At 69.0% G+C, this 57,671-nt stretch carries 46 protein-coding genes and 1 tRNA gene (1 of these 47 running past the window's edge); 31 read left to right on the forward strand and 16 right to left on the reverse strand.

The annotated features are described in order from the left end of the window. Window positions 1–135 precede the first annotated feature (135 nt). The 7 genes from ACFXQA_RS13495 to ACFXQA_RS13525 are packed head-to-tail and all read left to right on the forward strand — an operon-like array spanning window position 136 to window position 8,670. Window positions 136–1,737: a sugar ABC transporter ATP-binding protein gene (locus ACFXQA_RS13495; protein ID WP_394520398.1), complete on the forward strand. Its 1,602-nt coding sequence runs from the start codon at window positions 136–138 to the stop codon at window positions 1,735–1,737. Then, window positions 1,734–2,828 carry an ABC transporter permease gene (locus ACFXQA_RS13500; RefSeq protein ID WP_394520400.1) on the forward strand — a complete coding sequence of 365 codons (1,095 nt, stop codon included), beginning with the start codon at window positions 1,734–1,736 and terminating at the stop codon, window positions 2,826–2,828. Before ACFXQA_RS13495 ends, ACFXQA_RS13500 begins: the two co-directional genes overlap by 4 nt. A gap of 47 nt (window positions 2,829–2,875) precedes the next feature. Further along, window positions 2,876–3,877 (forward strand): ABC transporter permease subunit, encoded by a 1,002-nt coding sequence (locus ACFXQA_RS13505; RefSeq protein ID WP_394520525.1) that lies wholly within the window; start codon window positions 2,876–2,878, stop codon window positions 3,875–3,877. A gap of 2 nt (window positions 3,878–3,879) precedes the next feature. Then, complete coding sequence (locus tag ACFXQA_RS13510; RefSeq protein ID WP_394520401.1) at window positions 3,880–4,593, forward strand: L-ribulose-5-phosphate 4-epimerase; 714 nt, start codon at window positions 3,880–3,882, stop codon at window positions 4,591–4,593. Then, the gene (locus ACFXQA_RS13515; RefSeq protein ID WP_394520402.1) at window positions 4,590–6,179 is read left to right on the forward strand and encodes a xylulokinase; all 1,590 of its coding nucleotides are present in this window, start codon (window positions 4,590–4,592) and stop codon (window positions 6,177–6,179) included. Before ACFXQA_RS13510 ends, ACFXQA_RS13515 begins: the two co-directional genes overlap by 4 nt. A gap of 23 nt (window positions 6,180–6,202) precedes the next feature. Continuing rightward, complete coding sequence (araA, locus tag ACFXQA_RS13520; RefSeq protein WP_394520403.1) at window positions 6,203–7,714, forward strand: L-arabinose isomerase; 1,512 nt, start codon at window positions 6,203–6,205, stop codon at window positions 7,712–7,714. A gap of 2 nt (window positions 7,715–7,716) precedes the next feature. Continuing rightward, window positions 7,717–8,670 carry an aldose 1-epimerase family protein gene (locus ACFXQA_RS13525; RefSeq protein ID WP_394520404.1) on the forward strand — a complete coding sequence of 318 codons (954 nt, stop codon included), beginning with the start codon at window positions 7,717–7,719 and terminating at the stop codon, window positions 8,668–8,670. An 18-nt stretch (window positions 8,671–8,688) separates the two neighbouring features. On the opposite strand, the gene ACFXQA_RS13530 is transcribed toward ACFXQA_RS13525, so the two are convergent. Further along, window positions 8,689–9,270, reverse strand: a complete 582-nt coding sequence (locus tag ACFXQA_RS13530) for a hypothetical protein (RefSeq protein WP_394520405.1) — start codon at window positions 9,268–9,270, stop codon at window positions 8,689–8,691. A gap of 18 nt (window positions 9,271–9,288) precedes the next feature. Further along, the gene (locus tag ACFXQA_RS13535) at window positions 9,289–9,705 is read right to left on the reverse strand and encodes a DUF4383 domain-containing protein (protein ID WP_394520406.1); all 417 of its coding nucleotides are present in this window, start codon (window positions 9,703–9,705) and stop codon (window positions 9,289–9,291) included. A gap of 176 nt (window positions 9,706–9,881) precedes the next feature. On the opposite strand from ACFXQA_RS13535, the gene ACFXQA_RS13540 reads away from it, so the two are divergent. Together ACFXQA_RS13540 and ACFXQA_RS13545 are read left to right on the forward strand one after the other, a co-directional pair. Beyond that, a complete protein-coding gene (locus tag ACFXQA_RS13540) occupies window positions 9,882–10,313 on the forward strand; it encodes a YdeI/OmpD-associated family protein (RefSeq protein WP_394520407.1) in 432 nt (143 codons plus the stop codon). Between the two features lie 42 nt (window positions 10,314–10,355). Beyond that, window positions 10,356–10,925 carry an asparagine synthase gene (locus tag ACFXQA_RS13545; RefSeq protein ID WP_394520408.1) on the forward strand — a complete coding sequence of 190 codons (570 nt, stop codon included), beginning with the start codon at window positions 10,356–10,358 and terminating at the stop codon, window positions 10,923–10,925. Window positions 10,926–11,000: 75 nt separating this feature from the next. Here ACFXQA_RS13545 and ACFXQA_RS13550 read toward each other — a convergent pair whose 3' ends face one another. The 7 genes from ACFXQA_RS13550 to ACFXQA_RS13580 form a co-directional block, all read right to left on the reverse strand. Further along, window positions 11,001–11,528: a hypothetical protein gene (locus ACFXQA_RS13550; RefSeq protein ID WP_394520409.1), complete on the reverse strand. Its 528-nt coding sequence runs from the start codon at window positions 11,526–11,528 to the stop codon at window positions 11,001–11,003. 243 nt (window positions 11,529–11,771) lie between these two features. Then, window positions 11,772–11,844: transfer RNA gene (locus tag ACFXQA_RS13555), tRNA-Arg, on the reverse strand. Window positions 11,845–11,933: 89 nt separating this feature from the next. Then, entirely contained in the window at window positions 11,934–13,457 is a 1,524-nt protein-coding gene (locus ACFXQA_RS13560; protein WP_394520410.1) for a CoA-acylating methylmalonate-semialdehyde dehydrogenase, read from the reverse strand. Window positions 13,458–13,480: 23 nt separating this feature from the next. Next, window positions 13,481–14,803: an aspartate aminotransferase family protein gene (locus tag ACFXQA_RS13565; RefSeq protein WP_394520411.1), complete on the reverse strand. Its 1,323-nt coding sequence runs from the start codon at window positions 14,801–14,803 to the stop codon at window positions 13,481–13,483. Next, window positions 14,800–15,831, reverse strand: coding sequence for a TIGR03842 family LLM class F420-dependent oxidoreductase (locus ACFXQA_RS13570; protein WP_394520412.1), 1,032 nt, complete (start codon window positions 15,829–15,831; stop codon window positions 14,800–14,802). Before ACFXQA_RS13570 ends, ACFXQA_RS13565 begins: the two co-directional genes overlap by 4 nt. A 10-nt stretch (window positions 15,832–15,841) precedes the next feature. Next, window positions 15,842–17,284, reverse strand: coding sequence for a dihydropyrimidinase (gene hydA / locus ACFXQA_RS13575; RefSeq protein WP_394520413.1), 1,443 nt, complete (start codon window positions 17,282–17,284; stop codon window positions 15,842–15,844). Then, on the reverse strand, window positions 17,281–18,129 hold the full coding sequence (locus tag ACFXQA_RS13580; RefSeq protein ID WP_394520414.1) for a nitrilase-related carbon-nitrogen hydrolase: 849 nt from the start codon (window positions 18,127–18,129) through the stop codon (window positions 17,281–17,283). The genes hydA and ACFXQA_RS13580 overlap by 4 nt, the downstream gene beginning before the upstream one ends. A gap of 151 nt (window positions 18,130–18,280) precedes the next feature. Between ACFXQA_RS13580 and ACFXQA_RS13585 the strand changes: the two genes are divergently transcribed. From ACFXQA_RS13585 to ACFXQA_RS13600, 4 genes are all read left to right on the forward strand, one after another. Then, window positions 18,281–19,429, forward strand: a complete 1,149-nt coding sequence (locus ACFXQA_RS13585; protein WP_394520415.1) for a sensor histidine kinase — start codon at window positions 18,281–18,283, stop codon at window positions 19,427–19,429. Continuing rightward, window positions 19,426–20,088 carry a response regulator gene (locus tag ACFXQA_RS13590; protein ID WP_394520416.1) on the forward strand — a complete coding sequence of 221 codons (663 nt, stop codon included), beginning with the start codon at window positions 19,426–19,428 and terminating at the stop codon, window positions 20,086–20,088. Before ACFXQA_RS13585 ends, ACFXQA_RS13590 begins: the two co-directional genes overlap by 4 nt. Before the next feature lie 94 nt (window positions 20,089–20,182). Continuing rightward, window positions 20,183–20,962 (forward strand): ABC transporter ATP-binding protein, encoded by a 780-nt coding sequence (locus tag ACFXQA_RS13595; protein WP_394520417.1) that lies wholly within the window; start codon window positions 20,183–20,185, stop codon window positions 20,960–20,962. Then, on the forward strand, window positions 20,959–22,446 hold the full coding sequence (locus tag ACFXQA_RS13600; protein ID WP_394520418.1) for an ABC transporter permease: 1,488 nt from the start codon (window positions 20,959–20,961) through the stop codon (window positions 22,444–22,446). The genes ACFXQA_RS13595 and ACFXQA_RS13600 overlap by 4 nt, the downstream gene beginning before the upstream one ends. Before the next feature lie 37 nt (window positions 22,447–22,483). Here the strand turns inward: ACFXQA_RS13600 and ACFXQA_RS13605 are convergent, their stop codons facing one another. From ACFXQA_RS13605 to ACFXQA_RS13625, 5 genes are all read right to left on the reverse strand, one after another. After that, entirely contained in the window at window positions 22,484–22,909 is a 426-nt protein-coding gene (locus ACFXQA_RS13605; protein WP_394520419.1) for a hypothetical protein, read from the reverse strand. 148 nt (window positions 22,910–23,057) lie between these two features. After that, window positions 23,058–23,582 (reverse strand): hypothetical protein, encoded by a 525-nt coding sequence (locus tag ACFXQA_RS13610; RefSeq protein WP_394520420.1) that lies wholly within the window; start codon window positions 23,580–23,582, stop codon window positions 23,058–23,060. A gap of 32 nt (window positions 23,583–23,614) precedes the next feature. Further along, the gene (locus ACFXQA_RS13615) at window positions 23,615–24,103 is read right to left on the reverse strand and encodes a SprT-like domain-containing protein (RefSeq protein WP_394520421.1); all 489 of its coding nucleotides are present in this window, start codon (window positions 24,101–24,103) and stop codon (window positions 23,615–23,617) included. A 60-nt stretch (window positions 24,104–24,163) separates the two neighbouring features. Continuing rightward, a complete protein-coding gene (locus ACFXQA_RS13620; protein ID WP_394520422.1) occupies window positions 24,164–24,691 on the reverse strand; it encodes a hypothetical protein in 528 nt (175 codons plus the stop codon). A 78-nt stretch (window positions 24,692–24,769) separates the two neighbouring features. After that, on the reverse strand, window positions 24,770–25,636 hold the full coding sequence (locus tag ACFXQA_RS13625) for a spermidine synthase (RefSeq protein WP_394520423.1): 867 nt from the start codon (window positions 25,634–25,636) through the stop codon (window positions 24,770–24,772). Window positions 25,637–25,800: 164 nt separating this feature from the next. Here ACFXQA_RS13625 and ACFXQA_RS13630 point away from each other — a divergent pair, with 164 nt between their 5' ends. The 3 genes from ACFXQA_RS13630 (at window position 25,801) to ACFXQA_RS13640 (ending at window position 29,559) form a co-directional block, all read left to right on the forward strand. Beyond that, entirely contained in the window at window positions 25,801–27,468 is a 1,668-nt protein-coding gene (locus ACFXQA_RS13630) for an ABC transporter substrate-binding protein (protein WP_394520424.1), read from the forward strand. A 130-nt stretch (window positions 27,469–27,598) separates the two neighbouring features. Then, window positions 27,599–28,603 carry an ABC transporter permease gene (locus tag ACFXQA_RS13635; RefSeq protein ID WP_394520425.1) on the forward strand — a complete coding sequence of 335 codons (1,005 nt, stop codon included), beginning with the start codon at window positions 27,599–27,601 and terminating at the stop codon, window positions 28,601–28,603. After that, entirely contained in the window at window positions 28,600–29,559 is a 960-nt protein-coding gene (locus ACFXQA_RS13640; RefSeq protein WP_394520426.1) for an ABC transporter permease, read from the forward strand. The genes ACFXQA_RS13635 and ACFXQA_RS13640 overlap by 4 nt, the downstream gene beginning before the upstream one ends. A 132-nt stretch (window positions 29,560–29,691) precedes the next feature. Here ACFXQA_RS13640 and ACFXQA_RS13645 read toward each other — a convergent pair whose 3' ends face one another. Next, window positions 29,692–31,347, reverse strand: a complete 1,656-nt coding sequence (locus ACFXQA_RS13645) for an ABC transporter ATP-binding protein (protein ID WP_394520427.1) — start codon at window positions 31,345–31,347, stop codon at window positions 29,692–29,694. A gap of 118 nt (window positions 31,348–31,465) precedes the next feature. Between ACFXQA_RS13645 and pxpA the strand changes: the two genes are divergently transcribed. From pxpA to ACFXQA_RS13675, 6 genes are all read left to right on the forward strand, one after another. After that, window positions 31,466–32,221 carry a 5-oxoprolinase subunit PxpA gene (gene pxpA, locus ACFXQA_RS13650; RefSeq protein ID WP_394520428.1) on the forward strand — a complete coding sequence of 252 codons (756 nt, stop codon included), beginning with the start codon at window positions 31,466–31,468 and terminating at the stop codon, window positions 32,219–32,221. Continuing rightward, window positions 32,218–32,853 (forward strand): 5-oxoprolinase subunit B family protein, encoded by a 636-nt coding sequence (locus ACFXQA_RS13655; protein ID WP_394520429.1) that lies wholly within the window; start codon window positions 32,218–32,220, stop codon window positions 32,851–32,853. Before pxpA ends, ACFXQA_RS13655 begins: the two co-directional genes overlap by 4 nt. Beyond that, the gene (locus ACFXQA_RS13660; RefSeq protein WP_394520430.1) at window positions 32,850–33,719 is read left to right on the forward strand and encodes a 5-oxoprolinase subunit C family protein; all 870 of its coding nucleotides are present in this window, start codon (window positions 32,850–32,852) and stop codon (window positions 33,717–33,719) included. The genes ACFXQA_RS13655 and ACFXQA_RS13660 overlap by 4 nt, the downstream gene beginning before the upstream one ends. Window positions 33,720–34,044: 325 nt before the next feature. Beyond that, window positions 34,045–37,545, forward strand: coding sequence for a DNA-directed RNA polymerase subunit beta (rpoB, locus tag ACFXQA_RS13665; protein ID WP_394520431.1), 3,501 nt, complete (start codon window positions 34,045–34,047; stop codon window positions 37,543–37,545). 107 nt (window positions 37,546–37,652) lie between these two features. Further along, window positions 37,653–41,543, forward strand: coding sequence for a DNA-directed RNA polymerase subunit beta' (rpoC, locus tag ACFXQA_RS13670; protein WP_394520432.1), 3,891 nt, complete (start codon window positions 37,653–37,655; stop codon window positions 41,541–41,543). Between the two features lie 178 nt (window positions 41,544–41,721). Further along, window positions 41,722–42,321, forward strand: coding sequence for a hypothetical protein (locus tag ACFXQA_RS13675; protein ID WP_394520433.1), 600 nt, complete (start codon window positions 41,722–41,724; stop codon window positions 42,319–42,321). A 4-nt stretch (window positions 42,322–42,325) separates the two neighbouring features. Here the strand turns inward: ACFXQA_RS13675 and ACFXQA_RS13680 are convergent, their stop codons facing one another. Continuing rightward, window positions 42,326–42,925, reverse strand: coding sequence for a hypothetical protein (locus tag ACFXQA_RS13680; RefSeq protein ID WP_394520434.1), 600 nt, complete (start codon window positions 42,923–42,925; stop codon window positions 42,326–42,328). Between the two features lie 127 nt (window positions 42,926–43,052). Between ACFXQA_RS13680 and ACFXQA_RS13685 the strand changes: the two genes are divergently transcribed. From ACFXQA_RS13685 to ACFXQA_RS13725, 9 genes are all read left to right on the forward strand, one after another. After that, window positions 43,053–44,066 carry an ABC transporter gene (locus ACFXQA_RS13685; RefSeq protein ID WP_394520435.1) on the forward strand — a complete coding sequence of 338 codons (1,014 nt, stop codon included), beginning with the start codon at window positions 43,053–43,055 and terminating at the stop codon, window positions 44,064–44,066. Between the two features lie 12 nt (window positions 44,067–44,078). Continuing rightward, window positions 44,079–44,564 (forward strand): hypothetical protein, encoded by a 486-nt coding sequence (locus ACFXQA_RS13690; protein WP_394520436.1) that lies wholly within the window; start codon window positions 44,079–44,081, stop codon window positions 44,562–44,564. A gap of 63 nt (window positions 44,565–44,627) precedes the next feature. Continuing rightward, window positions 44,628–45,302, forward strand: coding sequence for a spermidine/putrescine ABC transporter substrate-binding protein (locus ACFXQA_RS13695; RefSeq protein ID WP_394520437.1), 675 nt, complete (start codon window positions 44,628–44,630; stop codon window positions 45,300–45,302). 145 nt (window positions 45,303–45,447) lie between these two features. Continuing rightward, window positions 45,448–46,581 (forward strand): serine/threonine-protein kinase, encoded by a 1,134-nt coding sequence (locus ACFXQA_RS13700; RefSeq protein ID WP_394520438.1) that lies wholly within the window; start codon window positions 45,448–45,450, stop codon window positions 46,579–46,581. Further along, window positions 46,582–52,527 carry an Ig-like domain-containing protein gene (locus ACFXQA_RS13705; RefSeq protein ID WP_394520439.1) on the forward strand — a complete coding sequence of 1,982 codons (5,946 nt, stop codon included), beginning with the start codon at window positions 46,582–46,584 and terminating at the stop codon, window positions 52,525–52,527. It abuts the gene before it with no gap. Window positions 52,528–52,564: 37 nt separating this feature from the next. Further along, the gene (locus ACFXQA_RS13710) at window positions 52,565–53,530 is read left to right on the forward strand and encodes an AAA family ATPase (protein ID WP_394520440.1); all 966 of its coding nucleotides are present in this window, start codon (window positions 52,565–52,567) and stop codon (window positions 53,528–53,530) included. Next, complete coding sequence (locus ACFXQA_RS13715; protein ID WP_394520441.1) at window positions 53,527–54,900, forward strand: DUF58 domain-containing protein; 1,374 nt, start codon at window positions 53,527–53,529, stop codon at window positions 54,898–54,900. Before ACFXQA_RS13710 ends, ACFXQA_RS13715 begins: the two co-directional genes overlap by 4 nt. Next, entirely contained in the window at window positions 54,897–57,371 is a 2,475-nt protein-coding gene (locus ACFXQA_RS13720) for a transglutaminase domain-containing protein (RefSeq protein WP_394520442.1), read from the forward strand. Before ACFXQA_RS13715 ends, ACFXQA_RS13720 begins: the two co-directional genes overlap by 4 nt. After that, window positions 57,368–57,671, forward strand: partial view of a DUF5684 domain-containing protein gene (locus ACFXQA_RS13725; RefSeq protein WP_394520443.1) — the beginning only. The gene runs 1,235 nt beyond the window's last position; only the first 304 of its 1,539 coding nucleotides appear in the window; the start codon lies at window positions 57,368–57,370; its stop codon lies beyond the right edge, outside the window. Before ACFXQA_RS13720 ends, ACFXQA_RS13725 begins: the two co-directional genes overlap by 4 nt.

Raw genomic sequence — 57,671 nt, forward strand, 5'->3', positions numbered from 1 at the left:
GAAGCCGCGTTGCCCGACCGTCAGTACTGATCTCCACCTAGACGATCGGCGGTGCGGGGTCCGTCTACGGACCCCGCACCGCTCGATCGTGCAGACACCGCGCGTGCGCGGGGTGTCGGACAGGATTGTGATTGCATGACCGAACCATTGCCCGTCGTGGAGATGCGCGACATCTCGATCGAATTCCCGGGAGTTAAGGCTCTCGACGGCGTCGACCTCCGTCTCTTCCCGGGTGAAGTGCATTCCCTCATGGGTGAGAACGGTGCAGGCAAGTCGACGATGATCAAGGCCCTCACCGGGGTGTACAAGATCGATGGCGGATCCATCGTCGTAACCGGTCAGGAGCGGCAGCTCAAAGGAACAGCCGACGCGCAGGCCGCCGGAATATCGACGGTGTATCAAGAGGTCAACCTCGTGACGAACCTCTCCATCGGAGAGAACGTCATGCTGGGCCACGAGGTACGCGGAATCTTCGGCATCAACTGGCGCGCGACGCACCGCGCCGCGACAGCTGCGCTCGCGCAGCTCGGTCTGCAAGACCTCGACACCCATCTTCCGCTGTCGACTCTGTCGATCGCGGTGCAGCAGCTCGTCGCGATCAGTCGGGCGATGGCGGTCAAAGCCAAGGTGCTGATCCTCGACGAGCCGACATCGAGCCTCGACGCCGCCGAGGTCGAGAACCTCTTCCGTGTGATCCGCAGTCTCCGCGACCAGGGGATGGCGATCCTCTTCGTCTCGCACTTCCTCGACCAGGTCTACGCGATCAGCGACCGCCTGACGGTTCTTCGCAACGGAAAGTACGAAGGCGAATATCTCACGCGTGACCTGGACCGCCACGCTCTGATCTCGAAGATGATCGGCAAAGACCTGGCCACGCTGTCGTCCCTCGGCGGAAACCGCGGCGCGGAGAACCGTTCGGCCGACGAAAAGCCTTTGGTCGAGGTGACCGGGCTGAGCCGGCGGGGATCCATAGATCCGATCGATCTCGAGATCCGTCGCGGTGAGGTCGTCGGGTTCGCCGGGCTTCTCGGTGCCGGCCGCACAGAGCTCGCGCGACTGCTCTACGGAGCCGATAAATCCGACCAGGGGCAGGTGACACTCGACGGCGCGCGTGTCGACCTGAAGTCTCCCGCAGACGGCTTGCGCAACCGCATCGCGTTCTCGACCGAGAACCGTCGCGACGAGGGCATCATCGCCGACTTGACCGTGCGGGAGAACATGATCCTCGCGGTGCAGGCGAAGCGCGGCTGGGCGCGCCCTCTGCCCCGCAAAGAGCAGGACGAGATCGTCGACCGCTATATCAAGGCGCTCAACGTTCGCCCCGCCGACCCGAACCGCCTCATCAAGAACCTCTCCGGTGGAAACCAGCAGAAGGTTCTGCTGGGGCGCTGGCTCGCCACCGAGCCCCAACTGTTGATCCTCGACGAGCCGACTCGCGGCATCGACGTCGGGGCGAAGGCCGAGATCCAAGAAGCCGTCGCCGAGCTCGCCGCATCCGGCGTCTCGGTCGTCTTCATCTCCTCCGAACTCGAGGAGGTGGTGCGCTTGAGCGAGCGCATCATCGTTCTCAAGGACCACAAGAAGATCGGCGAGATCGTGAACGGCCCCGATGTGACCGCCCAGATGGTGGTCGACGTCATCGCCGCCCACGGCGTAGACGCCGCGGCGGACAACCCCGTCGTCGACACCGCCACCGCGACCGAAACGCCGCGTACACCGAAGGAGGACGTGAAGTGAGCACCCCGACAACCGTCTGGACCAGGGCTCGCGACGTCATCCGACGCCCCTTCTTCTGGGGGATCGTCGCGATCTTCGTCCTGCTTCTCCTGAACGTCCTGCGAGACCCCACGTACCTCGCGATTTCGGTGAACCCCACCAACGGCAACCTCGTGGGCAACGTGATCGACATCCTCCGCTCGTCGGCACCGATCATCATGATCGCCATCGGCATGTCGCTCGTGATCGCCACCGGCGGCATCGATCTGTCGGTGGGCTCGGTCATGGCCGTCGCCGGCGCCGTCTCGATGCAGTTCCTGTCCGCCACGCGCGACAGCGGATCGGTCGGCGTCGCCATGGCGGCCCTCGGACTGGCCCTGATCGTGGCCGCCGTGCTGGGGGCGGTCAACGGCATCCTGGTCGCCTACATCGGCTTGCAACCGTTCATCAGCACCCTCATCATGATGCTCGCCGGTCGAGGAATCGCCCGTGTCATCACCTCGGGGCAGAACACCGCGGCCTCGAGCGATCCGTTCCGATGGATCGCGAACGGCTACGTCATCGGCCTCCCCGTGGTCTTCCTGTTCGCCATCGCGATCGTGCTCGTCGTGGGCTTCGTCGTCCGTCGCAGCGCGCTCGGCTTGATGATCGAGGCGATCGGCATCAATCCCCGCGCCAGCCGCATGACGGGCATCAAGCCCAAGGGCCTGCTCCTGACGGTCTATACGGTCAGCGGCCTTCTCGCCGGAGTGGCAGGGGTCATGTCGGTCGGCACCGTGATGACGGTCGACGTCTCACGCACCGGGTACCAGTTGGAGCTCGACGCGATCCTCGCCGTGGTGATCGGCGGCACATCGCTCATGGGGGGGAAGTTCTACCTGGGCGGCGCGGTGGTCGGCGCGCTCCTCATCTCCACGCTCGACAAGACGGTGGTGTTCCTGGGGATCTCTTCGTCCGCGACTCCCGCATTCAAGGCGATCGTCATCGTGGCCCTGTGTCTGATTCAGGCCGAGCGCGTTCGCGCCTGGTTCGTGTACCGCAGAAGAAAACCGCAACAGTTCTCGCCGCAAGAGCCACCGGCCGAGCCGACGAAAGAGAAGGTGACGGCATGACCGGCGTCGAGACCCCCCCGTCGCAGACGCTCGACTCTGCCACCGGGATGACACGCGTGGCGGGCTCCGTCAGCAAGCTCTTCCGGGCCAACCCGTCGGCGCTCCCCACGGTCGCGGCAGTCGTGATCTTCGTGGGAATGATCATCTTCGGCGAGATCTCCTACGGGCAGATCCTGCAGGCCAACACGATCTCGAGCCTGTTCATCAACAACGCCTACCTCATCATCATCGCTGTCGGGTTGACCTTCGTCATCCTGACCGGTGGCATCGACCTGTCGGTCGGCGCGGTGATCGCGATCTCCAGCGTGGTGGGAGTGATGCTCGCCAACGCGGGCTGGAACGCCTACCTCGTGATCGTGCTCATGATCGCACTGGGGTCGTTGTTCGGACTGGCGTCGGGAATCCTGATCCAGTACTTCAACGTGCAGCCGTTCATCGCGACGCTGGCGATGATGTTCCTTGCCCGCGGGTTGGCGTCGCTGCTGAGCACCGTCCCCGAGCGCCTCGGTGACGATTCTCCGATCCGGTGGTTCGGGTCGCAGTTCAAGATCGTCGACGGTCCGAGGGTCAACGACCTCGTGATCACCCCCGGCGTCATCATCGCCATCCTGGTGGTTCTCGTCGCGTTCTTCTTCCTCCACCGCACCCGTTCGGGACGCACGGTCTATGCACTCGGCGGTTCGGAGAGCTCGACGTTGCTCATGGGCCTCCCGGCCGCGCGAACGAAGGTCACGGTGTACGTGATCAGCGGAACCCTCGCGGGAATCGCTGCGGTCGTCTACACGTCTCGACTGGGCATCGCCCAGAACATCACGGGCATCGGCTGGGAGCTCGACGCCATCGCCGCCACGGTCATCGGCGGAACGCTCCTCACCGGCGGGGCCGGGTTCGTCCTCGGGTCCGTCGTCGGAGCCCTCGTGCTCGGCCTGATGAACGTGCTCATCACGCGAGACGGTACCGTTCGTCCCGAGCTGTTGACAATCATCACCGGCGGTATCTTGCTGATCTTCGTGCTGCTGCAGCGCGTCGTGACCAGAAAAAGAGAGTGACGATGACATCTATCGACGCGGGGTCCGAAATCGACGATGCGATTGCGCAGGTGCGCGCCGACGTCGCCCGCCTCCACGGTGAGCTGGTCCGCTACGGCCTGGTGGTGTGGACCGGCGGCAACGTCTCGGGCCGTGTTCCGGGCGCCGACCTCTTCGTGATCAAGCCGTCGGGGGTCTCCTACGACGACCTGACGCCCGAGAACATGATCCTCTGCGACCTCGACGGCAACGTCGTGCCCGGCAGCTCGGGCAGTGACCGCAGCCCGTCGAGCGACACCGCGGCCCACGCCTACGTCTACCGCAACATGCCCGACGTAGGGGGAGTCGTGCACACCCACTCCACCTACGCCGTCGCGTGGGCCGCGCGTGGCGAAGAGATCCCGTGCGTGATCACGGGCATGGCCGACGAATTCGGCGGCCCCATCCCGATCGGCCCCTTCGCGATCATCGGCGACGATTCGATCGGCCGGGGCATCGTCGAGACCCTCCGTGATCACCGCAGCCGTGCGGTGCTGATGCAGAACCACGGGCCGTTCACGATCGGCATCTCGGCGAAAGACGCGGTGAAGGCGGCGGTCATGTGCGAAGACGCGGCACGCTCGGTGCACATCGCGCGCGAGGCCGGACCGCTCATCCCGATTCCGCAGGACAAGATCGACAGCCTCTACAACCGCTACCAGAACGTGTACGGCCAGAACTCGGACGCCCGCCGATGAGCGCGGCGATCGCAGCCGGCCGGGCGGTGCTGGGCATCGAACTCGGCTCGACCCGCATCAAGGCCTGCCTCATCGACCCCGACGACCCCACCGTGGTCCTCGCCGTGGGCAGCTCCGATTGGGAGAACCGATTCGAGGACCGGGTGTGGACGTACTCGCTCGAGACGGTATGGGCGGGCCTCCAGGCCGCCTATGCCGACCTCGTCGCCGACGTGCAGAGCCGCCACGGTGTCGCGCTCGACACCGTCGGCGCGATCGGTGTCTCGGCGATGATGCACGGTTACCTCGCGTTCGACGGCACAGGCGAGCTGCTGGTTCCTTTCCGCACCTGGCGGAACACCTCGACCGGCCCCGCGGCGGCAGAGCTGACCGAGCTGTTCGGGGTGAACATCCCGCTCCGCTGGTCGATCGCGCACCTCTACCAGGCCGTGCTCGACGACGAACCGCACGTGCCAGAGGTGCGCTTCATCACGACCCTCGCCGGCTACGTGCACGGGCGCCTCACCGGTCGCCGGGTGCTGGGCGTCGGCGATGCGTCGGGAATGTTCCCGATCGACGCCGCGACGAAGACCTATGACGAGCGGATGCTGCGGCAGTTCGACGGTCTGGTCGACGGCAGCGCTCTGAACGGTGGTCTCGGCGTCGCGGGGCTCCTGCCCGAAGTGCTGCGCGCGGGCGAAGCCGCCGGCGAACTCACCGCCGAGGGTGCTGCGCTGCTCGACCCGGCTGGCGCGCTGCGCCCGGGTGCGGTGTTCTGCCCGCCCGAGGGCGATGCCGGAACGGGAATGGTCGCGACGAGCTCGGTCGCCCCGCGCACCGGCAACGTCAGCGCGGGCACGAGCATCTTCGCGATGGTCGTCCTCGAGCGGCCGCTCGAGAGCCTCCACCACGAGATCGACCTCGTCACCACGCCCGCGGGCGATCCGGTCGCGATGGTCCACTGCAACAACGGGGCCAGCGAGCTCGCCGCGTGGGTGGCGATGTTCACGCGCTTCGCCGCAGCATCCGGAGCCCCTCTCGGCGCCGACGCCGTCTTCGACGCACTGTTCCGCGAGGCGCTCGACGGTGCCCCCGACGCGGGCGGCCTGCTCGCCTACAACCACCTCGCGGGCGAGCCGATCGCCGGTCTCTCCGAGGGGAGACCGCTCTTCGTCCGCACCCCCGACAGCACGTTGAACCTCGCGAACTTCATGCGGGCCCAGCTGTACGGGGTTTTCGGCACGCTCGCGCTCGGCATGCGGGTGCTGGCCGCCGAGGGCGTGATGCTGGAGCGCATGTTCGCCCACGGCGGCATGTTCCGCACCGCCGGTGTCGCCCAGCGCTTCCTCGCCGGAGCCCTGGCTGCCCCGGTGTCGGTGGCCGAGACGGCCTCCGAGGGGGGCGCGTGGGGAATCGCGGTGCTCGCCGCCTACACCTCGAACTCTCACGATCTCGCCCTCGACGCGTACCTGCGCGACCGCGTCTTCGCCACGGCGGCTTTCGAAACGGTCGCCCCCGACCCCGCCGATGTCGTCGGCTTCGCCACCTACCTCGACCGCTACGCCGCCGGCCTCGCCGTCGAGCGCGCCGCCGTCGCCTCCCTCTGAACTCCCCACCGAAAGAGATCGCCATGACCCGCACTCCGCTGTCCACCTCCCTCGACGTCTACGAGGTCTGGTTCGTCACCGGCAGCCAGAACCTCTACGGCGACGAGACTCTTCGCCAGGTCGCCGAGCAGTCGCAGGCCGTGGCCGAAGGCCTCGGCGGGCTGCCGGTCAAGGTCGTCTGGAAGCCGGTGCTGAAGGATTCCGACAGCATCCGTCGTCTCGCCCTCGAGGTGAACGGCCGCGACGACGTCATCGGCGTCATCGCGTGGATGCATACGTTCAGCCCCGCGAAGATGTGGATCGCCGGCCTCGACGCGCTGCAGAAGCCGCTCCTTCATCTGCACACGCAGGCCAACGTCGAGCTGCCCTGGGCCGACATCGACTTCGACTTCATGAACCTGAACCAGGCCGCGCACGGCGACCGCGAGTTCGGTTACATCCAGACGCGACTCGGCATCGCCCGAAAGACGGTCGTCGGCCACGTGTCGAACCCCGTGGTCCGTCAGCAGGTCGAGGACTGGCAGCGCGCCGCCGCCGGCTGGGCCGCCTCCCGCACGCTGAAGCTCGCGCGCTTCGGCGACAACATGCGCTACGTCGCCGTCACCGAGGGCGACAAGACCGAGGCTGAGCTGCGCTTCGGCGTGCAGGTGAACACGTGGGGAGTGAACGAGCTCGCGGATGCTGTCGCCGCCGCATCCGCCGCCGACATCGACGCCCTCGTGGCTCTGTACGAAGAGCAGTACGACGTCGCCGCCGAGTTGCGCAAGGGCGGCGAGCGTCACGAGTCGCTCCGCGACGGCGCGGCCATCGAGATCGGGCTGCGGTCGTTCCTCGAGGAGGGCGGTTTCGGTGCGTTCACGACCTCGTTCGAAGACCTCGGCGCGCTGAAGCAGCTTCCGGGTCTCGCCGTGCAGCGGCTCATGGCCGAGGGCTACGGTTTCGGCGCCGAGGGTGACTGGAAGACCGCCATCCTCGTGCGCGTCGCGAACGTGATGGGATCGGGCCTTCCCGGCGGTGCGAGCCTCATGGAGGACTACACCTACGACCTCGTCCCCGGTGCCGAGCGGATCCTGGGGGCCCACATGCTCGAGGTGTCTCCCTCGCTGACGACCTCGAAGCCGCGTCTCGAGATCCACGCGCTCGGCATCGGTGGCAAAGAAGACCCGGTGCGTCTGGTCTTCACCGCCGACCCCGGCCCCGCGCTCGTGGTGGCGATGAGCGACATGCGCGACCGCTTCCGGCTCGTGGCGAACGTCGTCGAGAACGTCGAGGCGCCCGACCTGCCGAACCTGCCCGTCGGTCGTGCGGTGTGGGTACCGCAGCCCGACTTCGCCACCTCGGCCGGCTGCTGGCTCGCCGCGGGCGCCGCACACCACACGGTCATGACCACCGCCGTGGGAATCGAGGTCTTCCGTGACTTCGCCGAGATCGCCAAGACCGAGCTCGTCGTCATCGACGACTCCACGACGGTCCGCGACTTCCAGCGCGAGTTGCGCTGGAACCAGGCCTACTACCGCCTCGCTCAGGGGCTGTAGTCGTGGCGCGCACTCCGGTTTCGGGTGAGCAGCACGTCCTCCGTGCCGGCGCGTACGACGCGATCATCGCCAGCGTGGGGGCGTCGCTGCGTTCGCTGACCCACCGCGGGCGCGATCTCGTGGTGCCTTTCGACGCCGACGAGCTGCGCCCGGGGTTCCGCGGCGCCACGCTGGCGCCGTGGCCGAACCGCATCGTCGACGGCCGCTACGTCTTCGGCGGCGAGGAATATCGGGTCGCGCTGACCGAGCCCGAGCGCGGACACGCACTGCACGGACTCCTCGGCTGGAGCGACTACAGCGTCACCGACAAGGGCTCGAGCCACGTGACGCTGACCGCGACCATCGAACCGCAGGTCGGCTACCCGTGGCGGGTTGCGGTGGAGACGACGTACGCGCTGTCGTCCGAGGGCCTCACCCAGTCGGTGACCGCGCGCAACGAATCGGCCACGGCCGCCCCGTGGGGAGTCGGCCCGCACCCTTATCTCGTCGCGGGCGAGGAGCTGATCGACGCGCTGACGCTGACGCTGCCGGCAGCCGAGGTGCTGGAAGTCACCCCCGATCGTCTTTCGCCGACCCGGTTGTCGCCCGTCGACGTCGATGCCGACCGATTCGACTTCCGCAGCGCCCGGCCTCTCGGTGCGGTGCAGATCGACCACGCCTTCACGTCGCTGGAGCGCGATCCGCAGGGACTCGCGACCGTGACGGTGACGGATGCCGAGGGCCGCGGCGTCGCGATGGACTGGGACGCGTCGTGCCCGTGGGTGCAGATCCACACGGCCGACGTCGACGGCGACCCGCAATCGCCCGGTTACCGGGTCGGACTGGCCGTCGAGCCGATGACCTGTGCGCCCGACGCATTCAACGACGCGTCTTACCCGTTCGACACCGGTGTGATCGAGGTGGCGCCCGGCGCGCAGCATCCGGCCGCCCAGTGGCGCATCCGCGCCATCGACTGAGACCCGAGAGCCGGGAGGTCAGTGCCCGTCGTGGGTGACGACGGGCACGGTGCCGTCGTCGCGCAGAAGCTTGGCGTCTTGCGTCGCGCCGAGCGACGGAGTCACGATCGTGGCGATGACGGCCGCGGCGACCAGCATCCCGAGGATGCCGCGGAGCGTTCCGACATCGCGGGGCTTGTCGGCGCCGCGGCGGACGACGATCGCACAGGTCGCGCCGACGACCACGAGAAGAAGGGTGCCCGCGGCGACGGCGAAGATGCTGGTGCGCGCGGGGGCGAGGGCGAGCAGGCCGAACATCGCGAGGACGCCGGCCATCGCCGCGGCCAGGGCCAGGGGGGCAGCGACCAGCCGGGACGTGACGAGATTGGCCCCGCCCCAGACGAGGAACGCGAGGCCGAGACTCGCCAGAGCGATACCGACGGCGCGAGCCGGAACGCCTGATCCTTCGCCGACGATGGCGGCAGCGCCCAGAGCGACCTGGATCAGGCCGGCACCCCAGGCGGCGACCGAGGGCCACGACCCGGTGAAGCCGGACCGACCCACGGCCGTGTCGACGCGAGGCGCCGTCACGGCCGTGGGGGTGTTCGCGTGAATGGTCACGTGAGAGATCTCTTCCGGTCAGACAGCAGCGGTGCGGGGCACGTGCTTGTCGGCGGCGAGGCCGACGCCGAGCAGAACGATCGCGCTGCCGAGGTGCAGGAAGTGGTCCGGCACGTTCAGCGCGAGGATGTTCAGCGCGTTGTCGGGCGAGCCGATGAAGAAGCCCACGAGTCCGAGCAGCAGGTAGACGGCGCCGACGACGGTGTTGACGCCCTTGGCCGCACGCACGTTCGCGAGTCCGGCGATGAGGAGAGCCGCACCGATCAGAAGGTGCGCGATGTTGTGGAGCGGGTTGACCTCGAAGATGCCGAGGAGAAGGCCACCCTCGGTGGCGATGAAGCCCACCCCACCGGTCACGGCGAAGCCGAGCAGACCGACGAGAAGGTAGACAGCGCCGAAGATGGTGGCGACGATACGGTTCGGTGACGAGCCCATGAGGGACCTCCTTGTTCTGGATGCGACCTGTGCCGCATCTGCGAATGATTCGTTTCCGGGGGTAAAACGGATTGGGCGTTTTCTCAGGTTGAAGTTATGCCCGGATCACACGGGGCATCTCGGGGGTTGCGCGGCACCTCTCGACGCTGTAGCCGCGGCTCTGGCACACTCGTCGCATGCGCTTCGAGACGACGCTTTTCTTGAGCGGCAACAACACCGGGATCGAGGTGCCGCCCCAGGTGGTCGAAGCGCTCGGCGGCGGCAAGCGCCCGGCCGTCACGGTCTCGGTCGACGGGTTCGCCTACCGCAGCACGATGGCCGTCATGGGCGGGCGGTATCTCATTCCCTTCTCGTCCGAGAAGCGCGCCGCGACCGGCCTTCAGGGCGGCGAGACGATCACCGTCGATCTCGAGCTCGATACGGCGCCGCGCACCGTCGACGTTCCGGAAGATCTGGCGGCGGCCCTCGATGCCGCCATGGTGCGCGCGGCCTTCGACGGCCTCGCCCCCAGCCAGCGCAAGGCCCACGTCACGAACGTCGAGGGCGCGAAAACGGCCGAGACCCGCCAGCGGCGCATCTCGACGATCGTCACGAAGCTCTCCGTCTGAGCGGCCCCGCCGTCGCGCTAGCCTCGGGGGAGGAGGTGGGCCGTGGGAAGGACGTCGGATGCTGTCGCCGAGGGCGTCTCGATCGCCGCGGCGGCCGCGCGGCTGATCGTGCGCAACCGGATTCTCGTCGACACGATCGCGGACGGTGGACAGTTCGACGCCGAGGCATTCGCCGAGGTCACCCGCGAGACGCTGCGTGCGCTCGCCGCCGAGCAGGAGCGCGCCGCCGACCGGGCAAGGCGTCTGCGCCGCGGGGCGTGGGGAAAGTTCTCGACGTCATCGGGAACGCACGACTACCGCGACCGCGACACCGCCAACCTGCGTCGTCGACGCAAGCAGTACCTCGGCGTGGCCGCCGAACTGCGGGCCTGGGCCGGCGACGCCGAACGGGTGAGCGCCCTCCTCGAGAGCGCCCGCGATGCCGCGTGGGGCGACGTGGAGGCGAACCTGTCGCGCCGCCTCAACGTCGAGGCGATGACCGCCGACGCCGACCCCGAGTACGAGACCATGCGCAAGGCGCGCATGGATTCGCTCCGCATGATCGACCTCGCGCGTCTCGCGTCGCAGGCGAAGAAGAAGGCCCAGCAGGCCCGGGCTGACAGCGGCACGTAGTCCGGCCAGCCAGCCGGTCCCCGAGCTCACAGCTGCCCAGCCGGTCCCTGAGCTTGTCGAAGGGCCGACGGCACCTCAGCGCCGCAGCACCGAGGGTCGGGCGATGTCGAGCGCTTCGAGAAGGTCGCCGAGGCGCCGGTCGAGTTCTCGCCCCGCCTGTGCGAGCTTGTTCAGGCCGAAGCTCGCCAGCTCCGCGCTCGGCTGCGCGAACGAGAGCAGAACCTCGGCGTCGCGCTCGACGAGCAGGAGGCGCGCCGGGAGGGAGAGCAAAGCTGTCGGCTCCAGGCGGTGGATACGGCCCGCTGCCGCCCAGTCCATCGCGAGGTACTCCACCGCGCCGCCTTCCCGCCCGGCGAAGCGCAGCATCCGACCGAGGTCCAGATTCGGGAGCCGCACGAATCCGTGCGGTGCTTCCCACGACAGGCCGCGGAGGAAGTCGTCCCACGGCACGGAGCCGTTCGCGACGGCCTCGAGATCTGAGGGCTCGATCTCGGGCAGCTCGGCTTCGATCCGAGCTCGCAGTTCGGTGAACGGGGCGCCGATCCGCAGCGAGATACGAGCCGAGCCGTGCTCGGTGATCTGCTCGACGGTGGCGTAACTCATCCCTGCCATGCTCGCAGAGGTTGAGAACTGCCGGCGTCGAGCCCGCCGCCCAACCCTCCCTCAAGCGGAGGGCATACGGCGGGCGGAGGGCTTCCGGGCGGTATTCTGCCCTCCCCCGGGCAGATGCCCTCCGCTCGGCGGAGGGGCGAGGCTCGAGGGGGCTCGCTCGCGCGGTGCCCAAGGGCAAGAAAAAGCCCCGGCCCGCTTTCGCGGAACCGGGGCAGTCACTGTCTCAACACAGTGTGCGCCCGAAGGGACTCGAACCCCTAACCTTCTGATCCGTAGTCAGATGCTCTATCCATTGAGCTACGGGCGCGCGACCTCCAACACGAAACGGTGCGGAGGCCTCGAACGACATTACCCTACGCGCGACACAGCCGCCAATCGTGGCCGTGCGTTCGGGGGTCAGTCATGTCGGGGAAACCCGAGGTTCAATCCCCCGTGCGAGGGGTCGAGCCAGCGCGACGTGACCGCTTTCTCCTGCGTGAAGAAATCGAAGCCGTGGGTTCCGTAGGCCTTCGCATCACCGAACAGCGACGCTTTCCACCCGCCGAACGAGTGGTAGGCCACGGGCACGGGGATCGGCACGTTGATGCCGATCATGCCCACCTGCACCTCGTGCTGGAAGCGACGGGCCGCGCCGCCGTCGTTGGTGAAGATCGCGGTGCCGTTGCCGAAAGCGCCCGAGTTGATGATCGCGAGGCCCTCCTCGTAGCCGCTCACCCGGACGATCGACAGCACAGGGCCGAAGATCTCGTCGCGGTACGCGGCCGAGGCCGTGGGCACCCGGTCGAGCAGCGTCGGGCCGAGCCAGAAGCCGGCGGCATCGCCGTCGACGGCGATGCCTCGCCCGTCGACGACCACGTCGGCTCCGTCACCGGCGGCGACGTCGATGTACGACGCGACCTTGTCGCGATGCACGGCGGTGATGAGCGGGCCCATGTCGGTGCCCCGCATGCCGTCGCCGATCGTGAGCCGCGCCATGCGTTCGGTGATCCGCTCGATGAGCGCGTCGGCGACCGAGTCGACCGCGAGCACCACTGAGACGGCCATGCAGCGCTCGCCCGCCGAGCCGAATCCGGCGTTGACGGCGGCGTCTGCGGTGAGGTCGAGGTCGGCGTCGGGGAGCACGAGCATGTGATTCTTCGCCCCGCCGAGCGCCTGGACGCGCTTGCCGAGCCGCGTACCGGTCTCGTAGACGTACCGGGCGATCGGCGTCGAGCCGACGAACGAGATGGCCCGAACCTCGGGGTGCTCGAGGAGGGCGTCGACGGCGATCTTGTCGCCGTGGACCACCGAGAAGACACCGTCGGGGAGTCCCGCCTCCGTCAACCGTTCGGCCATCCAGTTCGCCGCGGTCGGGTCTTTCTCGCTGGGCTTGAGCACCACGGCGTTTCCGGCGGCGAGAGCGAGCGGGAAGAACCACATCGGCACCATCGCCGGAAAGTTGAACGGGCTGATGATGCCGACCACGCCGAGGGGCTGGCGCAGCGTGTAGACGTCGATGCCGGTCGAGACGTTCTCGGAGTAGGCCCCCTTGTTGAGCGTCCCCACGCCGCAGGCGAACTCGATGACCTCCAGGCCCCGGGCGATCTCACCGAGGGCGTCGGAGGTGACCTTCCCGTGCTCCGACGTCAGGATCGCGGCGAGCTCGTCCTTCCGCGCATTCACCAGCTCGCGAAAGGCGAAGAGCACCTGCGTCCGCTTCGAGATGCTCGAGTCGCGCCAGGCGACGGCCGCACGTGCGGCCGAGGCGACAGCATCCGCGACGTCTTCTGCGGAGGCGAACCGCACGTGCTTCTGCACCACTCCTCGCGCCGGATCGAAGACCTCGCCGGTGCGCTCGGATGAGCCTGCCCACGGCGCCCCGTCCACCCAGTGCTCCAGGACGGAGGGTTCGAGAACGGATGCTGCGGGGCCGTCGTCCATGGTGTTCCTTTCGGGGGCGCTCATCAGCGAGCGCGGGCGAGGTCGGTGAACGCCTCGTCGTAGATGGCGGATGCTTGCGAGACCTCGTCGGCGGTGACCACGCACGGAGGCACGACGTGGATGCGGTTCTCGGAGACGAACGGCAGCAGCCCCCGTGAGACGAGGCCCTTTTTCAGCTGCGCCATCGCGGCACCTGGGAGGGGCTCCCGGGTGGCGCGGTCGGCGACGAGCTCGAGCGCCCAGAAGACCCCCTCGCCTCGGACTTCCCCGATCACCTCGTGCCGGTCCGCGAGCGCGTGCAATGCCGGACCGATTGCCTCGGTTCCGATGCGGGCGGCGTGATCGACGATGCCCTCATCGGCCATCGCGTCGAGCGCGCCGACGATCGAGGCCGCCGCGAGGGGGTGACCGCTGTAGGTGAGTCCGCCGGGGAAGACCTGCTCGTCGAACGGCGCAGCGATCGCGTCGGAGATGATCACACCGCCCACCGGTACGTAGCCGGAGTTGACGCCTTTCGCGAAGGTGATGAGATCGGGCACGACGTCGTAGCCGTCGAAGGCGAACCACCGCCCCGTCCGACCAAAGCCGGCCATCACCTCGTCGAGGATCAGGACGATGCCGTATCTGTCGGCCAGGGCACGCACCCCCGACAGATAGCCGGGCGGTGGCACGAGAACCCCGGCGGTGCCGGGGATCGTCTCGAGGAGGATCGCGGCGATCGTGGCGGGTCCCTCGGCCTGGATGACCCGTTCGAGGTGACGCAGCGCCCGCTCCGACTCCTCTTCGGGCGTGGTCGCCCAGAACTCCGTGCGGTAGAGGTACGGGCCGAAGAAGTGCACGTGACCGCGCGCGTACTGGTTCGGGATGCGGCGCCAGTCACCCGTCGAGACGATCGCGGCGCCCGTGTTGCCGTGGTACGAGCGGTAGGTCGACAGCACGGTGTCGCGCCCGGTGTGCAGGCGCGCGAGTCGGATGGCGTTCTCGTTCGCGTCTGCGCCGCCGTTGGTGAAGAAGACCTTGCCGAAACCGTCGGGCGCTCGATCGACGATGCGGCGGGCGGCCTCGCCGCGGGCGAGGTTCGCCGTCGCCGGACCGATCGTCGTGAGGGTTTCGGCCTGCGCGTGAATGGCGCGGACGACGGCCGGATGCTGGTGGCCGATGTTCACGTTCACGAGCTGGCTCGAGAAATCGAGGTAGCGGGTGCCCGCGTGATCCCACACGGTCGTTCCCGACCCGCCCGCGATGACCATCGGGTCGAGCGTCGCCTGCGCCGACCAGGAGTGGAAGACGTGCGCCCGGTCGAGTTCTTTCGCTCGGGCGTCGAGATCGTTCGCGCTGTTGCTCATGCTTTCGCCGTCACGTGCTCGTGAAGGGCGGGAATGACCTTCTCGCCGTAGACCCGCAGCGTCTCTTCCTTGTTGTCGTGCTGCAGGTAGCCCGCGAACTGCGTCACCCCGAGCGCACGGAGCTGTTCGAGCTTCGCGATGTGCTCCTCGGCCGTGCCGAGGATGCAGAAGCGCTCGATGATCTCGTCTGGCACGAAGTCGACGTGGTCGTTGCCGGCTCTGCCGTGCGAGTTGTAGTCGTATCCCTGGCGTCCGGCGATGTACTCGGTCAGCGCTTCGGGCACCTCGCCGGTCCCTGAGCCTGTCGAAGGGCCGTACTTCGCGACGATGTCGGCGACGTGGTTGCCGACCATCCCGCCGAACCAGCGCACCTGATCGATCATGTGCGCCCGGTCGGTGCCGATGTACATGGGCGCGGCGACGCAGAACGCGATCGCGTCGGGGTCGCGGCCCGCGGCAGCCGCAGCATCCCGCACCGTCTTGATCATCCAGGCGGCGATGTCGACGTCGGCGAGCTGCAGGATGAAGCCGTCGGCGACTTCGCCCGTGAGCTTCAGCGCCATGGGCCCATAGGCGGCGACCCAGACGTCGAGCTCGGAGCCGCGGCTCCACGGGAACTGCAGGGTCGCGCCCTTGTACTCGACCGGTCGGGAGTTCGCGAGCTCGCGGATGACGTGGATCGACTCGCGCAGTTCGCTCATCGTCGACGGGCGACCGTTGGTGACGCGCACGGCCGAGTCGCCGCGACCGATGCCGCAGATGGTGCGGTTGCCGTACATCTCGTTGAGGGTGGCGAAGATCGACGCCGTCACCGTCCAATCGCGGGTGGCGGGGTTCGTGACCAGTGGCCCGACCGTCACGCGCCGCGTGGTCGCCAGGATCGCCGAATAGATCACGTAGGGCTCCTCCCACAGCAGGTGGGAGTCGAAGGTCCACACGTGCGAGAAGCCGTGCGCTTCGGCCAGCTGCGAGAGATGGATGACGCGGGAGGCGGGCGGGTTGGTCTGCAGAACGACGCCGAAATCCATGTGTTCTCCCCTAGATCAGATACTGGCTGAGGCCGCGTTTGACGAAGCGGCCGTCGCCTTTGGCGCCGCGGTAGGTGCCGTCGTCGACGATCACTCGACCTCTCGACATCACCGTGTCGACGTGCCCGTCGACCTCGAACCCCTCCCACGCGGAGTGGTCCATGTTCATGTGATGGGATGCTGCGCTGATCGAGGTGTGCCCGTTCGGGTCGTACACGACGATGTCGGCATCGGCGCCCGGCTGGATCACGCCCTTCTTTCCGTACATGCCGAACATGCGGGCCGGGGTCGTGCTGGTGAGTTCCACCCAGCGCTCGAGGGTCAGTTCCCCGGTCACGACGCCCTGGTACATGAGGTCCATGCGGTGTTCGACCGAGCCGATGCCGTTGGGGATGGCACGGAAGTCGTCTTTCCCGAGCTCTTTCTGACCCTTCATGCAGAAGGGGCAGTGGTCGGTCGAGACCATCTGCACGTCGTTCGTCCGCAGCGCCTGCCACATGTGGTGCTGGTGCCCCTCCGCGCGGCTCCGCAGCGGCGTCGAGCACACCCATTTCGCGCCCTCGAACGCGCCCCACTCCTGGCTGAAGGCCCCGAGCTGCTCTTCGAGCGAGAGGTAGAGGTACTGCGGGCAGGTCTCGCCGAAGACGTTCCACCCCTGGTCGCGCGCCCAGGCGAGCTGATCGACGGCCTGCTTGGCCGAGACGTGCACGACGTAGAGCGGCGCAGCGGTGAGGTTCGCGAGCATGATCGCGCGGTGCGTGGCCTCTTCTTCCATCTGCCAGGCGCGCGCGATGCCGTGGTAGTACGGGGCGGCTTTTCCGGCTTCGGCGAGCTGGGCCGCCAGCACGTCGATGGCGGGCCCGTTCTCGGCGTGCATCATGGTGAGCAGGCCGGTCTCGGCCGACTTCTGCATCGCCCGGAGGATCTGGCCGTCGTCGGAGTAGAAGACCCCGGGGTAGGCCATGAAGAGCTTGAAGCTCGTGATGCCCTCGTCGACGAGCGAGTCCATGGCCCGCAGCGACGCGTCGTCGACCCCGCCGATGATCTGGTGGAACCCGTAGTCGATCGCGCAGTTGCCCGCGGCCTTCTCGTGCCAGGCGGCGAGGCCGTCTTGCACGCGCTCGCCGGTCTTCTGCACGGCGAAGTCGACGATCGTGGTCGTGCCGCCCCAGGCGGCGGCACGCGTGCCCGTCTCGAAGGTGTCGGAGGCGTTCGTGCCCCCGAAGGGCAGCTCCATGTGGGTGTGCGCATCGATCCCGCCGGGGATGACGTACTTGCCCGTCGCGTCGATCACGGTGTCGACGTTCGCCGCGACGTCGAAGCCGAGGAGCGCTGACCCCGGGGCCAGCACGGCGGCGATCGTCTCGCCGTCGACGAGCACGTCGGCCAGGCTCGACCCGGTCGCGGTGACGACGGTCCCGCCGCGGATGAGGGTCTTCCCCGCGCCGGTCACGGTGCTGCGATCCCGGTGTAGGAGTCGGGGCGACGATCTCGATAGAACTGCCAGTCGTCGCGCATCTCTCGAACGAGGTCGAGGTCGAGATCACGCACGAGTACTTCCTCGTGCTCGCTCGATCCGCGCTCGCCGACGAAGTTGCCGCGCGGGTCTATCACCTGGCTCGTGCCGTAGAAGTCGACCGCCTGCTCGCCGTACTCGTTGTCTTCGCGCCCGACGCGGTTGGGCTGCAGCACGAAGTAGCCGTTCGCCACGGCGGCAGCCGGCCCCTCCACCTCCCACAGGCGGTTCGACAGCCCGGGCTTGGTGGCGTTCGGGTTGAAGACCATGTGGGCGTCGTTGAGTCCGAGTTCGCGCCACCCCTCGGGGAAGTGCCGGTCGTAGCAGATGTACATTCCGATGCGCCCGACGGCGGAGTCGAAGACGGGGTAGCCGAGGTTTCCGGGGCGGAAGTAGAACTTCTCCCAGAACCGGTCGAGGTGCGGCAGATGGTGCTTGCGGTATTTGCCGAGGATCGTGCCATCGGCGTCGACCAGCACAGAGGTGTTGTAGTACACGCCGGTCTGCGCCTCCTCGTAGATCGGGAGCACGAGCACCGTGCCGAGCTCGCGGGCGAGGCCGGCGAAGCGCTGCACGATCGGACCGTCCGCCGACTCGGCGTAGTCGTAGTACTTCTTGTCCTGCGTGATGCCGAAGTAGGGCCCGTAGAACAGCTCTTGGAAGCAGACCACTTGCGCGCCGTCTGCGGCCGCATCCCTCGCGAATTTCTCGTGCTTGTCGAGCATCGAGTCTTTGTCGCCGGTCCACGTCGTCTGGGTGATCGCCGCTCGTACTCTCGTCACTGCTACCTCCGAGTTGATCCGGGTGGTGCTCGTCCGCACTGCCATCCCTATCGCACCTCGGCCGTCGTCACAATGACGGATCGCCCGGAGCGGTCGGATCTACATCGCCAGACGGATGCTGAGGGCCGCCCCGACGCGTACCGTGAAACCGATGTTCCGCCACCTCCGCCCGTACCAGATCGTCGTCGACGCCGCCATCGCCGTGCTCTTCGCGATGATCGCCCTCCCGCTGGAACTGTGGACGGTCAACTACGAGCAGGTCAGCGCGTGGCAAGTGGCGGCGATGGTGATCCCTCTCACCGGCGCACTCGCGATCCGACGGCTTTCTCCGGGACTGTCGCTCGCGGTGGCCTGGCTCGGGGCGATCGTGCAGATGCTGCTTCTGATCGGACCCCGTCCGACCGATGTCGCGATCTTCGCCGTGCTGTACGCCACCGCCGCATACGGATCGCGTCGCGTGTTCTGGTGGGGGTTCGCCTCTGCTGTGGGCGGCTCGCTGGTCATCACGGTCTACCTCTTCACCGTGGTGAGCTCCGTCGACATCACCGATCTCGCCGACCTCTCGATCGCTCTCGTGGTGCTCGCGGCCGCCCTGTTCGCCCTCGGGCTGTCGTGGGTCTCGGGTGCACTGGTGCGCACCGTGCTGCGCGGGCGCGAGACGCAACTCGCCCGCGGGCTCGCCGAGGCGCAGGCCGCCGCAGAGCAGGAGCGGGTGCGGATCGCCCGAGACATGCACGACGTCGTGGCGCACTCTCTGACGGTCGTCATCGCCCAGGCCGACGGCGCGCGGTACGCCGCAGCATCCGACCCCACCGCCGCATCCACAGCGCTGGGCACCATCTCGACCACGGCCCGCGCCGCGCTCGCCGACGTGCGCCTGCTGCTCACGCAGTTGCGCCACAGCGAGGGGCCGGGGCCGCAGCCCACCCTCGCCGATGTCGAGGGTCTCTACGCCCGGGTGCGGGCCGCCGGCGTCGAACTGCGCGTCGACGTCGACCCCGCCCCGTCGGGGGAGGCTCCCGCGTCGGTGCAGCTCGCCGTCTATCGGATTCTGCAGGAGGCGCTGACGAACGCGCTCCGGCACGGCGACGGCGGCACCGTCTCGGTGCGGTTGGCCTGGCTGCCCACCCGGGTCGAGGTGGTGGTCTCGAACGGCCGCTCCGCCGCGCCCGCGCCCGGCGGGCACGGCCTCATCGGCATGCGCGAACGCGCGCAGCTCGTCGGCGGTCGGCTCGATGCGGGGGCCGAGGGGGCCGATTTCGTCGTGCGGGCGACGATCCCCGTGGCGGTGGCCGAGTGAGCGCGCCGATCCGCGTCGTCCTGGTCGACGACCAGGGGCTGTTCCGCGCGGGCATCCGCATGCTCGTCGATTCGCAGGCCGACCTAGAGGTGGTCGGCGAGGCGTCAGACGGGGCCGAGGGCGTCGAGGTCATTCGGTCGACCCGGCCCGACGTGGTGCTCATGGACATCCGGATGCCGCGGATGGACGGCCTCGCCGCGACCGCCGCGATCCTCGCCGACCCCGTTGACGAGGCTTCTGCGGGGCCGCCCCGCATCGTCATGCTGACGACCTTCGACCTCGACGAGGCGGCGGCCCGTGCGATCCGTCAGGGGGCCAGCGGGTTCCTCTTGAAAGACGCCGATCCCGAGTTCTTGCTCGCCGCGATCCGCACGGTGCACTTCGGTTCCGCGGTCATCGCGGCCTCGGCGACTCGCGATCTGTTCGCCGCGACGACGCCCGCGCCGACCCCGGTGCCGCCGAGCTACACGACCCTCACCGACCGCGAACGGGAGATCTTCGCGCTCGCGGCCCGGGGCCTCAGCAACGCCGAGATCGCCGCCCGGGAATTCCTCTCCGAGGCCACCGTGAAGACGCACATCAGTCGCATCCTCGCGAAGCTCTCGCTCCGCGACCGCGTGCAGCTGGTCGTGTTCGCCTTCGAACACGGCCTCGCCTGATCCCCGCCGGGTTCGGCACGTCATCCTCGGGATGTACGCGGAATGCGCCTCTCGGGCGACGCGGGCGACGGGGGCCCGTTCGTAGCGTCGGAGTATGGAAATCACTTCGACCGACCTCGGCCTCGCGGCCCGGGTCCAGCAACTCACCAAGTCTTACGGCGGCGGCGAGAACGCCGTCCGCGCCCTCGACGGCGTCTCGGTCGGAATCCGCCGCGGCGAATTCACCGCGATCATGGGTCCCTCCGGCTCCGGCAAGTCGACGCTCATGCATGTCATGGCCGGGCTCGATGCGCCGACCTCCGGACGCGCCTGGATCGGTGACACCGAGATCACCGGCCTCGGCGACCTCGAACTGACGCTCCTGCGTCGTCGCCGCGTCGGGTTCGTCTTCCAGGCGTTCAACCTCGTGCCGACCCTCGACGCCATCGGCAACATCCTGCTCCCCTTCGACCTCGACGGGCGGCGTCCGTCGGTGCTCGAGCGCGCCCGCATCGACGGGCTCGTCGAGACCCTCGGCCTGACCGCCCGGCTCACGCACCGTCCGCACCAGCTCAGCGGGGGGCAGCAGCAGCGCGTGGCGATCGCCCGTGCGCTCGCCACGGCGCCCGACCTGGTCTTCGCCGACGAGCCCACGGGCAACCTCGACTCGCGGTCGGGCCGTGAGGTGCTCGGGCTCCTCGCGACCGCGAGCCGGGAGCACGGGCAGTCGATCGCGATGGTCACGCACGACCCGCTCGCCGCCTCGCACGCCGACCGCGTGCTCTTCCTCGGCGACGGGCGGATCGTGGCCGACAAGCCGCGTCAGACCGCCGAGCAGATCGCCCGGTACATGCTCGAGACCGAGAGCGCCCTGTCGGCCGAGGTGGCATCATGACCGCCGTCGATGCCGCTTCCGTTGTCGAGGCAGAAGAGCGGATGCTGCGGCCCGCCGCGTCTGCTCGCCCCTTGGCCTGGCTTCGCGAACGCGGCATGGGCGCCAGCATCCTGGTCGCCGCCCTCTCGAGCGCGTTCGCGGTCGTGCTGATGTCGGTGACGTCGTTCCTCGCGCTCGTCATGAGATCCGACCCCTACCTCGGCGACAGCGGCCTGCTCGCCTTCATTCTGAGCTTCCTCACCGTGCTGCTGGTCGGCGTCGCCGTGTACGTCGCGGCGATCGTGACGGCGAACACCTTCGCCACGGTGGTGGCCGGTCGCACCCGTCAGATCGCGCTCCTGCGACTCATCGGGGCGTCGGCGACCGCGGAGCGCTCGAAGGTCGCGCGGCAGGGTCTCATCGTCGGGGCGATCGGCGCGCTGATCGGGCTGGTGGCGGGCACCGTCCTGTCGGTGGTCGGCGCAGACGTCGCGGTGCGGACCCTGGGGCTGACCCTCGAGAACGTGGGGGCGACCATCGTTCAGCCGGCGCTGCTGATTCCGGCGGTCGTGGTCGCCCTGACGACGTGGGCTGCGGCATGGGCGGGCTCGCGGCGCGTGCTGGCCGTGACGCCGTTGCAGGCCCTCGGAGGATCGGTCGAGGTGACCCACGAGTCGGTCGTGGGCCGAACCCGGCGCAACGTCGGGGCGATCGTGCTCTTCGTGGCCGGGGCCCTCTTCTTGGCGGGGGGCATCGTCGTCGGCCTGGTGTCGCCGCTGGGTGTCGCGATCGCGTTCGTCGGCGGCATCCTCTCGTTCACGGGCCTCACCCTCGGGGCGACGCTCGTCATGCCGCCGGTGCTCCGTCTGGTCGGCCGCCTGTTCGGCGGATCAGCGACCGCACGGCTCGCCGCTGAGAATGCGCTGCGCTACCCGGAACGCTCGTCGCGTATGGCGATCGGGGTGGTGATGGGGGTCACGCTCGTGACCATGTTCGCCGTCGCCCTCGAGAGCGTCAAAGCCTTCATCGTGGCGTCGGCCGACGGGCAACCGGTGAGCGATATCGTCGGGCTGCTCGACACCTTCTCGGCGATCATGATGGCCCTCGTCGCGGTCAGCGCCGTGATCGCCGCCGTGGGGCTCGTGAACCTCCTCACGATCGGCGTGGTGCAGCGGCGTCGTGAGCTGGGGCTGCTGCGGGCCCTCGGAATGTCGAACGCCCAGGTGCGCCGCATGGTGCTGCTCGAAGCCGCGCACGTGACGATCGCCTCGCTCGTCACGGGGCTCGTCCTCGGGATCGCCTACGGGTGGGCCGGTGCCCAGTCACTCCTCGGCTCGGTGGCGATGCCACCGAACTGGGCGGCGCCGACGTTCGTGCTCCCCGCCGTGCCGCTCTGGCCCGTCGTGGCCGTGATCGGAGCGACGGCTGTGCTCACCCTGGTCGCAGCGGTCGTCCCCACCCGCTTGGCTACGCGGGTCGCGCCGGTGGCCGCGCTCGCCGAGTAACGGCCACCGGGCTTCGCTCCGCTGGGCGGGTCGAGGATCAGGGCTCGGAGGGGTGGGTGCCCGGGAAGGGGACCTCGGGCCGGAGAGCTTGGAGGTTGGCGATGTCGGCCGCGGTGAGTTCGCCGTCGCGTGCCGCGGCCGCGATACTCATCGCGCGTGCGTCGTTCATGGCCGGCGAGGCGTTTCTCCGGGCGCCCTGTTGCTGCATGATCGCCCAGGCGTAGACAGCCCGTTGCTCTTTGGAGGACGTCACCCATTTCCGCACCACCCAGACCAGGGTGACGAGGAACGCGATGCCGACGATGATCGACACCACCCCTTCCCCGACCCCGGCTTCACTTTCCCCGGTCCCGCTCACGGCGATGATGACGATTCCACCGGCGATGGCGCCGGCGCCGAGCACGGCGCACGCGATGATCTGACCCGCCCAGTAGCCCAAACCGTGTGTTTCGCCAGCTGCCATGGGGGGACCCTAACAAAAAGCGCGCCTGCCGATGCGGTCCCGTTGCGGGGCGGGGCGGTCGAGATCTCCCCTGCACCGGAAGCCGCGGTGGAGGGCTGGGGGATGTGGCGCGCTACGGCGCCGGGAAAGGCGCAGGGGCTGCGAGTTCCTACGGCACGGGGTCGGAACGGTTCGGATCAGAAAGCTCGGGGTCGTGCGCCCAGGTCGGGGCGACGGCGCGGAGGCGTGCACCGCGCCACTGCCATGCGGCCCAGAGCGTCGGCCAGAGGAGCGGAGCCGCGCGGCCGCCGATCACCAGGCGGTCGCGCCAGAGGGTGCGCGTGGGGTCGCCGGGCGCGGGCGAGACCGCCATCTGGTGGTCCCACACGTCGAGGAGGGCAAGGGGACCGGTCAGTGGCATGCCGCTGTCACGGAAGATGCGCACGCGCTGCCCCGCCGCATCCATGGTCTCTCGATCAGACACCGAGATGAGCTGGCTCCCCATCGGAACGACACCTGCGACGCTCAGGCTCATCGGTGCGTCGGTACCGGTCTCGAACCTGGTCGGAGGCTCGGCCAGCGGCTCCATCTGCATGAGCGGGCCGTACAGCTCAGCGACGGCGGTGGGGGAGTGAAGTGCTCGCCACGCGGCATCGGCATCGCAGTCGATGACGAGCTTCAAGAGGATGCGCATGCTTCATCTTCTCCCGAACTCACCGGTGTCCGTCAGCGGGGAGTGCGCGCAGCAAGACGTGCGGCAGGGGTGATCTCGCGCCGCGACCACTCGAGAAGGTGGCGCGGGTCGAACCGCGGCGCGCAGATCGCGCACGACGTGGCGCGGGTCGCACGGCGGTGACGGTAGACCGTGTGACCGGCCGGGCAGACGCCCACCCACGGGGCGAGCTCTGACGCCGTCTCGCCGCGGTGCGTGGTGCCGCCGACATAGCCCAGGCGATGCGCGACCGCCTTCCACTGCGGGCCGTGGCCGGCGCTCGGGCCGGCGAGGGCGTGCGCGACCTCGTGGAGGAGCGTCTGGTGGTTCGTCTCGTCGTCGTAGCGCGCCGACAGATACCGCGACACCGAGATGCGTTTGCGTGCGAAGTCGCAGAGCCCCGCGCGCCGTTTGGCGTTGTCGAAGCCGAACGACCACGACGTGTCGAGGTGGAGGGCGATGAGCGCCTCAGCCCAGATGCGCACACGCTGTGGTTCGGTCATGCTCGCGACAATAGAACATACGTGCGACACGGCGCGTGAGGCGCCTCGATCACGGGCACGTCAGCTGGCGACGGTGGTCCGAGCTCGTCGCCGGTCCGCGGCGTCGATCGCCAACAGTGTCGCTTCGAGCTGTTCGTCGGCTGCTCCCGAATCCTGTCGGAGGAAGAGCGCGCGCTTGAAGTCGGTGCGGGCCGATTCGTAGTCTTCGGCGTCGTACGAGGTCTTGCCGCGGTGTTGGTAGGCGAAGGCGGCGATGCTCGACCAGCCCTGGCCCTCGGCCTCTTCGGCGCACATCGTGAGCTCCTGCAGCGCGGCGGCCGAAGCGCCGCGGTTCTGCAGGATCGTCGCGTGCAGAATGCGCGCGCGCAACAGGTCTTTCCGGGTGCCGCCCATGCGAGCCACGCGCACCGACTGGTCCGAGATCACAAGGGCTTCGTCGAGTCGGTCGAGCACCTTCAGAAGCCACACCCGCTCGAGGAGTGCGGGCAGACTGCGCTGCACCCCGATCTCGTCGAGTCGTTCGCGGCATTCCGCGAGATCGACGATTTCTCGGAGCGTTTCGGGGTCGTACCCGTGGATGTAGCTCACTGCGACTCCTCTCCGCCCGTGCAGGCCGCTCAGACAGTCTGCGTCACTGTCCGAAGAGCCTTGCGAGGCGCGCCGTCGTCACCGGTCGAAGAGCGAGGGGAGGGGCTTCGGCGAGGGTGTGGCGTCCGCATCCGTCGCCGGTCTCGCCCCCCGGATGAACTGGTCGAGCTCGGATTCCTGGGCCACTTTCGCGGGATGCGGCCCCGCCGCCATGAGTCGCGGCAGCCACTCCACGGGGAGGGGAGAGGCGGATGCGGCGACCACGAGGTTGCCGAACCGCCGACCCTTGAGCACCTGCACCTCGGCGAGCACGATCACGTGCGCGAGCACCTCCCGGACAGTGGCGACCTGGCGGCGCGCGAACGCGAGGCCTGCGCCGTCGGCGACGTTCACCAGGAGCACGCCGTCGGGGGCGAGGAGGCGCACGGCCTCGCGGTAGAACTCGACCGTCGTGAGGTGCGCGGGCGTCTGGGCGCCGGCGAACACATCGCAGACGAGCAGATCGACGACGCCTGTCAGGCCGGCGGGGAGCTTGGCGGTGACCGCCCGCGCGTCGCCGATGCGCACCCGCATCGAGGCGTTCCGCGGCAGCGGCAGGTGCTCGCGCACGAGGTCGACGAGCGGCAGCTCGAGTTCGACCACCTGCTGACGCGATCCGGGGCGCGTGGCCTCGATGTAGCGCGGGATCGTCAGCGCGCCGGCGCCGAGGTGCACCGCCGTCAGCGGCTGCCCCGGCAGCTTGAGCTGGTCGATCACCGCGCCCATGCGGGCGATGTATTCGAAGTGCAGGTGCGTCGGATCGTCGAGGTCGACGTGCGACTGCGGCGTGCCGTCGACGTCGAGTTCGAACCCCGAGGCGAAGGCCGAGGGCACGATGCGGGCGATCGTGCCGTCGCTGAGGCGCGTGCGCCCCAGTTCGTCATTCTCCACGCTCGCCCTGGCCACGCTCCCACGCTAGCCGGTGCGCCGAAACACGATCGATACACAGGGGCAATCCGGTCGCCGCGCGATCCCGGGTACGGTCTGAGGATCGGTAGAACCGGATGGCACGACGACGTGACCGCGTCATCGTCCAGCCCCATTCCTCACAACGGAAGGTGCACACGCACATGGCACACACGATGAGACGACGCATTGCCGTCGGCGCCGCAGCGATCGCGATCGGGTCTCTGGCCCTCTCCGCGTGCACGAGTCAGCGAGACGACGACGGCGGAACGGCGACCGAGAGCGAGGTCGACTCGACGTTCATCTTCGGCGCGTCCGGCGAGCCCTCCAGCCTCGACCCCGCCTTCGCCAACGACGGCGAGTCGTTCCGCGTCTCGCGCCAGATCTTCGAGGGACTGGTCGGCGTCGAGCCCGGCACCGCAGACCCCGCCCCCCTCCTCGCCGAGAGCTGGGAGGTGTCTGACGACGGACTCTCGTACACGTTCCAGCTCAAGGAAGGCGTGACGTTCCACGACGGATCGGAATTCAACGCCGAGGCGGTCTGCTTCAACTTCGACCGGCAGAACAACTTCACCGGCCTCGCGCAGAGCGAGAGCCTGTCGTACTACTGGGGCAAGCTGATGCGCGGCTACGCCGACACCGGCACGTCGATCTACGGAGGCTGCGAAGCATCCAGCCCCACCGAAGCGGTCATCACGCTCACCCAGCCCTACGCGGGCTTCATTCCGGCCCTGTCGCTGCCGTCCTTCGCGATGCAGAGCCCCACGGCACTCGAGGAGTACGACGCCGACAACGTCGGCGGCACCGAAGAGGCACCGACTCAGAGCGAGTACGCGACCGCGCACCCCACCGGCACCGGGCCGTTCCAGTTCGATTCGGCCGCGCCCGGCGAGCAGACCACCGTCACGGCCTACCCCGAGTACTGGGGCGAGCAGGGTCAGGTGCAGGAAGTCATCTTCCGTGTGATCGGCGACACCACCGCACGCCGTCAGGCGCTCGAATCCGGCTCGATCGACGGATACGACCTCGTCGCCCCGGCCGACCTCGGCGCTCTCGAAGAGGCCGGGTACATGCTGGTCAACCGCGACCCGTTCAACATCCTCTACCTCGCGATGAACCAGGCAGATCCCGCTCTCGCCGACATCCGCGTGCGTCAGGCGATCACCCAGGCGATCGACAAGGAGCAGCTGGTCACCCAGGTACTGCCCGAAGGTACGAGCGTTGCCAGCCAGTTCATGCCCGACAGCGTGATCGGCTTCAACGACGCGGTCACGACCTACGACTACGACCCCGACGCCGCCAAGACGCTCCTTGCCGAAGCCGGCTACACCGAGGCCAACCCGCTGACGCTGACCTTCAACTACCCGGTCAACATCTCGCGGCCCTACATGCCGAACCCCGAGCAGATCTTCACCAACCTGCAGTCGCAGCTCGAGGCCGTCGGCATCGTGCTGAACCCGGTCTCGAACGAGTGGGGCGAGTACCTCGACCTCATCCAGGGTGGGTCGGATCACGGCATCCACCTCCTCGGATGGACCGGCGACTACAACGACCCCGACAACTTCGTGGGCACCTTCTTCGGTGCGGCCTCGAACGAGTGGGGCTTCGAGAACGAGGAGCTGTTCTCGGCTCTGACCGAGGCGCGCGGGTTCGCGACCGAGGAGGAGCAGACGCCGGCATACGAAGACGTCAACGAGCAGATCGCGGAGTTCATCCCCGGCGTTCCGCTGGCGAACCCGGTGCCGACGCTCGCGTTCGACCAGCGCGTGACGTCCTACCCGGCGAGCCCGGTGCAGGACGAGGTCTACAACATGATCGAGCTCAGCGAGTGAAGTGACGGATGCTGCGCGGCCCGCCCCCCCTGGCCCGGAGCGCCACACCCCTTCCCCCACCCCCCCCCCGGCCCTCTGTGGCCGGGCGCGCAGCATCCTGTCCCCCACCGCCTCGACCCCGGAGAACCCCGTGCTTCGCACCATCGGCAGGAGACTCCTCCTGCTCATCCCGACTCTGATCGGGCTTTCCGTCCTTCTTTTCTTCTGGGTGCGCGCGCTGCCCGGCGGGCCGGCCGTCGCCCTTCTCGGTGAACGCGCCACACCCGAAGCCGTCGAACGCATCAACCAGCTCTACGGCTTCAACGAGCCCATATACGTGCAGTACTTCACCTGGCTCGGACGACTGATCTCCGGCGACTTCGGCGCCTCGATCCAGACGGGGCGGCCCGTGCTCGAAGAGTTCGTCCGGCGCTTCCCGGCGACCCTCGAACTCTCGATCGCGGCCCTCATCGTGGCCGTGGGCATCGGTATCCCGCTCGGCTACTGGGCCGCGCGAAAGCATGGCAAGGCGTGGGACCACATCGCCGTGGTCCTCAGCCTCGTCGGCATCACCGTGCCGGTGTTCTTCCTCGCCTTCATCTTCAAGTACGTCTTCGCCGTGCAACTGGGGTGGCTACCCTCGGACGGGCGTCAGAACCCCCGGATCGACGCGACGCACTACACGAACCTCTACGTGCTCGACGGGTTGATCACGGGGGAGTTCGACGCCGCGTGGGACGCCCTGCTGCACCTGGTGCTGCCTGCTCTCGCGCTCGGAACGATCCCGTTGGCGATCATCGTACGCATCACCCGCGCCTCGGTGCTCGAGGTGCAGAACGCCGACTACGTGCGCACCGGGCGCGCGAAGGGCATCGCGCAGAACACCCTCCGCAACCGTTTCATCCTCCGCAACGCCATGCTGCCCGTCGTCACGACCGTCGGGCTCCAGGCCGGTCTGCTCATCTCAGGGGCGGTGCTCACCGAGACGGTGTTCGCCTTCCCGGGGATCGGGGCGTTCCTGGCGTCGTCGATCTTCGCCCGCGACTTCCCCGTGCTGCAGGGGTTCATCCTGTTCATCGCCATCGCCTACGCGCTGATCAACCTGCTGGTCGACGTCTCGTACAGCTTCATCGACCCGAGAGTGAGAGTGCAGTGAGTTCCGGCATCCTGCCCCCCGCCCCCAGCGGCGGCCCCGTCGACGACAATGCGATCGTCGATACTCAGCTCCTCGCGGCGCAGACACGCGGCGGATTCTGGCGCGAGGTCTACCGTCGCCTGCGCCGAAACCCCACGGCCTGGGTCGGCGCCGTCATCGTGCTGCTGTTCCTCCTGGTCGCTGCGCTCGCACCCTTGCTGGCCCCGTTCCCCGGGGAGTCGCTCCCCGGTCAGCGCTACATCACGCCCACCGACATCCCGGGCCCGGGCGAGATCGGCGAGTTCCCGCTCGGCCTCGACCGCTTCGGCGGCGACGTGCTGTCGAAGCTGATCTGGGGCGCACAGGCGTCACTGTTGATCGGGATCATCTCGACGGCGATCGGTCTCGCGGGCGGCATGCTCCTGGGTCTCGTCGCCGGAACGTTCGGCGGCTGGGTCGACAACCTCGTCATGCGCTTCGTCGACATCCTGCTCTCGGTGCCGAACCTGCTGCTGGCGGTTTCGATCGCCGCGGTGCTCGGCCAGAGCCAGTTCGCGATCATGATCGCGATCGGGGCGTCGCAGGTACCCGTGTTCGCCCGACTGCTGCGGGCGTCGATGCTGCAGCAGCGGGGAGCCGACTACGTGCTCTCGGCACAGACCCTCGGTCTGAGCCGCGGCAAGATCACGATGAGCCACGTGCTGCCCAACAGCGTCGGCCCGGTCATCGTGCAGGGCACCCTGTCGCTCGCGACCGCCGTCATCGACGCGGCCGCGCTGTCGTTCCTCGGGCTCGGCGGCGGACTCCCGCAGACGGCCGAGTGGGGCCGCATGCTGACCTACGCGCAGTCCGAGCTCGCGATCGCCCCGTGGCTCGCGTTCCTCCCGGGTATCTGCATCGCGGTCACCGCCCTGGGCTTCACGCTGCTGGGCGAATCGCTGCGAGAGGCCATGGATCCGAGAACCCGCGCCCGCTGACGGAGGGGCCGGTCTCGCCGCCCGGGGTGCGGCGCAGCATCCGTCCTCGAGAATCGGTGCGGCGGCGGGGGATCGGTGCGCCGCGCCGATTCTCTGACGCCCGACCGATTCTCGCGCCCACGCACGAGCGGGTCAGCCGGCGATGCCGAGCTCGTTGCCGGGGATCGACGAGAGCAGGCGACGGGTGTACGCCTCGCGCGGGTTGGTGAAGATCTCTTCGCTGGATGCTGCTTCGACCAGCTTGCCGTCCTTCATCACGCAGACGTAGTCGCTGATGAGGCGCACGACGGCGAGGTCGTGCGAGATGAAGAGGTAGCTGAGCCCGTACTCCCGCTGCAGGTCGCGGAGCAGGGTGAGGATCTGGTCTTGCACGAGCACGTCGAGGGCCGACACGGGCTCGTCGCAGACGACGAGCTCGGGAGAGAGGGCGAGGGCGCGGGCGATCGCGACGCGCTGCCGCTGCCCGCCCGACAGCTCCGACGGGTAGCGGCGGAGCATTGACTGCGGCAGCGCGACGTCGTCTAGCAGCTTCCGCACCCGGGCCGCGCGCTCTTTCGCCGAGCCGCGCCGGTAGTGCGTGAGCGGCTCTTCGACGAGCCGTTCCACCGTGAACATCGGGTTCAAGCTCGAGTACGGATCTTGGAAGATCGGCTGCACCTTCTGCCGGAACTCCTTCAGCGCGGCGCCCTTCAGCGAGGCGACGTCCTGCCCGTCGAACGTGATCGAGCCGCTGGTCGGCTCGATGACCTTCAGCAGCATCCTCGCCGTCGTCGTCTTGCCCGACCCCGATTCACCGACGATCGCCACGGTCTCTCCGCGGGGGATCGACAGCGAGACGTCGTCGACGGCCCGGAAGTCGTCTTTCCGACCGCGCACGTCGTAGACCTTCGTCAGATGGGAGATCTCGACGATGTCATCACGGACACGGGCCTTTTCGCCCGCGATCGCGAGATCGGGCCTGCGGAACTGTTCCGGACGCAGTCGTACCGCGGCGACGGACGGCGCGGCGGCCACGAGCGAGCGGGTGTACGGATGCTGCGGAGACTCGAGGATCTGGCGTGCCGGGCCCTGCTCGACGACGCGTCCGCGGTGCATCACGATCACGCGGGAGGCGCGCTCGGCGGCGAGGCCCAGGTCGTGGGTGATGAGGAGCACGGCGGTTCCGAGCTCTGTGGTGAGGCGGTCGATCTGGTCGAGGATCGTCTGCTGCACGGTGACGTCGAGGGCACTCGTGGGTTCGTCGGCGATCAGCAGGCGGGGATTGCACGCCAGACCGATCGCGATCAGTGCCCGCTGGCGCATGCCGCCCGAGAACTCGTGGGGATACTGCTTGGCGCGCTCGGCCGCGTCGGGAAGCCCCGCGCGCTCGAGTGTCTCGACGACCTTCGCGGCGACGTCTTTGCGCGTCGCCAGGCCGTGCGCGAGGAGCGTTTCGGCCACCTGCGTGCCGATCTTCGCGACGGGGTTGAGGTTCGACATCGGGTCTTGGGGCACGAGGCCGATCTGACGACCACGCACCTGGCGCATCTTCGCCTCGCTGTACGAGGTCAGGTCGTGCCCGTCGAGTTCGATGCTGCCGCGCGCGACCGTGCCACCGGAGGCGAGGAGGCCGATGATGGCCATCGCGGTGGTGGACTTGCCCGAACCCGACTCGCCGACGATGGCGACCGTCTCGCCCGCGGCGATCTCGAAGTCGACCCCGTCGATCGCGCGGACGGGCCCGTCGACCGTGCCGAACTCGACAGCGAGATCACGGACGGACAGCAGCGGCGGTGCGGCGGAGGGCATCCCCCCATCCTGCCTCCCGCCGCGACCGGCCGCACCCTGTGCCGCGCAACTTCACGGCCCCGTAACAACCCGTGCGGCGGCGGGGCGCCGACGCGCGGATGCTGGGTACCGTGGGGCCATGCCCGCGATCGACCTCAACGCCGACCTCGGCGAGACGGTCCGCGGCGTTTCGACCGCCGACGACGAGGCCATGTTCGCGGTGATCTCGAGCGCGAGCATCGCCTGCGGCGGGCACGCGGGCGACTCCGCGTCGATGCGGGCCTCGGTCGAGCGCGCCGCCCGTTTCGGCGTTGCCGTCGGTGCGCACCCCGCGTACGCAGACCCGGAACACTTCGGACGCGTGCGGCGAGACCCCGGCGCTGCGGCGCTGCGCGCTCAGATCGCCGTTCAGCTGGCAGCGCTCCGCGCCGCGGGCGCCGACATCCGCTACGTCAAACCGCACGGCGCGCTCTACCACGCGGTCACGACCGACGCCGGGCAGGCCGATGCGGTCGCTGCGGCGGTCGCCGACCTGTCGGCCGACCTCGGGCGTGCGGTCCCCCTCCTCGGTGTGAGGGGCGAGCTCGGGCGGGCAGCCGAATCGCTGGGCCTGCCGCTGCATTTCGAGGCCTTCCTCGATCGGGGATACCTGTCGACGGGCCGTCTCGTACCGCGCGGCGAACCGGGCGACCTGCTCGACGAGCCCGCGATCGTCGCCGCGCGTGCCCGCCGCCTCGCGGCAGAAGGCGTGCTCGAGGCGCTCGACGGCACCCTCGTACGTCCCGACGCGGTGTCGCTCTGCGTGCACGGAGACACTCCCGCAGCGGTCGCGATGGCCCGCGCCGTGCGTCGGGCGCTCGACGCCGACGGGGTGTCGGTGAGGGCACCGTGGTGAGCGCCGTGCCGGTCGTCGTCCGCCCGATGGGGGAGCGGGCGCTCCTGGCGGAGGTCGATTCGCTCGAGGAGGTGCTCGCGCTGCACGCCGCCCTCGATGCGCACCGGCCCGCCGGAGTGGTCGACCTGGTGCCCGCCGCGCGCACGGTGCTCGTGATCGTCGACCCGGCCGCGCTCTCTCTTTCGGCCGCGCGTGCGTGGATCGCGCGCGTGGCCGGTGACGTGCGGACGGATGCTGCCGCGCCCGGCCCGCTCGTCGAGATCGCCGTGCGCTACGACGGCGCCGACCTCGCCGAGACCGCGGGTCTGATGGGGCTGACGCCGCCCCAGCTCGTCGCGCGCCACCTCGCCACCGAATGGTCGGTCGCCTTCACCGGATTCGCGCCGGGGTTCGCCTACCTCGTGGGAGACGGGTGGTCGTTCGACGTGCCGAGGCTCCCCGCACCGCGCACCCGCGTCCCCGGGGGATCGGTCGCGCTCGCCGGAGCCTTCTGCGGCGCGTATCCGCGAGAGACCCCTGGCGGGTGGCGGCTCATCGGCACAACCGATGCGGTGCTGTTCGACCCGGGAGTAGACGCCCCGACACTGCTTCCGCCGCGCACCCGCGTGCGGTTCGTCGAGGTGCGGTCGTGACCCTGCGGGTGATCGCGCCCGGCGCGCTGGCGACCGTGCAAGACCTCGGTCGCGACGGGCGTGCGGCTCTCGGTATCGCGAGGTCGGGCGCGCTCGACCGGGGTGCCCTTCGTCTGGCCAACCGGCTCGTGGGCAACCCGGAGGGCGCCGCGGCGGTGGAGTTGACGGTGGGTGGCTTCCGCGCTCTCGCCGACACCGACCTCTGGGTCGCGCTGTCCGGCGCGCGCGGAGACGTGAGCGTGGGCGGTCGCGCCGTCGACTCGCACACGCCGATGCTCTGGCCGGCGGGTCGAGAGCTCGAGGTCGGGGTCTTCAGCACCGGGGTGCGCGCCTACCTCGCCGTCCGCGGGGGCCTCGACACCCCGTTATGGGCGGGCTCCCGCGCGACCGACACCCTGGCGGGGCTGGGGAGACCCGCTCTGCGACCGGGTGACGTGCTCCCGGTCGGACCGGTGCCCCATGATCCGGTCCCGGCCATCGGCGGGGTTCCCTGGCGGATGCGATCCGACGGACCGATCGAGGTGCAGCTCGCTCCTGGTCCGCGCGCCGACTGGTTCGCCGCATCCGCTCTGCCTCTGCTCTTCGAGACCGTGTGGACGATCGGCAGCGACGCCGACCGCGTCGGCCTGCGCCTCGACGGGCCCGAGCTCCTGCGGGCGCGCGGGGGAGAACTGCCGAGCGAGGGCATGGTGCCCGGTGCGCTGCAGGTGCCCCCGAGCGGGCGGCCGACGATCCTCTTGGCCGACGGCCCGGTCACCGGGGGATACCCCGTGATCGCGGTGGCGACGGATGCTTCGCTCGACGCGCTCGGACAGGCGCGGCCGGGCGGCCGCCTGCGCTTCTCGCACGCACGTCCGCCGGTCTGACGGAGCATGTCCCGATTTCTGCAAGGAATGCCGCCGATCGTTGCGGAAAGTGGGACACGAGGATCGGGGAATGGAGCGATCCGGCACGCGGTTATACCGCAGAGGATCAGACTCGTCAAGATTCCCGCTGGACACGGCGTGGCATCCGACATATAGTTGGTCTTTGCGCTCCTCGTTTCCTCCTGCCCTCATATGGTGGTCGGCTGTCTCTGCGCGTCCCCGCGATTCCGCGGTGTGCGACGCTCAGGGTTTCGGGGTCGGGGAGCACTCCACCTGACGACGAGGAATCATGAGCCCCCTGCCCGGGCTCTGCGGAGGATATCTTTTGGCTGCTGCGCGCAACGCATCCAACACCACCAACACCCAGAAGAACGGACGCGGGACATCCCGCCTCTCGTTCGCCAAGATCTCCGACACCCTGCAGGTCCCCGACCTCCTGGCGTTGCAGACAGAGTCATTCGATTGGCTCGTCGGTAACGAGCAGTGGAAAGACCGGGTCACCCAGGCTCAGGCCGAAGGCCGCACCGACGTCTCCGAGATCAGCGGTCTGGAGGAGATCTTCGAAGAGATCTCGCCGATCGAAGACCTCAGCGAGACGATGCAGCTCTCGTTCACGAACCCCTACCTCGAGCCCGAGAAGTACTCGATCGAAGAGTGCAAGGAGCGCGGCAAGACCTACGCTGCCCCGCTCTACGTCGAGGCCGAGTTCATGAACCACCAGACCGGCGAGATCAAGACCCAGACGGTCTTCATGGGCGACTTCCCGCTCCAGACCGGCAAGGGCACGTTCATCATCAACGGCACCGAGCGTGTCGTCGTGTCGCAGCTCGTCCGCTCGCCGGGCGTCTACTTCGACAAGACCCCCGACAAGACGTCCGACAAGGACATCGTCTCGTCGCGCATCATCCCGAGCCGTGGTGCATGGCTCGAGTTCGAGATCGACAAGCGCGATCAGGTCGGCGTCCGCATCGACCGCAAGCGCAAGCAGTCGGTCACGGTCTTCCTGAAGGCCCTCGGCCTCACGAGCGAAGAGATCCTCGCCGAGTTCGCCGGCTTCGACTCCATCGAAGAGACGCTGTCGAAAGACACGATCCTCACGAAGGAAGACGCGCTCCGCGACATCTACCGGAAGCTCCGTCCGGGCGAGCAGGTCGCCGCCGAGGCCGCCCGCGCGCTCCTCGACAACTTCTACTTCAACCCGAAGCGGTACGACCTCGCGAAGGTCGGTCGCTACAAGATCAACCAGAAGCTCGGCCTCGCCGGACCCCTGAGCGACTCGGTCCTGACCGTCGACGACATCGTCGCGACGATCAAGTACCTCGTCCGCCTCCACCGCGGCGATGCCACGTTCGACGGCCTCCGCGCGGGCAAGCCCGCCGAGATCCGTCTCGACACCGACGACATCGACAACTTCGGCAACCGCCGCATCCGCGCTGTCGGCGAGCTGATCCAGAACCAGGTCCGCACCGGTCTGTCGCGCATGGAGCGTGTCGTCCGCGAGCGCATGACCACGCAGGACATCGAGGCCATCACGCCGCAGACCCTGATCAACGTGCGCCCCGTCGTCGCCGCGATCAAGGAGTTCTTCGGAACGTCGCAGCTCTCGCAGTTCATGGACCAGAACAACCCGCTGGCGGGGCTCACGCACAAGCGTCGCCTCTCGGCGCTCGGCCCCGGTGGTCTGTCGCGTGAGCGTGCAGGCGTCGAGGTCCGCGACGTCCACCCGTCGCACTACGGCCGCATGTGCCCCATCGAGACCCCGGAAGGCCCGAACATCGGCCTGATCGGTTCGCTCGCCTCGTTCGCCCGCATCAACTCGTTCGGGTTCATCGAGACGCCGTACCGCAAGGTCACCGCGGGCAAGGTCTCCGAGCAGATCGACTACCTCACGGCGAGCGAAGAGAGCGACTACATCGTCGCTCAGGCCGGCGCCGAGCTGAAGGCCGACGGCTCGTTCGTCGAGAACCGCGTTCTCGCCCGTCGTGGCCAGGGTGGCGAGGTCGACCTCTTCCCGATCGACGAGATCGGTTACATGGACGTCTCGCCGCGCCAGATGGTCTCGGTCGCGACCTCGCTCATCCCGTTCCTCGAGCACGACGATGCCAACCGCGCCCTCATGGGTGCGAACATGCAGCGTCAGGCCGTGCCGCTCGTCCGCAGCGACTCGCCCTTCGTCGGAACCGGTATGGAGGGTTACGCCGCGATCGACGCCGGTGACGTCGTCACCGCGCAGAAGGCAGGCGTCGTGCAGGAGGTCTCGGCCGATGTCGTGACGATCCAGCTCGACGAGGGCGGCACGCAGGACTACTTCCTCCGGAAGTTCGACCGCTCCAACCAGGGCACGTCGTACAACCAGCGGGTCATCGTCTCGGCGGGCGACCGCATCGAGGTCGGCGAGGTCATCGCCGACGGTCCTGCCACGCAGGACGGCGAGCTCGCCCTCGGTAAGAACCTTCTCGTGGCGTTCATGACGTGGGAAGGCCACAACTTCGAAGACGCGATCATCCTGAGCCAGGAACTGGTGAAGGACGACACTCTCTCCTCGATCCACATCGAGGAGTACGAGGTCGACGCCCGCGACACGAAGCTCGGCAAGGAAGAGATCACGCGTGATCTTCCGAACGTGAGCCCCGACCTCCTGAAAGACCTCGACGAGCGCGGCATCGTCCGCATCGGCGCCGAGGTCCGCCCCGGCGACATCCTCGTCGGCAAGGTCACGCCCAAGGGCGAGACCGAGCTGTCGGCCGAAGAGCGACTGCTGCGTGCGATCTTCAACGAGAAGAGCCGCGAGGTGCGCGACACCTCGCTGAAGGTTCCTCACGGTGAGCAGGGCACGATCATCGCCGTCAAGGAGTTCAACGCCGAAGACGGCGACGACGAGCTCGGCTCGGGCGTCAACCGCCGGGTCGTCGTCTACATCGCCCAGAAGCGCAAGATCACCGAGGGTGACAAGCTCGCCGGTCGTCACGGCAACAAGGGCGTCATCGCGAAGATCCTCCCCGTCGAAGACATGCCGTTCCTCGCAGACGGCACGCCGGTCGACGTCATCCTGAACCCGCTCGGCATCCCCGGCCGAATGAACTTCGGCCAGGTGCTGGAGCTTCACCTCGGCTGGATCGCCAAGCAGGGCTGGAAGGTCGAAGGCACCCCCGAGTGGGCGGCCAACCTCCCGAAGGAGGCCTTCGAGGCTGCTCCGAACACGAAGGTCGCCACCCCGGTGTTCGACGGCGCGTTCGAGCAGGAGATCGCGGGTCTACTGGATTCGACGACGCTCACCCGCGACGGTGACCGTCTGATCGACTCCACGGGTAAGACGCTGCTGTACGACGGTCGCTCCGGCGAGCCGTTCCCGGCGCCCGTCTCGGTCGGCTACATGTACATCCTGAAGCTGCACCACCTCGTCGACGACAAGATCCACGCCCGTTCGACCGGTCCGTACTCGATGATCACGCAGCAGCCGCTGGGTGGTAAGGCGCAGTTCGGCGGACAGCGTTTCGGTGAGATGGAAGTCTGGGCGCTCGAGGCCTACGGTGCCGCGTACGCCCTGCAGGAGCTGCTCACGATCAAGTCCGACGACATCCTCGGCCGCGTCAAGGTGTACGAGGCGATCGTCAAGGGCGAGAACATCCAGGAGCCGGGTATCCCCGAGTCCTTCAAGGTGCTCATGAAAGAGATGCAGTCGCTCTGCCTGAACGTCGAGGTCCTCTCGGCCGACGGCACCCCCGTCAACCTCCGTGACACGGATGATGACGCGTTCCGCGCGGCAGAAGAGCTCGGCATCAACATCTCGAGCCGCTTCGAGTCCTCATCCATCGACGAGATCTGATCCGGGTCCGGATGCTGCGGCCCACCGCCTGAACGGCGACGTCGCAGCATCCGCCCCTCAGGCGTCGACCCAAATTTTCAGCGACTGAATTTCTACCAGGAGAATTCGTGCTCGAGTCAACAACATTCGATCAGCTTCGCATCGGTCTCGCGACCGCCGACGACATCCGTCGTTGGTCGTTCGGCGAGGTCAAGAAGCCCGAGACCATCAACTACCGCACGCTGAAGCCCGAGAAGGACGGCCTCTTCGGAGAGCAGATCTTCGGTCCTTCGCGTGACTGGGAGTGCGCGTGCGGAAAGTACAAGCGCGTCCGCTTCAAGGGCATCGTCTGCGAGCGCTGCGGCGTCGAGGTCACCAAGTCCTCCGTCCGTCGTGAGCGCATGGGCCACATCGAGCTCGCCGCTCCCGTGACCCACATCTGGTACTTCAAGGGCGTTCCCTCGCGCTTGGGCTACCTGCTCGACATGGCGCCGAAAGACCTCGAGAAGGTCATCTACTTCGCCGCCTACATGGTCATCTCGGTCGACGCCGACGCGCGTCACCGCGACCTGGCGACGCAGGAGAACAACATCCGCCTCGAGCTGAAGACGCTCGGCGACCGCCGCGACTCCAAGATCGCGGCACGCCTGGCCAAGCTCGAGGAAGAACTCGCCGCCCTCGAGGCGGAGGGTGCCAAGGCCGACGCCAAGAAGAAGGTCAAGGACGCCGCCGAGAAGGAGATGTCCCTTGTCCGCAAGGGCGCCGACGAGCAGATCGCGAAGCTCGAGCGCGTGTGGGAAGACTTCCGCACGCTCGAGGTCGGCGCGCTCAAGCCCGAGGATGACGTCTTCCACGAGCTGCAGGACCGTTTCGGCCAGTACTTCGAGGCCCACATGGGCGCCGAGTCGATCCAGCGTCGCCTCGCCGCGTTCAACCTCGCGGAAGAGTCCGAGAACCTCCACCTGCAGATCTCCGAGGGCAAGGGTCAGCGCAAGATCCGCGCGATCAAGCGCCTGAAGGTCGTCAACTCGTTCCTCCAGACCGGCATGAGCCCGGCCTCGATGGTGCTGGATGTCGTGCCGGTGATCCCGCCGGAGCTTCGCCCCATGGTGCAGCTCGACGGTGGCCGCTTCGCGACCTCCGACCTCAACGACCTCTACCGTCGTGTGATCAACCGCAACAACCGTCTGCGGCGCCTGCTCGACCTCGGTGCTCCCGAGATCATCGTGAACAACGAGAAGCGGATGCTGCAGGAGGCCGTCGACGCACTGTTCGACAACGGTCGCCGCGGTCGTCCCGTCACCGGTACCGGCAACCGGGCCCTCAAGTCCCTGAGCGACATGCTCAAGGGAAAGCAGGGTCGTTTCCGCCAGAACCTGCTCGGCAAGCGCGTGGACTACTCGGGTCGTTCGGTCATCATCGTCGGACCCCAGCTCAAGCTCCACCAGTGCGGTCTGCCGAAGCAGATGGCTCTGGAGCTCTTCAAGCCGTTCGTGATCAAGCGACTGATCGACCTCGGTCACTCGCAGAACATCAAGGCCGCCAAGCGCGCCGTCGAGCGCACGCGTCCCGAGGTCTGGGACGTGCTCGAAGAGATCATCCGCGAGCGTCCCGTGCTGCTCAACCGTGCGCCGACGCTTCACCGTCTGGGCATCCAGGCGTTCGAACCCCAGCTCGTCGAGGGCAAGGCCATCCAGCTGCACCCCCTCGTCTGCGCGGCGTTCAACGCCGACTTCGACGGTGACCAGATGGCTGTGCACCTTCCGCTGTCGGTCGAGGCCCAGGCCGAAGCCCGCATCCTGATGCTCGCTTCGAACAACATCCTGAAGCCGTCCGACGGCCGCCCGGTGACCCTGCCCTCACAGGACATGATCATCGGTCTCCACCACCTGACGACGCTCAAGGTGGGCGCCGCCGGTGAGGGTCGGACGTTCGGTTCGGTGGGCGAGGCGATCCTGGCCAAGGACGAGGGCACCCTCGACCTGCAGGCCAAGGCCCGCATCCGCATCCCCGGTCTGTCGCTCCTCGAGTCCGAGGGTGAAACCCCCGAGGCCATCGCGATGTACGAGCGCAACGGTCTCGTCGAGTCCTCGCTCGGCCAGGCGATCTTCAACGACACGCTCCCCAAGGGCTACCCGTTCGTTCGCGAGCAGGCCGACAAGGGCAAGCTGTCGCAGATCGTCAACAAGCTGGCCGAGGAGTACCCGAAGACCGAGGTCGCCGCCTCCCTCGACCGGATCAAGGACGCCGGCTTCTACTGGGCCACCCGTTCGGGTGTCACGGTGGCGCTGAGCGACATCCTGACGCCGCCGAACAAGGCCGAGATCGTGGGTCGCTACGAGAAGCAGGCCGCGAAGGTCCAGTCGCAGTACGAGAAGGGCCTCACGACCGACGCCGAGCGTCGCCAGGAGCTCATCAAGATCTGGACCGAGGCGACCGACGAGGTTCAGAAGGCGATGCGCGCCAACTTCCCCGAGGACAACACCATCAACCGCATGGTGTCGTCGGGTGCTCGTGGTAACTGGCTGCAGATCCGGAACATCGCCGGTATGCGAGGCCTCGTGAACAACCCCAAGGGTGAGATCATCCCGCGTCCGATCATCTCCTCGTACCGCGAGGGTCTGTCGGTGGCGGAGTACTTCATCGCGACGCACGGTGCCCGTAAGGGTCTGGCCGACACGGCCCTCCGTACGGCCGACTCCGGCTACCTGACGCGTCGTCTGGTCGACGTCTCGCAGGACGTCATCATCCGCGAGGAAGACTGCGGCACGGGCAAGGGCCTCGAGCTCCCGATCGCGATCATGGGTGCCGACGGCACGCTGACCCGCGACCCGAACGTCGAGAACTCGGTGTTCGCCCGTACCCTCGCCTCCGAAGCCGTCGACGCCGCGGGCACCGTTCTCGCTGACGCCGGTGACGACGTGGGCGACGTCCTGATCAACAAGCTCGTCGAGGCGGGTGTCGAGACCATCAAGGTGCGCTCGGTCCTGACCTGCGAGTCTGCTGTCGGCGTCTGCGCGAACTGCTACGGCCGTTCGCTGGCCACGGGCAAGATCGTCGACATCGGCGAAGCGGTCGGCATCATCGCCGCCCAGTCGATCGGTGAGCCCGGTACCCAGCTGACCATGCGTACCTTCCACACCGGTGGGTCCGCGTCGGCGGAAGACATCACGCAGGGTCTTCCCCGTGTGCAGGAGCTCTTCGAGGCGCGTACCCCCAAGGGTGCGTCGCCGATCGCCGAGGCCGATGGCCGCATCACGATCGACGAGACCGACAAGGCCAAGAAGGTCATCCTGACGCCCGACAACGGCGACGAAGCAGTGATCTACCCCGTCCTGAAGCGCGCAACGCTCCTGGTCGAGGACGGCCAGCACGTGACCGTCGGTCAGCCGATCCTCGTCGGAACGCTGGACCCGAAAGAGGTCATGCGTGTCATGGGTGCCCGCGAGGTGCAGCGTTACCTCGTGAACGGCGTCCAGGGCGTGTACCGCTCGCAGGGTGTGCCGATCCACGACAAGCACATCGAGGTCATCGTCCGTCAGATGCTGCGCAAGGTCACCGTGGTCGACCACGGCGACACGAAGCTGCTGCCGGGTGAGCTGGTCGACTTCAAGAAGTACCAGAACATCAACCGCGAAACCGTCAGCGAGGGCAACCGCCCCGCGTCAGGTCGACCGGAGCTGATGGGTATCACGAAGGCGTCGCTCGCGACGGAATCGTGGCTGTCGGCTGCATCGTTCCAGGAGACGACCCGCGTGCTCACGCAGGCCGCCATGGAGGGCAAGAGCGACCCGCTCGTCGGCCTCAAGGAGAACGTCATCATCGGAAAGCTCATCCCCGCCGGAACCGGACTCGCGAAGTATCGCAACGTCGCGGTCGAGGCGACGGAAGAAGCGAAGAGCGAGCGGTACCCCAACCGCATCTTCGCCTCGGACGGCGCGTACAGCGATGCCGACCTGAGCTACGTCGATTTCGACAGCTTCTCGACGGACGACTTCACCCCCGGTACCTATAACTGAGTGAAGAGGGATGCTGTCAGCATCCCGCTGAGAAAAGGCCTCCGGTCCCCGCGCTCGTCGAGGGGGCCGGGGGCCTTCTCTCGTTCCCCGGCCGTCCGTCTCGCTTTCACTCGTATGGGGCGTGCCGCAACGCGGCGATGGCTGCCGCGGTGCGTACCTTGGACGAGGGGAGGCCGAGGTGGCGAAAGTAGGCGGGCGGAGCGCGTGGATCGCGTGGCCGGCGATGCTGTTCTGTGCGGCTGTCGTCGGGGTGCTGGTGTGGCTCGCCCTTCCTGGCGTGCCCGGCGCGATCACCTTCGTCGGTGAAACGCTGCGCAGCGCGACCACCGACGCGTCGGCGTCGGCACCGGACGAGCCCGCAGATCCCGCGACCGACTGCCGTAGCCTCTACCCTGACCGGCTCTGGGCCGAGATGACCTGGACGCCCGAGGTTCTTCTCTCGCAGAACGCCGCGCCCCCGGCGAGCACCACGACTCTGGCGCAGGCGCTGGCACCGACCGTGCGCTTCACCTGCACCTGGACCACCGAAGACGGCCGCATCGCATCGACGACGCTCGCCGACGTGCGCGGCGGGTCGGAGGCTGTCGCGCAGGCGGCCCTCGTCGCCGAGGGATTCTCGTGCGACACCCGCGACGAACGGGTGCACTGCGAGCGGTCAGCAGGCGACGTCACCGAACTCCACGATCTGCGGGGCACGGCGTGGCTCTCGACGGTGCTCACCCGCTGGATGCCCGAGGACTACGGCTCGCAGACCGCCGAGCGCGCTTTCGCGGACTGAGCGCTCAACCGAAGACGCGCTCGATGATGCTCGAGGTGTAGCCGCTGGGGGCCAGGTTCGAGTACTTCGTGTCGACGAGCAAGCCGTCCCTGTAGAACAGCGTGCGCCCGTCGGTCACGGGGTACGTCGTGTTCTGCCACGTCTTCTCGCAGCGGGTGCCCTTGTCGGGTGTGAAGCACGAGAAGCCGTTGTCTGCGACGAGAGAGTTCAGCATGTCGAGGGCGGGTCCTGACGCCATCTTCGAGATGGTGGTCAGCAGGTGCGACGTGTCGGCAGCGGGGTCTTTCCACAGGCAGACCAGCGAACCGTCGGCCTGTACCCCCGTGGTCTCGCCGGTGGCGGGATCGTTGAGCGGGACGCCGGCGAGTTCTGCGAGTACCGGTTCCGACAGGATGCTGAGGCAATCCGTCGGCATGGCCGGTGTCGCCGCGGCCGTGACCGTCGGCGAGGGCGATGCCGTCGGTGTCGCCGAGGCGTCCGCCGTACCACTCGCCGACGGTGCGGCGGTGGTGGAGGGTTCGGAGTCGGGCGCGCAGCCGGCGAGCAGAACCAGGCCCGCCACGGCTGCGGCGACGGCCAGAAGACGGACCGGAGGGTGACTCATGGGCACACTGTACCCGGGCACCTCCCGACTCCGACCTCGACACACGACGGCACGCCTCCGGGCCTGCGGGGCGCCGCCGGGTTACCCTCGCCAGGCGGGATTGCGCCCCCGCGAGAGGAGTGCGGCCATGAGTGATCCCAAGTCGTCATACGGCGAGCCGGTAGATGAGCCCCGCGATGTCGAGTCCACCGACGTCGACCGCGACGTCGTCAGCCGTGCCCACGAGGGTCTCGCGGAGGCCGAAGCTGCCCGCCGCGAGGCAGAGGCGGCCGACGCGGCTGCGTCCCGTTCGGCCGAGCCCGAGACCGTGGTCGTCGAGAAGACCACGGTCGAAGAGCGCGTCGAGCCGGATGGCGTGCCGTGGTACGAGCGCGATGACGTGCCGCTCGATGACGAGCCGGTCGTCACCTCCAGTGAGCCGGCCGCGCCCCGCGAGCCCACTTACTCGCCCGAGCCGGCGTACACATCCGAGCTGGCGTACTCGCCCGAGCCTGCTTATGCTCCGGAACCCGCCTACGCTGCCGAGCCCGCGTACGGCGCGGCAGCCGCCGGAGCAGCCGCCCCCGCCGCTCAGCCCATCTTCGTCCAGGCGCCCGAGGCGCCCCGTGCGCGCGGAAACCGCGGAGCCGCCGGCGCGATCGGCTTGCTGGCCGCCGTCGTCTTCGCCGTGCTCTACCTCGCTGCGTGGCTCGGACTCGAGCTGCTCTACGACGGGGGCATCACCTTCGCCGAGGTGCCCGAAACGGCTCTCGCCGCCCTCACGACCTGGTCGCTGTGGGTGCCGGTCGTCGCCTTCTACCTCGGTTTCTGGCTGCTCGGTGCGTTCATCAACCGTGGCCGCTGGGGCCACTGGGTCGTCTGGGGCATCCTGGTCGGCGTCGCCGCTTACGGCGGTCATCTGCTGGGTCAGCTGTTCCAGGCTCCGTTCTGGATGCTCACCGCTCGCGAGGGTGCGACGCTCGTCGAGGAGCAGGTGCTTGCGCCGCTCGCGATCGTGGCGTTCGTGCTCGGGCGCGAGCTCACCATCTGGTTCGGCGCCTGGGTCGCCGCCCGCGGTCGGCGGGCGACGGAGCTCAACAACGAAGCGCAGCGCGAATACGAGCGCACGCTCGAAGCGGGTCCGCAGCTCCGCCAGGCCTGAGCGGATGCGGCGATGACGAGCGCATCGGCGGGCGAGGGCGGTTCGCTTCCCCCGTTGATCGCGGTCGCCTTCGCCGCCGTGCTGTTCTTCGCCCTCGCCATCTGCGGGCTCGGTGTGACGACACTGGTGCTGGACGCCGACATCATCTCGTTGCCCGAGGGCGGTCAGGTCCCCGGAATCGTGGGGATGCTGGTCGCTGTTGCCGTCTTCGCGGGATCTCTCGCGCTCGGGCTGCGGACGCAGCATCCGTCGTTCTGGACGGCACCGATCGTCGCGATCGCCGTGTACCTGCTCTACAGCGCCGGAATCGCGACCGGCGCGATGATGACCGGAATCGACCCGGCCGCCGCGGTGGCTGCCGCCGGGCGCTGGCTGCTGAGTTGGTTCGGCGTCGTCGTCGCGGTCGCCGCACTGGTCTGCGCGTGGGGCGGCATCGCACTCGTGCGGACGCGGGCGAGACCCCCTCGATGGGGCTGGGAGGGCGACCGAGACGAGTGACTCGCCGCGCCGACGGAGGGCAGGTGCCTGGGAACGCGCGGCGTGTCGGACTACCGTGGGATCGTGGAGCGGTCGCTCGAAACCCAGGTCAGCCAGGCCGTCGATACCTGGCTGCGGTGGTTGCCGCGCTGGGAACCGGCGACGCACCGCGGTCGGGTCGCCCCCTGCCGCCGTTGTTTCGGCTCGCCGGTGCTGTCGGCCGCCGGTCTCGGCTCCGATGTGCCCCACGGGGTGCAGCACGGACTGTCCACCCGGGTGAAGACGATCGTCGACCATGCCGTCGCCGAGTACACCGCCCGCAATCTGCCGATTCTCCAGGGCGAACTCGACCAGCAGGCCGCGCGAAATCGCACCCGCAGCTACCGCCCGGCCGAGGGGCTCGAGCCCGAGTTCGAGGGTCTGCCGCTCGACCCCGACCCCGACCCGGGGTCGCCGTTCCTGTTCACGATCTCGGGCCTCGCCGCCGAGGAGGAGGCCGCGATTCCGGCTCTTCCGCCACTCACCGACGCCGCGAAGGCGGCGCTGCGGCAGGAGGTCGGCCTGGCCGACGACTACGCCAACATGATCGGCCGCGAGGTGTGCGCGATCCTGCTGCACCATCGGCTGCGCATCCAGGCGGCGGTCACCCAGTACGTCGAACCGCAGATCACGGCGATGCTCGAAGAGCTCACCCGTTCGCTCGACGCCCCTTTCGAGGCACCCGCCGACCCCCAAGAACCGGGTCTGCCGAGCCTCTGAGACCGACGTTTCGTTGTCATAACGTGTTGTGGTGCGTTCCGGCCGCATCGGATCGAGCCGGGGGCTTTGTTAGCATTGCCGGGCTCGTACCAGGAGCTGCGCGCCGCTGCCGGTGCGCTGGGGAACTTCGACCGGGGGAGGCCAGGTGCCGACACGCCTGCCCGCCGCGCCCCCGATCCTCCCCGGGTTCGCCTACATCCGTCCGCTCGGCTCGGGCGGTTTCGCCGATGTCTTCCTCTACGAGCAAGACATGCCTCGCCGGAACGTCGCGGTGAAGGTGCTCCCGAGCGATGTGCGCGACCCCGATCTGCTGCGCATGTTCAACGCCGAAGCCGACGTGCTCGCGCATCTGTCGGCCCACCCCTCGATCGTCACCGTGTACCAGGCCGGCGTCTCGGCCGACGGTCGCCCGTACATCGTCATGGAGTTCTGCCCCGGCTCGCTCTCGCAGCGGTACCGGGTGGAGCGGATGCCTGTGCCCGAGGTGCTCACGATCGGCGTCAAGATGGCCAGTGCCCTCGAATCCGCGCATCGCGCGGGCCTCGTGCACCGCGATGTGAAACCCAGCAACATCCTCATCACGACGTTCGGCACCCCGGTGCTCGCCGATTTCGGCATCTCGTCGTCGCTCGCCCGCGACACCGCCGACGAAATGCTCGCGATGTCGATCCCGTGGAGCGCCCCGGAGGTCGTCGCCGAGCAGACGGCGGGATCGATATCGAGCGAGGTATGGAGCCTCGGGGCGACGATCTATTCGCTTCTCGCCGGACAGAGCCCCTTCGAACGGCGCGAGCGCGGGCAGAACAGCCGCGAACAGTTGCGGCGACGCATCGCCCGAGCGTCGTACACCGAGATTCCGCGGGCCGATGTGCCCGCGTCGTTGCAGGGCGTGCTCGCCCGGGCGATGGACCGTGACCCCCAGCGGCGCTTCGCGGGGGCGCGGGCGATCGGCGACGCTCTTCGCGAGGTGCAGAACGAACTGGGGCTGCCCGCCACACCGCTGGAGGTAGCCGCGGACGAGTGGGCGCCGAGTTCGCGATCGGTCGACTTCTCCGACGGGGCGCTCCGCGGTCCGGTGCGCTCGCGGGTCGAGCACACCAGCGGGCGAAAGCTGCGCACGGGGTCGGGGATGGCGGGCCTCGCCCGTGATGAAGACACCGATATCTCGAGCCAGAGCCGCCGCGGTCGTTCGATGATGCCATGGCTCGTCGTCGGCGGCGGTGCCGTCGCGGCGGGCATCGCTGTCGTCGTGACCCTCCTGGTCACGGGGGTGCGGTAGGTGCGCCGCCGGGTCGCCGCGGGCATCGCTGCCGCGGGTGTCGCCGTCGCTCTGGTGGTCGGGGTCAGCGTCGTCTGGCCGGGCCTCGACGCGCAAGAGACGCCAGAGGTCGACACGTCGGTCTGGGCGTTGCAGACGGGTGAGAACCGTCGCTACGCCCGGGTCAACACGACGATCGGCGAGCTCGACACCGTTCGCAGCGTCAGCAACCCCAGTCACGTAGTGCAGGGTGGCGATGGCGCCTACCTCTTCTCCGACAGCTACAGCAAACTGACCCGCATCGACGAGTCCCTGCCGGTCGACCTCGACGAGGAGGCCCTCCGCACGTCGCCGTCGACCCCCGCGGGGACGACCCAGGTGGTCACCTCGGGAGACTTCGCGGCCTACCTCACCGACACCGGGGCCGTGTTCGCTGGCAGCCTGTCGGCGGGTGACCCCGCGCAGGTCGACCCCTCGGAGTCGGATGACGCCGACGCCCCGCAATACGCGGCTGACGCCATCGCGGTCGACCGGCGAGGGCAGCTCTTCGCGTATTCGTCGGCCGACGCATCCGTCGTCCGTTACGACATCCCGACCGCCGAGGTGCGCGGGCGCGACCCTCTCGATGCCGACCTCGCCGCTCCCGCGCTCACGGCCGCGGGCGACACCTGGGTGCTCGTCGACGGAGAGTCGGGCGAGGTGCGCGTCCGCGACGCCGAAGCCGCGATCTCGGTCGATCTCACGGGCACCATCGTCGTCGGCGAGCCCGACCCGGCTGGTTCGTCGGTGTACCTCGCCGACGAGTCGAGCCTCGTTCGGGTTCCCGCCGACGGGTCGGCCCCCGTCACGGAGGTCGACCGGGGCGCGTCGGTCATCGGCACTCCCGCGCCGCCCATCGTGCACGACGGTGAGGTCTACGCCGCCTGGCTCGGACCGAGCGACGGCGGCGGGCTGCTGTGGAGCGCTGGCGGCGGTGAGCGTGCGCTCGACTACGGCGGCGAGAGCGTGCCCGACCAGCGCCGACCCGTCTTCGTCGCGACCGACGAAGCCGTGATCCTGAACGAGACCCGCACCGGATGGGTGTGGACGGTGCCCGACGGCTCGCTGGTGCCGTCGAGCCAGGACTGGTCGCTCGACGACCGCACCGATCCCGACGCCGTGCCGAGCGAGGAGCAGCTCAGCGTCGTCATCGATCCGAAGCCGCCCATCGCCGAACCCGATGCGTTCGGGGTCCGCGGGGGGAGCCTCGTGACGCTGCCGGTGCTGATGAACGACCACGATCCGAACGAAGACGTCCTCAGCATCGATCCGGCGTCGGTCACCGGGCTCGACCCCGGCTTCGGCAGCGTCTCGATCACCGACGACGGCCAGCGGCTCGCCGTGCGCGTCGAGCCGGGGGCAACGGGTTCGGCCGCCTTCTCGTACGGCGTGACCGACGGCACGGCGCAAGACGGACTGTCGTCGGCGGCGACGACGGTGACGCTCACGGTGTCGACGACCGATGCTGCGCCCGAGTGGTGCGGCGTCGAACGCTGTCTGCTGCCGTGGCCCGAGCCCGAGGTCGCTCGCGGCGGCACGGTGACCGTGCCGGTGCTTCCCGGCTGGGTCGACCCCGACGGAGACCCGTTGCTGCTGCTGTCGGTGACCAACCCCTCGGGTGTCGGAACGGTCGCCGCGACCCCCGCGGGCGAGGTGGTCTACCAGCACAGCGACGACGGGTCGGGGGGCGAACAGCTCATCGAGCTGCCCGTGACGGTGGCCGACACGACGGGCCAGTCGTCGCAGCGCTCACTTCTCGTGCGGGTCTCGCCGACTCCCGCGCTCGCGGTGCAGTCGTTCGCGGTCGTCGATTCGATCGGTTCGGGCGTCACCGTCGATGTGGCCCCGCACGTGACCGGTACCTCCGGTGCGCTGTCGGTGTCGTCGGTGCGCGTCCTCGATGACGCAGCGGCGTCGGCGACCGTCGTGGGCGGCACCACGACCTTCGACTTCTCGGCCCGCGACCCCGGCACGTTCCGCGTCGGTTTCACCGTGACCGACGGCGCCACCGAGGCTACCGGCACGGCGCGTGTGACGCTGCTGCCCGCCGATGCCCCCGCCCAGTTGGCGACCTCGCCGGTCGTGGCGTTCGTCCACCCGCAAGAAGACGCCACCCTCGATGTGTTCGCCGCCGTGTCGAACCCGACCCGGCGGGTGCTGCTGCTCAGCGACGTCGTCGCGAGCGCCGACGAGGGGGCGACCCTCTCGGTCGACGCCGTCGGCCAGAACAACCTCCGCGTGTCGGGGACGACGGCCGGCGGTGAACCCGGGCGGCTCGGCACCGTGGCCTACACCGTGAGCGACGGCACCGAAGACGAGGGTGCGCGGGTCAGCGGTGAGGCGACGGTGTACCTCCTGCCGCCGGCGCCCGAGATCGCCCCGATCGCCGTGGACGACAGCATCGTGGTCCGCGCGGGCTCGCAGATCGACATCCCCGTGCTCGACAACGACATCTCACCCGCCGGCGGGCGCCCGACCCTGAACCCGGCGTCGGTGGTCTCGAGCACCCCCGACGCGCTCGCCTTCGCCTCGGGCGGTGTGCTGCGCTACCTCGCGCCCACCGAGCCCGGCGAGTACGGCATCGACTACTCGGTCTATACGACCGGGTTGCCCTCGCTCTCCGACACCGCGACCGTTCGCGTGCGTGTGCTCCCCGGCGACGTCAACCGTGCCCCCCTCCCCGACACCGTCGAGGGGCGGGTGCTGAGCGGTCAGGCCACCGCCATCGACTTCGACGGCTTCGGGATGGACCCAGACGGAGACGTCGTCACGCTCGAACGCATCGTCACCCAGCCCGAGAGCGGTTCGGCCACGATCTCGGCCGACGGCGAATCGATGGTCTACACCAGCGTCCCGGGCTACCGGGGGCAGGTCGAATTCCGCTATCGGGCTGTGGATGCTGCGGGCGAGGGCGGGGACGGCACCGTGCGGGTGGGTGTGCTCGACGCCGATTCGAATCCCAGCCCGGTCACCTTCACCGACTACGTGCAGGTGCAGGCCGGCCCCGAGAACACCATCCGGGTCAGCGCGCTCGCGAACGACATCGACCCGACGCAGGGCTCGCTGAAGATCACCGGCGTTCGCCCCGACCTTCCCGAGCAGCTCGGCGACGGGACCGACAACGCGGAATACACCCGCCTCGCCGGGCAGGTGGCCGATGTCACCGACACCGACGTCTTGCTCGCCGCGGGTGAGAACCCCGGCACGATGTCTTTCCTGTACGACGTCGAGTCCGATTCGGGCAACACCGGACGCGGCCTCATCGTCGTCAAGGTCGTCCGCGAAAGCGTCCCCGACTTCCCCGTCGTCACCGACACCGTTCTCACCACTGAGAACCGCGAGGAGTTCCTCAGCGGTGTCGACGTACTGACGGCGAAAGCGGCGTGGTCCGGCGGTGACGTCGGCGATCTGACGGTGGGCCTCTGGGGCGAACCCGGCGACGTCGCGGTCGACGGTCGGAGTCTTCGGGGCGATCTGCCGTCGACGACGCGGGTCATCCCGTTCGCCGTCACCGGCGAGGTCGCGGGCGCCGAGGTGCAGACCTACGCGTTCCTGCGGGTGCCGGGCGACGACGATCTCGCCCTGTCTCTGCGCGCGGGCACCCCCGCGCAGCAGGTGAACGAACTCGAGTCCGTGACCTTCGACATGAACCAGCTGGTCGCTCTGCCCCGCGGCACGACGCTCGAGGTGGGCGACGATCTCCGCGCTTCGGGGTCGCGCGCGGCCGCGGCGTGCACCTCCGAGGGCGGCACGTCGGTGCGGTACGACTCCGGCGAAGGGGCGCCGTGGACGGACGCCTGCCAGGTGCCGGTGCGCATCGCGGGCACCGAGGACTGGACGTACCTGTCGGTCCCCCTCCTCGTGAACGCCCTCGACCCGCAGCCGGAGCTCCGTGCGGCCTCGCTCACCGTCGGGCCCGGCGAGACGGCCACGTTCGATCTGCGCACGATGACGACGTGGCAGCTCCGCGACGACTGGGACTCGATCCAGTACTCGGTCGACTACTCCGGCGGGGCCTTCGACGTCACGCTCGCCGGATCGGTCGTGACCGTGACCGGTACCGACCGCGCCGTGCCGGGGAGTGAGAACGCGGCCCTGATCGGGGTCACCAGCCACACCGCGGTCGCACCCGCCCGTCTCATCCTCCGGGTGGGCGCGGCTCCGTCGACCCTCCCGCAGGGCGGTTCGACCTCGCAGCAGTGCTCACAGGCGGCAGGTTCGTCGTGCACCGTGCCGGTGGTGGGTACCTCGGGCGAGGTGAACCCGCTGCCGCGCACGCCGCTCGAGGTCGTCGATGTTCGCCCCACCGGTGCGTGCGTCGGCGTCAGCTTCCGTGTGGCGTCGGCGAATGCGGTGATCGCCTCGTGGACGGGCGATGCTCCCGGTGCCACCTGCAGTGCCTCTTTCACGGTGCGCGATGCGCAGGGGCGCGCGACCGCCGGGCCCCGGGACGGCCGCCTGCTCCTCGACCTGCAGGGATTCCCGAAGGGCCCCGGCAGCCTCCGTCAGACGGCGTACGGTGATGGGACGGTCAGCCTCCGAGTCGACGCCGGCGAATCCCGTCTGGCCTACCCCGCACTGACCGGTTTCGTCGTGCGGTACGCGGGTCAGGAAGTCGCCCGGTGCACGGTCGACGGCGCCTGTCCGACCATCGCCGCCCCGAACGGCGAGCAACGCGTCTACGAGGCGTGGGCCGTGAACGCCACCGGTGAGTCGCGAGTGAGCGTCCGCACCACGGCATGGGCCTACGACACCCCCGCTGCCCCGCGCGACGTGAGGTCGGCGCCCCAACCGAACGGCTCGGAGGGCAACCTGGCGACGCTCTCGATCTCGGGGATCGACGCGGCCGAAACCGGTCGGCTGGTGATCGTCAGCCCCTCGGGCGAGACCCGCGAAGTGAGGATCAGTCTGAACCAGGATGCTGTCGAGGTGCCCTCGTTTCGCGTGGGATCGAACAGCTCCACCACCGTCACGGTGACGCCCTTCTCGCGCTTCGAACTGCCGCCGGGCCTCGGCGGGCAGCCGTCGGGGCAGTCCAAGACCGTTCAGGCCAACGGCATCGGTGCGCCGACGGGTGTCTCGCTGAACCTCGTCGCGAAGGCCGATGGCAATGGCGAGGCGACCGTTGTGGCGACCGCGAGTGCTCAGGCCAACGGCGTCGGCTCGAAGCTTCTGTACGGCATCGTGCGGGCCGGCGATCGCTGTCGGCCCACCGACGACGGCCAGAGTCGAACATTCACCGGTCTCGACGAGGGTGACGAGTACTCGTTCACCGTGTGCGTCGAGTCGACGTCCGGCGGCCGCAGCTTCGGCACCACCGAGGTGTCGGGCAATCGCATCCGGGTCGAATCGACCAAGACGCCGACCGGCTGGACGTTCGAGGTCGACCGCACACCGACGGTCGACGACAACCGAGCCGCATGGCGCATCACCTCTGACCCCCAGTCGCGCGACAGCATCCCGCGCAACTACCGCGCCCAGTTCAGCAGGTGGAACGGCTCTACCACCGTCTTCGATCAAGATCCGGGGATCACCGTCCAGTACGTCCGCGACGGGTGGGCGCCGTCGCCGTCCGCACCGGTCACCGCCCGCGAGGGAAGCGCGCCGTACCAGGTGTCGGCCGAGTGGCGGGTGTCGTCGTGCATCGGTGGCGAAAGCCTGAAGGTGACCGGCAGCATCTCCCGCGGCGGCGGCAGCGTGACCGCTCAGACCGATTCGTTGCGGATCGTCTACTACGACTCGCAGGATCGGCTCCTGATCACGACGACGCCCGGCACGGTGCCCGACGCCGCGGCATCCGTTCGGGGCATTCCGGTCACCGCTTCGGTGGGGCAGTGGAACCTCCAAGACGCCGCGGGCGTCGCGTCGGGGAAATGCACCCCGAAGGCCGTCGAGCCGCCCGAGGACGACACGCCGCCGAACCCCTGACTTTTCTCTTTCCACCCAGACCCCCAGGAGCGCACCGATGACGATCACCCAGGAGCAGGCGACCTGGTTCGCCGACACCTTCGCGCAGATCGCCGACAACGTCGAGCGCGCGGTGCTCGGAAAGCGCCGGGTCGTCGACCTCGTGCTGACCGCCATGCTCAGCGACGGGCATGTGCTGCTCGAAGACGTTCCGGGTACCGGCAAGACGTCGCTCGCGCGCGCGGTCGCGCAGTCGGTGCAGGGCACGAACACCCGCATCCAGTTCACCCCCGACCTCCTCCCCGGCGACATCACGGGCATCACGGTCTACGACCAGAAGACCGGCGTCTTCGAGTTCCACTCCGGCCCGGTCTTCGCCAACATCGTCCTGGCCGACGAGATCAACCGCGCGAGCCCCAAGACCCAATCGGCCCTGCTCGAGGTCATGGAAGAGAAGCGCGTCACGATCGACGGCGTCACCCGCCCGGTCGGCGACCCCTTCCTCGTCCTCGCGACGCAGAACCCCGTCGAGCAGGCCGGCACCTACCGCCTCCCCGAGGCGCAGCTCGACCGCTTCATGATGCGCACCTCGCTCGGGTACCCCGACCACGCGGCGACCGTGCGGATCCTCGGCGGTGGCGCGACCGCCACCGAAGACCTTTCGCCGATCATCACGCCCCAGGCGCTCGCCGGCATGGCCGACCTCGCGGCGGAGACCTACGTCGACGCCCTCGTCCTGGACTACATCGCGCGCCTCGTCGACGCGACCCGCTCGGCCGACGAAGTGCGCCTGGGCGTCAGCATCCGCGGTGCCCTCGCTCTCACGCGGGCCTCGCGCGCGCGTGCCGCCTCGCAGGGACGCACCTACGTCACCCCCGACGACGTGAAGGCGCTCACGGTGCCCGTGCTCTCGCACCGCCTGATCCTGCACCCCGAGGCCGAGTTCGACGGCGTGACGCAAGAGGCGGTCGTCGGTCAGGTGCTTCTCGACGTGCCGCCGCCCACCCAGCGCGAGTCCGTATGAGCCTCAGCGACTCCCGCCTCACTCGCACCTCGGCCGCAACCTCGACGACCACGTCATCGCGGTCGTCGATCACCTCCACCACCTCGCGGCGACGCGAGCGCACGATCGTGCGTGCGGCGGTGCGCACGACGGTCGCGCTCCGGGCCACGCGCGATGCCGCGGTCGCGGCCGCGCGGTGGTCCGGGCGCACGGTGCGGCCCGCCGGCGCCCTCGTTGTGCTGGCGGCGACCGCGGGGTTGCTCATCGGATTCGCGTTCGGATGGGTGGAGTGGATGGTCGCGGGCGCGGTGTCGCTGCTCCTGATCGTGATGAGCGTCCCCTTCCTCTTCGGCGCCCGCGCGTACGAGGTCGACCTCACCCTGACCCACGAGCGGATCGTGGCCGGCCACGGCGTGACGGGCGAGATCGTCGTGCGCAACGACGGCCGGCGGCTCGCTCTGCCGGGTCGCCTCGACATCCCCGTCGGAAAGGGGCTCGTCGAGTTCGGGGTTCCGTTGCTCCGCCCCGGCCACACCGTCGCCCAACCGCTCGAGATCCCCGCACTCCCGCGCGGGGTCGTCCGCGTGGGGCCCGTCACCACCGTTCGCAGCGACCCCGTGGGGCTGCTGCGCCGCGAGCACGCGTTCGACGATGTGCACGACCTCTTCGTGCACCCGCGGACCACGGGTCTGCCCTCCACCAGTGCCGGTCTCATCCGCGACCTCGAAGGAAACCCGACCCGCCGCCTGGTCGACTCCGACATGTCGTTCCACGCGATCCGCGAGTACGCCCCCGGCGACTCGCAGCGACAGATCCACTGGAAGTCGACGGCCAAGACCGGGCGGCTCATGGTGCGCCAGTTCGAGGAGTCGCGGCGCTCGCGCATGGCGGTGATCCTGGGCGTCGCCGAACCCGAATTCGCCGACGCCGACGAATTCGAGCTCGCGGTGAGCGCGGCAGCCTCACTCGGTCTTCGCGCCGTACGCGATGCGCGTGATCTCGACATCGTGTCGGGGTCGGAGATTCCTCGTGTCGTGCGCGGGCGCCTGCGGGCGATCCAGCACATCGCGACGGTCACCCCTCGGGCGATGCTCGACGGCTTCAGCGGCATCGAGCGCATCGAGAACACCATGCCCGTCGACGAGGTGTGCCGCCTGGCCGCCGAGGCGAACGAGCGTCTCTCCATCGCGTTCGTCGTCGTCGGATCGACGGTGCCCCTCCAGCGTCTGCGGCAGGCGGCCCTGGCTTTTCCGGCCGACACCGCTCTCGTAGCCGTGGTCTGCGATGAGAGCGCGCACCCCCGCATGCGGGTGCTGTCGGGGTTGTCGGTACTGACGATCGGCACGCTCGACGACCTGTCGGGCCTCCTCGTCCGCGGAGCCGGGTCATGAAGCGTCCCCGCATCGTCGCGGGCGCGGTCTACGTCGCGGTGACCGTGATCGTCGCCGCCCTCGCGGCGTGGCCGATCTATTCGTCGCCGGCCTACCTCCTCACCGTGGGCGTTGCGACGGTCGCCGGAGCCGGCATCGCGGCTCTTGCGCTTCTGCGGCGGTGGGGCGGGTGGGTTGTCGCCGCGCTCGTGGCGGGGGTCTTCACCCTTCTCGCCGTGCCCGTGGCGGTTCCGACACGCCTGGGCGGCCCCGTCGAGATCCTCCGCGGGCTGGGGGAGGCCTTCGGCGGCGTCGTCGTCGGGTGGAAAGATCTGCTCACCGTCGACCTCCCGGTCGGTGCCTACCGCAACCTGCTGATCCCCGCGTTCGTGGTCTTCCTCGTGGGAACCACCGTCTGCCTCCTGCTCGCGTGGCGGGAAGACCGGTGGGCTCACGGGGCGGTCGTCGTCGGCCTCGGCATGGTCTCGTTCGGTCTCTTCTTCGGACGCACGGCCGTGAGTGCCCCGGTGTCGCTCGGCCCGTTCTCCCTCCACGCCCCCCTCGAGACGATCGTGGGGGTGAGCGCGCTCGGGGCCGCCCTCCTCTGGCTCGCGTGGCGTGCGCGCGACGAGCGCGTCGCGGCGCTGCACCGAGCCACCTCGGCGAGCGGGGTGCGCATGTCGCGGCGTCCTTCCCGCGCCGACCGCCGGCGCGTGGCGCTCGGCGCGGGCATGGTCGCCGTCGCGCTCGTCGTCGCCGTCGCCGTCGTCCCGTGGGCCGCCCGGGGTGCCGACCGGCAGGTCTTGCGTTCGGCCGCGGGCCCGGAGCCCGACATCGCGGCGGCGGTCAGCCCCCTGTCGGATTACCGGATGCTGTTCACCGACGATCGCGCCGACGACGTGCTGTTCACGGTGACCGGCGAGGCTCTCCCGGCGCGCGTGAGACTCGCCACCCTCGACACGTACGACGGCGAGATCTTCCGCCCCGGTGGCGGCGACGGTCGGTTCGTGCGCGTTCCGTCGACCCTGGAAGCGGGGGAGGGCGTCGCCATCGACGCCGAGATCGAGGTCGGTGACCTCGGGGGGATCTGGATGCCGACCGCGGGCCGCCTGGCCGGTGCCGCGTTCGAGGGAGAGCGCGCAGCAGCGCTGGCCGACAGCTTCTACTACAGCGTCGAGGCGTCGGCCGGTGTGCAGACCGCCGGGGGAGGCCTCGCGGCAGGCGACCGCTACCGCATCGAGGGTGTCGAGCCCGCTGTGGCCGACCTGGCCGCGATCACGCCCTCCGCGGCAGCACCCGGCGGAGCGGACCTCGCGGGGGTCGAGGCCCCCGACTCGCTGGCAACCTGGGTCGAGGAGCACGCCACGGGCTCGGACGGCGTCGCTTTGGAGGGCCTGGTGCGGCTGCTCCGGGAGCGCGGCTATCTCAGCCACGCGCTCGACGCGGGTGAGACGACGCCGGTCTGGATGGCGTCGCTTCCCGATTACACGTTCCAGCCCAGTGCCTCCGGCCATTCCCTCGCGCGCATCGACACGCTGTTCTCGCGTCTGCTCGAGCGCGAGGGCGACCCGCGGGCCCAAGCATCCGGCAACTTCGTCGCTGCCGTCGGCGACGACGAGCAGTTCTCCGTCGCCGTCGCCCTCGTCGCCCGCGAGCTCGGCTTGGCTTCGCGCGTCGTCGTCGGCGCACGCCTCACCACGGCCGACCCCGGTCTCAGCGCCTGCGACGCAGGCGTCTGCCGCGCGCAAGACCTCGCCGCGTGGGCCGAGGTGCGCGGCGAAGACGGGCTCTGGGTGCCGGTCGACGCGACGCCGCAATGGGCGCAATCGCCGAGTCTCGACGTCACCGAGCAGCGCGATCCCGAGAACGTCACCGAGGTGCGACCGGACAGCGTCGAAGAGGTCGTGCCGCCCGAGCCCGTGCAAGAGGACTCGGCCCGCGATGACGATGACGACGACGCGGCCGCGATCGACCTGGCCTGGTTGTGGGCCACCCTCCGCGTGGTCGGCATCGTGCTCCTCGTTCTCGCCGTCGTGCTGGGCCCCTTCCTCGCGGTCATCGCCGCGAAGGCCTCGCGTCGCCGCGGCCGACGAACCGTCGAAGACCCGGTGGAGCGGATCGCGGGCGGTTGGGAGGAGTACGTCGACGCGGGAGTCGACGCGGGTCTCTCAGCGCCGCGCGTTCTCACCCGCAGCGAACTCGCGGCCGCGTACGGAACACCGTCGGGCGGGCAGTTGGCGGAGACCGCCGACCGCGCGGTCTTCGCGCGCGAGGACACGTCGCCCGACGATGCCGCCGAGTTCTGGCGCATCGTCGACGCGGAGCGCAAACGCCTGGTGCGTGAGCGTGGTTTCTGGCGCCGCATCGCCGCGGCCGTATCGTTGAGGTCATTCGTCCGGCTGATCGCCCCGCGCCCGTCGCGGCCGCGCTCACCGCGAACCGGGGAGAGGGGGATGCGTCGGCCAGCCGGTGGCAGGCGCACCACGTCATGAACGATTCCATCGGCCTCGTCGCCGGACTGGTCAGCTTCGTCCTGATCGTCCTGATCTACCTCTGGGCGTCCCTCTCGCTCGCCGCCGTGTTCCGAAAGGCCGGCGAAGACGGGTGGCAGGGTTGGGTGCCCCTCCTCAACACCGCCGTGCTGCTCCGCCTCGGCGGGTTCTCGCCGTGGTTGGTGTTCATCTCGTTCGTGCCGGTCCTGGGCGCGATCGCTCTGCTGGTCGTCCTCGTCATGTCGTACTACCGCATCAACCGTGCGTTCGGGCACGGCACCGGCATGACCGTCGTCGCCG

The sequence above is a fragment of the Microbacterium shimangi genome (assembly GCF_043556445.1).
Lineage (GTDB): Bacteria > Actinomycetota > Actinomycetes > Actinomycetales > Microbacteriaceae > Microbacterium.

Excerpts from the sequence above, each read along its gene's own strand:
- ACFXQA_RS13615 (WP_394520421.1), bottom strand. The coding sequence starts at position 24,103 with ATGACCGAACCACAGCGTGTGCGCATCTGGGCTGAGGCGCTCATCGCC.
- ACFXQA_RS13540 (WP_394520407.1), top strand. The coding sequence starts at position 9,882 with ATGCGCTTCGAGACGACGCTTTTCTTGAGCGGCAACAACACCGGGATC.
- ACFXQA_RS13585 (WP_394520415.1), top strand. The coding sequence starts at position 18,281 with ATGTTCCGCCACCTCCGCCCGTACCAGATCGTCGTCGACGCCGCCATC.
- pxpA (WP_394520428.1), top strand. The coding sequence starts at position 31,466 with ATGCCCGCGATCGACCTCAACGCCGACCTCGGCGAGACGGTCCGCGGC.
- ACFXQA_RS13565 (WP_394520411.1), bottom strand. The coding sequence starts at position 14,803 with ATGAGCAACAGCGCGAACGATCTCGACGCCCGAGCGAAAGAACTCGAC.
- ACFXQA_RS13710 (WP_394520440.1), top strand. The coding sequence starts at position 52,565 with ATGACGATCACCCAGGAGCAGGCGACCTGGTTCGCCGACACCTTCGCG.
- ACFXQA_RS13715 (WP_394520441.1), top strand. The coding sequence starts at position 53,527 with ATGAGCCTCAGCGACTCCCGCCTCACTCGCACCTCGGCCGCAACCTCG.
- ACFXQA_RS13630 (WP_394520424.1), top strand. The coding sequence starts at position 25,801 with ATGGCACACACGATGAGACGACGCATTGCCGTCGGCGCCGCAGCGATC.
- ACFXQA_RS13685 (WP_394520435.1), top strand. The coding sequence starts at position 43,053 with ATGAGTGATCCCAAGTCGTCATACGGCGAGCCGGTAGATGAGCCCCGC.
- ACFXQA_RS13610 (WP_394520420.1), bottom strand. The coding sequence starts at position 23,582 with ATGCGCATCCTCTTGAAGCTCGTCATCGACTGCGATGCCGATGCCGCG.
- ACFXQA_RS13595 (WP_394520417.1), top strand. The coding sequence starts at position 20,183 with ATGGAAATCACTTCGACCGACCTCGGCCTCGCGGCCCGGGTCCAGCAA.
- ACFXQA_RS13495 (WP_394520398.1), top strand. The coding sequence starts at position 136 with ATGACCGAACCATTGCCCGTCGTGGAGATGCGCGACATCTCGATCGAA.
- ACFXQA_RS13690 (WP_394520436.1), top strand. The coding sequence starts at position 44,079 with ATGACGAGCGCATCGGCGGGCGAGGGCGGTTCGCTTCCCCCGTTGATC.
- ACFXQA_RS13560 (WP_394520410.1), bottom strand. The coding sequence starts at position 13,457 with ATGGACGACGGCCCCGCAGCATCCGTTCTCGAACCCTCCGTCCTGGAG.
- ACFXQA_RS13510 (WP_394520401.1), top strand. The coding sequence starts at position 3,880 with ATGACATCTATCGACGCGGGGTCCGAAATCGACGATGCGATTGCGCAG.
- ACFXQA_RS13720 (WP_394520442.1), top strand. The coding sequence starts at position 54,897 with ATGAAGCGTCCCCGCATCGTCGCGGGCGCGGTCTACGTCGCGGTGACC.
- ACFXQA_RS13645 (WP_394520427.1), bottom strand. The coding sequence starts at position 31,347 with ATGCCCTCCGCCGCACCGCCGCTGCTGTCCGTCCGTGATCTCGCTGTC.
- ACFXQA_RS13600 (WP_394520418.1), top strand. The coding sequence starts at position 20,959 with ATGACCGCCGTCGATGCCGCTTCCGTTGTCGAGGCAGAAGAGCGGATG.
- ACFXQA_RS13570 (WP_394520412.1), bottom strand. The coding sequence starts at position 15,831 with ATGGATTTCGGCGTCGTTCTGCAGACCAACCCGCCCGCCTCCCGCGTC.
- ACFXQA_RS13605 (WP_394520419.1), bottom strand. The coding sequence starts at position 22,909 with ATGGCAGCTGGCGAAACACACGGTTTGGGCTACTGGGCGGGTCAGATC.
- araA (WP_394520403.1), top strand. The coding sequence starts at position 6,203 with ATGACCCGCACTCCGCTGTCCACCTCCCTCGACGTCTACGAGGTCTGG.
- ACFXQA_RS13505 (WP_394520525.1), top strand. The coding sequence starts at position 2,876 with ATGACACGCGTGGCGGGCTCCGTCAGCAAGCTCTTCCGGGCCAACCCG.
- ACFXQA_RS13515 (WP_394520402.1), top strand. The coding sequence starts at position 4,590 with ATGAGCGCGGCGATCGCAGCCGGCCGGGCGGTGCTGGGCATCGAACTC.
- ACFXQA_RS13680 (WP_394520434.1), bottom strand. The coding sequence starts at position 42,925 with ATGAGTCACCCTCCGGTCCGTCTTCTGGCCGTCGCCGCAGCCGTGGCG.
- ACFXQA_RS13550 (WP_394520409.1), bottom strand. The coding sequence starts at position 11,528 with ATGAGTTACGCCACCGTCGAGCAGATCACCGAGCACGGCTCGGCTCGT.
- ACFXQA_RS13535 (WP_394520406.1), bottom strand. The coding sequence starts at position 9,705 with ATGGGCTCGTCACCGAACCGTATCGTCGCCACCATCTTCGGCGCTGTC.